This window comes from Falsirhodobacter sp. 1013 (assembly GCF_051195255.1).
Taxonomy (GTDB): Bacteria; Pseudomonadota; Alphaproteobacteria; order Rhodobacterales; family Rhodobacteraceae; genus Falsirhodobacter.
Genome location: NZ_JBNJLK010000005.1, coordinates 57,234 through 112,059, shown reverse-complemented (window position 1 = coordinate 112,059; position 54,826 = coordinate 57,234). Strand labels below are relative to the sequence as shown.

Here is a 54,826-nt window from a genome sequence, read left to right as displayed (position 1 = left end):
AGAGCGCCGCTGGATGCCGTTCGGGTCCCGGGCATCCTTAAAGCGCGTGCTGAACACCTTGGAGACTGCCAGCCGGCTTCAGGCGCCGGAGAACTGGCGCCCTTGCGACATCGTAAGACGGGCGATGATCTGTATCGTATCGTCATGGCCGTTCACCGGGCCGTCCGCCTTCCCGCTGACCCCCATGGATCGGGAAGGCCGGTTGCTGCCCGATGTTCTGGAACGGCATCTTGAACGTATAGTGGAGGCGGGTTCGGCTTCGGTCGGTCTCCTTGGCAGCACGGGCAGTTACGCCTATCCCATTACTGCGGAACGCAAGGATGTCGTTCGTGTCGCCGCCACGGTCTTGGCAGGGCGGATACCGCTGATCGCGGGGGCGCCAGGGCGCTTCGGACTGACGAGGCGGTGGACCTTGCCCGATACGCGGCCGAGGCGGGGGCACGGGGGCTCTTGCTCGCACCGATGTCCTACCAGAATCTGACCGACGAAGAGGTATACACGCACTTCAAGGCCGTCGCGACGGCGGGCGGATTGCGCCTGTGCATCTACAATAACCCTGGCACGACGAACTTCACCTTCAGCCACGGTCTGCTCGCCCGCCTGTCGGAGCGTCCGAACGTGGCAGGGGTAAAGATGCCGCTGCCCGCCGACGGCGATTCCGCCGGTGAACTAGCAGCACTGCGAGCTGTCACACCCTCCGACTTTTCGATCGGATACAGCGGAGACCGGGGGGCGAAAGACGCGCTGCTGGCGGGGGCGGACGTGGTTCAGTGTTGTCGCTGATCTCTTGCCCGGCGAGGCACTTCGCCGCACCCGTGCCGCGATGGATTCCGGGGCCGAGGAGGCCGCCCAGATCGATCAGGCGCTTGGTCCGCTCTGGACGCTTTTCAGGGAGTTCGGCAGTTTCCGCGTGATGTATGCTATCGCAGATCATCTTGACGGGAAGGGCATCGAGCCAATGCGACCAGTAAAGCCGCTTCCTACGGAGGTTCATGAACGGGTGGGTGCTGCGCTGTCTTGCCTGAAGGGAAGCGAAGCAGCCCAAGTCGATGTTAATCTAGAAAAGCCTTCCAGCCATGCTGTGCTGAATGACGGCTTTGGGCTCTACATCTATCGCCCCGCTGACCCATGATCCGGTCGGGCTGCGATGTCGGATGTCTCCGCCCACCCGGATCATGCTACTGGACCGCCATTGTCGCGTTTGATGTGGAACTCGCACGCCTACGTAACCGGCGCTTGGCGGCAAGACGCCTACGTCGTGCCGAGCCTGCGTGATGTGGCCATGAAGATTCCAGATCAGGCCGTGCTGCCCTTCCAGCGTGAGCATGGTGTCACTGCCGAAAGATGGTGTAAATACGACACTGTATGCAAGATGTCGGGGCAACATTCGTCCGTCTTTCGCATCGAGGGACAGTTCGACTTCCAACTGAAGTCCTTCGTCCGCCCGCTGCTTGCACCGGATCCGCATGCGGTCCCAAGGGATGTCTTGGCGGGCGAGTTCCACGGCGAAAAGCTCACTGATTTCCCGAGCGTAGACGACCTGAACCTCGTCTATGTCTTGCTGGAGGACTACGGCTCTCACCAGGCCGCATGGGCTTATCGGAACCTGACCGATACCGTGCCTTTTATGATCTCAATCTTCGGCATCGAAAAGGGCTTGAAGGGTCCGGAAAGGTTTCATGCCTGCATCGAGGCTGCTTATCGTGACGGAGGCAGACGGGACTACAAGCTGTTGATGATCGACCCGCGAAACCTGAACTTCGGACACCTGCAGCCAGACGCGATCCCTGTCGATTACGTTGCAGCAGGCATGAGCCCGATGATTGAGATCGCGCGTTCGGAGATGGAAACAATGGCCGAAAGCGGCGCCGAACGCTGCCCCCCCAGGGCCGACCTGCCTGATCTAAGCTGAGGCGGGCGGCCACCAACAGCACGACGCACGATCATGCTCCGGACCAATCACATGCGCCGGACGAGACGCGCAGCATTCGGATCATAGACGAAGTCCGTGATCGTGCCGTCCATGATCTTCTGCACAGCCTCATCAATGACGAACTCCGGCACAAGGAACCATTCCCGCGGCGAAGTCCGGCGCCGCAGGCGGTCCGGGATCTGGATCCCGATCTGCGCAGGGCCAATGATCCGGTGGATCAGGTTCTCAAGCTTGGTCCGGTTGATGTTGAAGAGCCGGTAGGTCCCCGCGACATCGACAGGTGCCATCAGAAAGGTGGTCTGAAGGTGGGTACGCGCGATGCGCTTCTCGACCTCCATGGTGGTTACGCCGATCTTGTGCACAAGGTCGCGGTTGGCGGCCACCATCGGATGGTTTGATACGCTGCGCAGGACGTAGATCGTTCCCGTCGAGTTGTCGCCTTCCTCCGGGGCGTCGGCGAACAGAGGCCCCGCCGAGGACTCCGTAATCCGCCGGCCCGAATCGTCCTTGTTCAAAGCACGCTGCAACGCCGCATGAGCATGTCACTTTCGGTGCCGTTGTCGAAGATGACCCGCAGGCGGGCGTCTATGCGCCCCTGATCGGTTAGCGTCGACTCTTCCATCTCAGCGACATGCGCCTTCTGTCCCTCGACGATGAAGAAGCGGCCCCGCTGGATTTCCGCCTTCAGCTCGAAGGGGCGTGTCGCGCGCTGCCCATTGTCCAACTCGCGCTGGACCTATTCCAAGAGCGGCTTGAACGTGTCGAAGTCCTCGCCACGCTGCCGACTGGCCACCTCTTCGGCGGCCTCGCGCTCCGAGGCGGAGGGGACGTGTTTCAGATCGGTGATCGAGCTGGCCTCGAACTCGACGCCGAGTGCGGCGAGAAGTGCATCATCGTTCATGTCCCCTTCCGGCGCGGCGTCCGCCCCGACGAGCAGGCCACGCTGTCCATGGCCGCAAGAAGGGTGACGGCTTCCGGCAATTCGCGCAACGCTGCAGGCGGACAGCATAAAGCCGTTCGAAAATATCACCGCTGGCGGCGTGCCGCGGAAGGCGACCTGTCTCGGTCACGAACTTCTGGATGTCCTCGAAGCTCGCAATAATGCGCTCTTCACGAGGCGTCCGTGCGAAGGCTTTTCTGTGCTCGACTTCAACACCGAGTTCGGCAAGCAGGGCGTCGTCGTCATCGGTGAAGTCATTACCCAGTCATCGCCTCCTGCTTCATGCGGACCAAGAAGGCCACACCATCGGCCATCTTCTTTTGCCAGGCATCTGTCGAGGTCAATGACGGCAGACGGCCATGGTCTGCCTTGGACTTCGCAGCACGCTTCGCCAGATCCCTCGCCTCCTCGGGTGTCAGCTTGATCTTCTTTGCTTCGATGACGGCGGCAACTTCCTTCAGGCGGTCCTCGCTCATGGTTTTCGCGAGGATGGCGTAGGTCTCCCCGAATGGATTGATCCGGTCGATGAGGTCAATATCCAGATCCCGGACGCTGAGCGCGAACTGACGGACGCCATCGACAAACGCGGTATTGGCCGATGCTTCAGATCCGTCGCCAACCAAGGCCTGCTTAGCCTCCTGGGTGAAGTTCATCGCAGCGATGGCGTGCTGCCGCACTGCTTCCTGATCCTCTGCGTCAAGCTCCGGGTATTTATCGCGCACAATCTTGCCCATGCGCACCTGTGTCAGCTCTTCTGGCACCATCTCTTCGTCGAACAGCCCGCGCTCGATCGCGGTCTTGTCCTGGACGAAGGCAGTGATCACCTCGTTCAGGTCGTTCTGACAGATCCGACCATGTCCGACAGGCGGCAAGAATACTATGGAATGAGCCTGTGAAAGCACTGACGCGCGCCGTGCTTCTGCGAGAAATCCTCGGCTACAGGATTTCCGGGAAGCTGCGGCGTCACAGCATTCGGGTGTTTGCATCGGATATTCCGACCGCACGGCAGGTGGATGTCCTAAGTTACGATGATCCTGTAGCGTTCTGCTTGCGGTCACGGCAGAAATCATGGCAAAGGGCTCGCAAGCGCGAGCCCTTTTGTTTTTCGCACGATGGTGGGGCAAGGTCCGAACTTTGGTCCGAACCAATGGAATTCATTCCTCTAAATTACTTTTGACCTTTGATTTCGTTGGACAATAAGCGTCTTCGGCAGTAACTTTTCCTCGATCTACCGGGCGCGGCCCGCACGAAGGTTCTGCCGGACCGGGCCACGATCATTTACCTAATAAGGACCGCCTTCGGGCGATCTTCATCTGCGTCAGGACGGGCCTTCGATGAAAACCGACATGCAGCGCGGCATGCTGCTGATGCTGTTCGCGATGGCCCTTTTCGCGGTCGAGGACACGTTCATCAAGCTTCTGTCCGCCGACCTGCCCTACACGCAGATCGTGGCCATGCTGGGGGCGATGGGCGGCGCAAGCTTCCTCGGCCTTCTGAAACGCAAGGGCTTGCCGGTCCTGAAGGGCGGCCTGCTGCGGCCGATCGTGCTGTTCCGCAGCCTGTGCGAGGCTGTCGGCTCCCTTTGCTTCGTCATCGCCTTGGCGTTGACCGAGCTGTCCTCGACCACCGCGATCTTTCAGGCGCTGCCGCTGGCCATCCTCCTGGGCGCCGCCCTGTTTCTGGGGGAGCCTGTAGGCTGGCGGCGCTGTGTCACCATCGTGATCGGCTTTATGGGCGTGCTGATGGTGATACGGCCCGGCCTTGAAGGGTTCCGCCCGGTGTCCCTTCTGGCGCTGGTGTCGGTGCTGCTGCTGGCGGCGCGTGATCTGGTGACCCGCCGCGTGCCCCCGGACATCCGGTCGGAGATCTTGGCGGCGGGGGCCTTCGGCGCGACGCTGATCGCCGCGCTTCTTCTGGCGGTGCACCTGAAGCAGGTCTTCCTGTGGCCGGACCTGCGGCAATGGATGCTCGTGATCGGGTGCTGGGCGTCGGGCGTCACCGCCTATGCCGCGCTGGTGGCCGCCACCCGGCAAAGCGACGCGTCGGCCTTGGCGCCGTTGCGCTATGCCCGGCTGGTCTTCGCCCTGATCTTCGGTGTCCTGGTCTTCCACGAGCGCCCCGACGCCCTGACCCTGATCGGGGCCGCGATCATCGTGCTGTCCGGCTGCTACGCGATGTGGCGGGAAGCGACGCTGCGGCGCCGTAACCGGGATACGATGGGGCCGGCAAGCTCCCTCTGACCGCCTTCCCCCTCTTAGGACACCGCGCCGCTTGTGCCCAGATCCCGCGCCACCGCCGCCACGAAGGCCCGAAGCCACATATGCGCCGGATCGTTGCGATAGCGTGTGTGCCAAGCCATCTCCACCGGGAAGGTGCCAAGATCCAGGGGCGCGGGCAGCACTTTCAGACGGGGATCGCCGGCAAGGCTGCGGCACAGCAGGCGCGGCAGCGTCGCGCAGCAGTCGGTGGCGGCCACCACCTCGGCCGCGGCCGAGAATTGGGTGACGGAGATGGCAACATCCCGTGCCACGCCATGCCGTTTCATCGCCTGAAAAAGCCCGGCCCGCAGGCGTCCGGGCGGCAGGACGTTCACATGGCGCAGGCCTTCGTACTGTTCCCGGCTGATCGTGTCGCCGACCTGCGGATGATCTTTCCGCAAAACGCAGGCCAGCCCGTCGGTCATCAAGGGCTGCACGACCAGATTGACCGTCGGATCGGTCACCCGGCCAAGCGCCAGCGCCGTGGTGCCGGAGGTCACGCCCGTGTCGGTCAGGCTGGCCCCGAAGGGAAGGAGGCGCAGGCGGATGCCCGGCGCTTCGACTTGCAAGCGGGCGGCGAGCGGTGGGATCAGCACCAGTTCGGGATAGCTGTTGGCGGCAAGGACAAACACCTGCTCTGCCTTGGCCGGCACGAATTCCTGCCGTGCGGCGATCAGATCGTCCAGTTGCGCCAGCGCCGCCTGAATGTTCGGGGCCAAGGACAAGGCAAGCTCCGTGGGCCGGATGCCATGACGCTCCCGTATGAACAGGGGATCGTGGAAGGTCGCCCGCAGGCGATTCAGCGCATTGGAAAGTGCCGGTTGAGTCATTCCCAGCCGGGACGCGGCGCGGGTGACGCTCCGCTCCTCCAGCAGCATCAGGAAGATCGGGAGGAGGTTGAGATCGGGCTTCATCCAGATATGTTAGCAGGCGTATATCTGAAATACAGGAAATAAGTTTCAGAAATACCCTTGGCGATGCCATCTGTTGTCCATCGGCAATGGCCCGCAACAACAAGGACGCGAATGATGAAGATCCTCATGGTGCTCACCTCCCACGACACGCTTGGCGACACGGGGCGGAAGACCGGCTTCTGGCTCGAGGAGCTGGCGGCGCCTTATTACGTGTTCAAGGACGCCGGGGTCACGATCACCCTCGCCTCGCCCCAGGGCGGGCAGCCGCCCTTGGATCCAAAAAGCGATGAACCTTCGGCACGGACGGAGGCGACGGAACGCTTCAAGGCGGACGCCGAGGCGACGGCCCACATTGCCCGCACCGTTCGGCTGGACAGTGTGGACGCCGCGCAGTTCGACGCGGTCTTCTATCCCGGCGGCCACGGACCACTGTGGGATCTCGCCGAGGATGGGACCTCGATCGCGCTGATCGAAACCTTCCTGCGCGCCGACAAGCCGACCGCGCTGGTGTGCCACGCCCCCGGCGTGTTGCGGCACGTGAGGAACGCGGACGGCCGCCCGGTCGTTCAGGGCCGCCGCGTCACGGGCTTCACCAACACCGAAGAGGAAGGCGTAGGCCTGACAAAGATCGTGCCCTTCCTTGTGGAGGATGAGCTGGTCCGGCTGGGCGGCGACTTCTCCCGCACCGACGACTGGGGTGTTTATACGGTGACGGACGGTCTGCTGATCACCGGCCAGAACCCCGCATCGTCGGCCGCGGCGGCGGAACGGCTGCTGGAAGCCCTTCGGGAGAAGACGGCCGCCTGAGCCGCATCGACAACGAAAGCGGGTGGCGAAGATCGCCGCCCGTCGGGGTCATCCTCAGATCGCATCCAGCCGCGCCTTCTGATCCGGGCTGAAGACCAGCGTGGCGGCCTCCACGTTCTGCCGCAGATGGGCGCGCGACGATGTGCCCGGGATCACGAGGATGTTCGGGCTGCGGGCCAGAAGCCATGCCAGGGCGACCTGCTGCACGCTGGTGCCGATCTCGGCCGCCACGGCGTTCAGTTCCGCGGACTGCAGGGGTGAGAAGCCGCCCAGCGGGAAGTAGGGGACATAGGCGATCCCATCTTCGGCCAGCCGGTCGATCAGCGCGTCGTCGCCGCGATGGACCAGGTTGTACTGGTTCTGCACGCAGACCACGGGTGCGATGTCCCGGGCGGCGGCCACCTGATCGGCGGTGACGGTGCTGATGCCGATGTGGTCGATCAGGCCTTCCTCCTGCATGGTCCGCAGGACGCGCATCGGGGCGGCGATGTCATCCTCGGGCCCGCCCATGCGCAGGCTGACGATGGCCATCCGGTCAAGACCAAGGCGGGTCAGGTTGTCGTCCACGGACTGGCGCAGGAAAGCCTCGTCGCGCTGAAGGTTCCACCCGCCCTTGTCGTCCCGCCACGCGCCGATCTTCGTCACCAGCACCAGACCGGCGGGATAGGGATGAAGCGCCTCGCGGATCAAAGCGTTCGTGACATGGGGGCCATAGAAGTCGCTGGTGTCGATGTGGTCGATGCCAAGGGCGACGGCTTCGCACAAGACGGCCAAAGCCTCCTGAGGGTTCTTGGGCGGGCCGAAGACGTGGGGGCCGGCCAGCTGCATCGCGCCGTAGCCCATCCGGTTCACGGACAGGGCCGTGCCGGGAACGGTGAAACGGCCGGCGGCCGAAGCGGGGGTGGTCATGCGTGTTCTCCTTGCTGCTGCACGGCGGCAGCAGACGGCACTGGCGGCCTCGCCCGCTTATCTGGCGCGCAAGGGCCTGCCGGAGCACCCGCGCGACCTTCTGGCACATGATTGCGTGCGGGGGCGGTTCTCCAGCGGTGCGCTGGTGCCGTGGATGTTCGAGCGTGGCGAGGAATCCCTGACCCTGAACCCGAAGGCGCGGCTGATCGTCGGCACCAACGGCTCCGCCGCGATGATCGGACATGCGATGTCCGGGCTTGGGCTGTGCATGACCTTCCGCAACTGGCTGGAGCCGCATTTCGCCAGCGGCGCCCTGATTCCGGTCCTGCCCGACTGGTGGCCGGAGTTCGGGGGGCCGCACCTTTATTATCATGGTCGCCGCCCGCCCGCGCCGTTGCGGGCCTTCGTGGACATGGTGACCGGACGGAAGGTCTAGCTGGGGTCAGGCCCAGAAGGGCTTGGCGTCGATCAGCTGGTCATAGGCGTCTTCCGCCTCGCGCAGCAGGCGCTTCCTGCGGCCTTTTGCCAACAGATCCGCCGCGCCCGGTTCGTCGCGGATGCCCAGCCGGTGCAGCAGTTCAGGCGCGGTGGCCAGATCGTTCAGGTCACCCAGATGGTCCTGAAGGGTTTCGAGGGCCCCGAGGAATGTCCGGTGGCGCTTCGGTGCTTCGGCCGCGAACAGCGGGCTGAAGAACTCCGCCGCGTAGCGCAGCTTCTTGGCGTCCTTGCGCAGGTCGTGGCGCACCTCGTCCTCCAACGTCGAGAGCCCCTTCCCGCCCTTCTTCACCTTGCGGCGATAGCGGGACAGCGCGTCCTGCGCGAAGACGGTCACGGGCTCCTCCCGCAGGGTTTTGCGCACCTCGTCCCGCAGCCAGTCGCCGTCGTGCAGCCAGGCGGCCAGATCCAGCAGCAGACCCCGCGTCTTGTCCGACACCAGCACCTCGGCCACGGCATCATGCGCGGCTTCGCGGGCGTGGCGGATGCGGGTGCCGAGGGGGCCCTGCGGGGCGCGCAGAAGCAGCACGTCCAGATCTCGCGCCTGCCCCAGTTCCGACGCCAGATCGCGCAAACCTTCCCGCAGATCGGCCCCGCTGTCACCCAGCATCGGCCGAAAGATCGAAAACGCCGATCGCAGGCGTCGCAGCGCCACCCGCGCCTGATGAAGCGGCTCGGCCATGCGGGTGGCCAGAAGATCCTCGTTCTGGCGGAACTGGTTCAGGCAGGACCAGGTGATCTGCTGGAAAGCCGCAGCCGCGGTCATCGTCGCCTCCAGCGGCACCTCGGTCGCCTTCAGGCGCAGCGGCGCGGGGCCGACCAGGCGATACCCGCGTTCAACCTTCGACAAGGGCGCAATCTGCGCGTTCCCGGCAAGGCGCCGGGCCACGGCGACCAGCGCCGACGGGGCCCCCGTCAGAACCAGATCGCGGATCGGGACATGCCGGTCGGCAGCCGCGATCTCCCCTTCGTCCAAGGCCACATCGACCGTCTGGCCCGCCTCCTCCACCGACCAGTGGCGACGGGTGTGGCGCGTGGTGAAAACGGGGATCAGGTCGTGTGCCAGAATGTCGCCCAACGGCCCCGACGCCTCCACCACCGGCACGTCGCCTTCGACCAGCTTGTCGCGTTCGCCCTGCGGGGTCCGGATGGTCTGCACCTGCCGGTCCGCCAGATGCCGTATGCGCAGAAAGGCCTTCATTGCCGAAAGGGCGTGATCAGGGGTGTCGAAATGAACCGTGTGGACCTGCTCGGACTTCGCAGCCCCCGCCCCGTCCATGATCTGCGCCGCCATTTCCCCGGACACGTGCAGCCTGAGTTTTGCCTGTGTCATGTCGCCTCTCCTCGATCCTCGGTGGTCGGAGTTAGCGTTTGCGGAGGAAAATCGTTCCCTTGCGTGTTTTACGGCGGGGCTGCGGGCGCTAGAACCACGGGGAACGTCATCACGCAAAGGTTCACGCATGCATTTCGCCTCGATCCACAGTCACGGCTTTGTCCGCGTGGCCACCTGCACCCCTTCGGTCCGGCCGGCCGACATCCCCTTCAACCGCGATGCCATCCGCGCCCGCATGGTGGAAGCGGATCGCGCGCAGGTGGACGTGCTGATCTGCCCCGAACTGTGCATCACCGCCTATGCGATCGACGACCTGCTGCTGCAGGAGGCCGTGCTGACGGCGGCCGAGGATGCGCTGGCCGATCTGGCGAAGGCCACGGCGAACCTGTCGCCGGTGGTGCTGGTGGGCCTTCCGCTGCGGCGGGATGGCAAGCTGTACAACTGCGCAGCCGTGCTGTCGAAGGGCCAGATCCTCGGGATCGTGCCGAAATCCTTCCTGCCGAACTACCGCGAATATTACGAGAAGCGCTGGTTCGCCCATGGCCGCCACGCGGGCGGAGAGATCACGGCCGCCGGCCAGACCGTCCCCTTCGGCCCCGACCTGATCTTCGAGGCGGAGGACCTGCCCGGCCTGATCCTCCATGCCGAGATCTGCGAGGATTTCTGGTCGCCCACCCCGCCTTCCACCGCGGCGGCGCTGGCAGGGGCGGTGATCCTTGCGAACCTGTCGGCCTCCAACATCACGATCGGCAAGGCGGACGACCGGCACCTTCTGTGCGCCTCGCAGTCCATGCGGGCGATCGCGGCCTATGCCTATTCGGCGGCCGGCGCGGGCGAAAGCACCACCGACATGGCCTGGGACGGTCAGGGCGGCATCTATGAACTGGGCGAGATGCTGGCCCAGTCCGAGCGGTTCGCGATGAACCCGGAACTCTGCATCGCCGACGTGGACGCGGGCCGCATCCTGTCCGAACGAATGCGGACGGGCACCTATGCCGATGCGGCCGAAAGCGCCCGCCCCTTCCGCCGCATCCGTTTTGCCCATCGCCCGACGACGAAGGACATCGGCTTTCACCGGGTGCAGCGCCGCTTCCCTTATATTCCCGCGCGCGCCGACAAGATCGACCAGGACTGCTATGAGGCGTTCAACATCCAGGTGGACGGTCTGCGCCGCCGGTTCGAGGCGACGCGCGGTGGGAAGATGATCATCGGCGTCTCGGGCGGGTTGGATTCAACCCACGCGCTGATCGTGGCGGCGAAGGTCTGCGATCGGCTGGGCCTGCCGCGTTCGACCATCCTCGGCTATACCATGCCGGGCTTTGCCACCAGCGAAGGGACGAAGTCCAACGCCTGGACCCTGATGCGCGCCATGGGGATCGAGGCGGCGGAGATCGACATCCGTCCCTCGGCCACGCAGATGCTGTCGGACATGGGCCATCCCTTCGCCAAGGGCGAACCCGTCTATGACATCACGTTCGAGAATGTGCAGGCGGGGCTGCGCACCGACTATCTGTTCCGGCTGGCCAACCACAACAACGGCTTCGTCATCGGCACGGGCGACCTGTCCGAACTGGCGCTGGGCTGGTGCACCTATGGCGTCGGCGATCAGATGAGCCATTACGCCGTGAACTCCGGCGTGCCGAAGACGCTGATCCAGTACCTGATCCGCTGGGCCGCCACCTCGGACCAGTTCGACGCCGCCACGAACGAGGTGCTGCTGTCGATCCTTGGCACCGAAATTTCTCCGGAACTGGTGCCGGGCGAACAGCTTCAGGGCACCGAAGCCACGATCGGGCCATACGAGCTGCACGACTTCTTCCTGTTCCACATCCTCCGCTATGGCTTCGCGCCATCGAAGGTGGCGTTCCTGACATGGCGGGCATGGAGCGCGCTTGAGGCGGGCCGCTGGCCGGAAGACTGGCCGGAAGCGAAGAAGCACACCTATGACCTGCCGACCATCAAGCACTGGTTGGAAGGTTTCCTGAAGCGGTTCTTCGCGTTCAGCCAGTTCAAGCGGTCGGCCATTCCGAACGGACCGAAGGTCTCGGGCGGCGGGTCGCTGTCGCCGCGCGGCGACTGGCGTGCCCCTTCGGACGCGGTGGCGCAGGTCTGGCTGGACGACCTGGCCCGCGTGCCGGATTGATCAGAAGATCAGCTTCAGAAGCAGGATCACCACGATCAGGCCGATGAGGAAGATGACGCCGATGGTGCCGCCGATGAACTTGAACATGTGTAGCCTCCTGTTTCGAAGGCAACGCCAGCCGGTCACCGCACGTTCCGAATGAAAACGCCCCGCTTTGGCGGGGCGTTTCGTTTCAGTTGACCAGGTTGACCAGCTGGCTGATCGATCCCTTGGCGTCGCCATAGAACATGCGCGTGTTCTCCTTGAAGAACAGCGGGTTCTCGATTCCGGAATAGCCGGTGCCTTGGCCACGCTTCGACACGAAGACCTGCTTGGCCTCCCACACCCGAAGCACCGGCATGCCCGCGATGGGGCTGTTCGGATCTTCCTGCGCGGCCGGGTTCACGATGTCGTTCGAGCCGATGACGATGACCACGTCGGTGGAGGCGAAGTCGTCGTTGATCTCGTCCATCTCCAGCACGATGTCATAGGGGACGCGCGCTTCGGCCAGAAGGACGTTCATGTGGCCCGGAAGACGGCCCGCGACGGGATGGATGCCGAAGCGGACGGTCTTGCCCGCCGCGCGCAGCTTGCGCGTCAGTTCCGACACCGCCTGCTGGGCCTGCGCCACCGCCATGCCGTAGCCCGGCACGATGACCACGCTGTCGGCGTCGTTCAGGGCGTTGGCCACGCCTTCGGCGTCGATGGCCACCTGTTCGCCTTCGATCTCCATCGCGGGGCCCGTGGTGGTGCCGAAGCCCCCCAGGATCACGCTGACGAAAGAGCGGTTCATTGCCTTGCACATGATGTAGGACAAGATCGCACCGGACGAGCCGACCAGGGCGCCCGTCACGATCAGCAGGTCGTTGGACAGCGAGAAGCCGATGGCCGAGGCCGCCCAGCCCGAATAGCTGTTCAGCATCGACACCACGACCGGCATGTCCGCCCCGCCGATGCCCATGATCAGGTGATAGCCGATGAACAGCGCGCAAAGCGTCATCAGAAGAAGCGTCCAGCCGCCCGCGCCGTTGCAATAGGCGATCAGCAGGATCAGCGACAGCGCGGCCGCGCCGGCGTTCAGCCAGTGGCCGCCCGGCAGCTTCGTGGCCTTGCTGTTGATCTTGCCCGACAGCTTGCCAAAGGCCACGATGGACCCTGTGAAGGTCACAGCGCCGACGAAGACGCCGATGAAGGTTTCCACCTGCAGGATCGCGATCTCGGCCGGGGTCTTGTGGGCGATCAGGAATTCGAAGCCTGTCAGCAGCCCCGCATCCAGACCCAGCACGCGGGCCATGACCAGATGCGTGTTGAATCCGATGAAGACGGCCGCAAGGCCCACGAAGCTGTGGAGGGCCGCGACGAGCTGCGGCATCGCCGTCATCTCGACCGTTTTTGCCAGATACCAGCCGATCCCCGCGCCGATCAGGATCGCCAGCAGCACCAGCGGCAGATAGCCCGCGCCGGGGCCGAACAGCGTGGCGACGACGGCCAGCGCCATGCCCGCGATGCCGTACCACACGGCGCGCTTGGCGCTTTCCTGCCCCGAAAGGCCGCCCAGGCACAGGATGAAAAGAATTGCAGCGGCGATGTAGGCCGCGGAAACCAGTGCGTAATCCATGCCTGCCCCCTTACGATTTCTGGAACATGGCGAGCATGCGCCGCGTCACGAGGAAGCCCCCGACGATGTTGATGGTGGCGATCAGGATCGCGATGAAGGACAGAAGCACGACAAGGAAGCCGCCTGCCCCGATCTGCACCAGCGATCCGAGGATGATGATCCCCGACACCGCATTGGTGACGGCCATCAGAGGCGTGTGCAGCGAATGCGACACGGCCCAGATCACCTGGAAGCCGATGAAGCAGGCCAGTACGAACACCACGAAATGCGCCATGAAGCTGGCCGGGGCGACCGCACCGACCAAAAGCAGCAGCACCGTCGCCGCGACAAGAAGGCCGACCTGCGTCTTCGTTTCGGACTTGAACTTCGCGACCTCGGCGGCGCGCTTTTCCTCGACCGTCAGTTCCTTGGCCTTTTCGCGCGGCTTCTGCGCGGCGATGGCCTGGACCTTCAGCGGCGGCGGCGGGAACGTGATCGCGCCGTCATGCGTGGCCGTGGCCGTGCGGATGACGTCATCCTCCATGTTGTGGTCGATCACGCCATCCTTCTTTGGCGTAAGATCGGCCAGCATGTGCCTGATATTGTTGGAATAGAGCGTGGAGGACTGCGTCGCCATCCGCGAGGGGAAGTCGGTGTAGCCGACAATGGTCACGCCATTGTCGGTCACGAACTTTTCGTCCGGCTTCGTCAGGTCGCAGTTGCCGCCGCGTTCGGCCGCAAGGTCGATGATGACGGACCCCGGCTTCATCGCCGCGACCATGTCTTCGGTCCACAGCTTGGGCGCGGGGCGTCCGGGGATCAAGGCCGTGGTGATGACGATGTCCACCTCGGGCGCCAGTTCGCGGAACTTCTTCAGCTGCGCGTCGCGGAACTCGGGGCTGGACGGCGCGGCGTAGCCGCCCGTCGCGGCCCCGTCCTGCGCGGCCCCGGCGAAGTCGAGATACACGAACTCCGCGCCCATCGACTCGATTTGTTCGGCCACCTCGGGACGCACGTCGAAGGCCAGCGTGATCGCGCCAAGGCTGGTGGAGGTGCCGATCGCGGCCAGACCCGCCACGCCCGCGCCCACGATCAGGACCTTCGCCGGGGGCACCTTGCCCGCCGCCGTGACCTGACCCGTGAAGAAGCGGCCGAAGTTGTTCCCGGCCTCGATCACGGCGCGGTAGCCCGCGATGTTGGCCATCGACGACAGCGCGTCCATCTTCTGCGCGCGGCTGATGCGGGGGACCATGTCCATGGCGATGACGGTCGCGCCGCGGTCCTTCACCTGCTCCAGCAGCTCGGCATTCTGGGCGGGCCAGAAGAAGCTGATGAGGGTCTGGCCGTCCCGCAGAAGACCGGCCTCGGACGCTTCGGGCCCGCGGACCTTCACGACGACATCGGCCCCGGCGAACAGCGCCGCGGCGTCCGGAACCACGGTGACGCCGGCCTTGGCATAGGCCTCGTCCGTGAATCCGGCCTTTGCGCCGGCTCCGGCTTCAATCAGGCATTCGTGCCCCAGCTTCTGGATCTGCAGGGCGCTTTCGGGCGTCATGGCCACCCGTGCTTCGCCTTCAAAGATCTCTCTTGCCGCTCCGATCTTCAAATGTCGGTCCCCCTTCCCAAGATTTCATCCCGTGCGGGCGCAGTAAGCACACGGGATCGAGAGGTTGCAAGGCGTGCGGCAAGTATACTTGGGCATGCCTTCGCACACGTCAGGATACGAAGCGGATCGGTGTGCCCCAGGGATCTTCGGCGGCCTGCGGCGGCAGGCCAAGGATCTCCACCTCTGCCAGCCCGGTCGCAGGGAAGCTGCGGGGTGCCGCGCCTCGGCTGTGCCAGGTGTTGGCGCCGATGTGGTGGTGATAGCCGTCCCAGCTGAAGAACGTGGCGCCGCGATAGCGGTGGGTGATGTCGGCTTTGTGGTCGGTCCAGAACTCCTCGGCGGCGGGAAGGCCGCCGACCTGAAGATGCACATGGCCGATCGTGGTGCCGGCCGGCACCCCGGTCCAGGGGCGGCCTGACCGCACCAGACCGTCCAGATCCAGCTGGTAGGTTCCCATGCGGATCACGCCGTCGTTCCAGACCCATTCGTCGCGCGGGCGGTCGCGATAGATCTCGATCCCGTTGCCTTCGGGATCCTGCATGTACAGCGCCTCGCTGACATCATGGTCCGAGGCACCGGCCAGCGACAGGCGGGACTGGACCGCGTGCAGCAGCCAGTTTGCAAGATCCTGGCGGTCGGGCAGCAGGAAGGCGGTGTGATAGAGGCCAGCCTCCCCCATCTCGGGGCGGCGGGCGGCGGGGTCGGACCGCAGGGCCAGAAGCGGCACGTCGGTGCCCAGCACGGCTTCCGCCTTGTCCGCGGACAGAACGTTCAGGCCAAGGGCGTCGCGGTAGAAGGCGGTCATCTTCGGCAGGTCGTTCACGGTCAGCGTGACGCGGCCGATGCGGGGGGCATGGGTCATCTCTGGTCTCCTTCAGCCGGAAACCTAAGCCCACGCCCGCAGCCGCGACAGGAAAGGTTCGGGGCCCGTTCGCACAGACGTTGTGCAGGGCCCCGAGCCGGATCAGCCGACCAGTTCGAGGCCGGAGAAGAAGAAGGCGATCTCTTCCTTTGCGGTTTCCGGCGCGTCCGAACCGTGGACGGAGTTTTCGCCGACCGACAGCGCGAACTCCTTGCGGATGGTACCGGCATCGGCGTTGGCCGGGTTGGTGGCGCCCATCACTTCGCGGTTCTTGGCGATCGCGCCTTCACCTTCCAGAACCTGCACGACGACCGGCTCGGACGCCATGAACTCCACCAGCTCGCCATAGAAGGGACGCTCGGCGTGCACTTCATAGAACTTGCCGGCTTGCGCCGTAGACAGGTGCAGGCGCTTCTGCGCGACGATGCGCAGGCCGGCTTCCTCGAACTTCGCGTTGATCTTGCCGGTCAGGTTGCGGCGGGTCGCGTCGGGCTTGATGATCGAAAGGGTGCGTTCGATGGCCATGTTCGTCTCTCTTGCAGTCAGTGGGCCCCAATGGCCCGGTTCCGCCGCCCTGCTATCACGCGAGGGGTCTGATGAAAAGATCGTCGTGGCCACCGGAGGATAAGGACGGGCCGCGGACCGCCTGCCCCGCCCGCGCCGGATGTTCAAGCGAACCAACATCTTGCCCGCGAAGCCTGACGTTCCAGCCGGTTCAGGGCGCAAACCGAGGTGTCACTTATCCACAACTTCATTCACCGAAATCTGACAGGGGCGTTGCATTCGAGATTGAGACTCGGATCGCAGGGCGCTATATCTAGACAAGAGGCGCTGATGCCCCCCTAGGGGTTGATGCGAAGGATCGCCAAACGCCCTTTTATTGTTGGGCGCCCGACATCCGGCCAAGGGGACGCGACACCATATCCTGTGGTGTCGAACCTGTCTTCCCGGTCCCCTCGACCAGATCATGACCACGGGCATGGGGCCCGGTGGCCGGCCTTCGGGGTCGGGCGCCGGGGCTCCGGCCCGCTCCATTAGGACGAAAACGATGACCGTGACGCTCTACTCCAAACCCGCCTGCGTGCAATGCGACGCCACGAAGCGCGCGCTGGACAAGCAGGGAATCGCATACACCATCATCGACCTGTCGGAAGATGCGGCGGCGATGGAGCTGGTGACCGGCATGGGCTATCGCCAGGCGCCGGTTGTCGTGGCGGGCACCGATCACTGGGCGGGCTTCCGTCCCGACAAGATCGGCGCGCTGGCCTGAAACGTGACCGGGCCGGGCATCGGGGGGCTGGTCTACTACTCCTCCGGCTCGGGCAACACGCGGCGGTTCGTGGAACGGCTGGGTCTTCCCGCCACGCGGATCAACGCAGAAACGCGGGTGACGGAGCCGTATGTCCTGATCACCCCCAGCTATTCCGACGGTGAAGGGCATGGCGCGGTCGCCAAGCCCGTGATCCGTTTCCTGAACGACCCGGCGAACCGGGCCCTGATCCGTGGCGTCATCGGCACGGGTAACCTGAATTTCGGGGAACATTTCGCCTTGGCGGGCAAGATCATCGCCACGAAATGCCACGTCCCCCTGCTCTACACATTTGAACTCGCCGGCACCGAAGAAGATGTGGCGCGCGTCAGGCAAGGATTGGAAACGTTTTGGACACGGCAACGCTCGATCGGCCCGTAGAGTCGTCTTCGCTGGATTATCACGCGTTGAACGCGATGCTGAACCTGTACGATGCGGACGGCAAGATCCGCTTCGACGCGGACCGGCGCGCGGCGAAGGAGTATTTCCTTCAGCACGTGAACCAGAACACGGTCTTCTTCCATTCGCTGGAAGAAAAGCTCGGCTATCTGGTCCGCGAGGGGTATTACGAGACCGAGGTGCTGGACCAGTATTCCCGCCCCTTCCTGCGCGGGATCTGGGACGCGGCCTATGCCTGCAAGTTCCGCTTCCCGACCTTCCTGGGCGCGTTCAAGTATTACACCAGCTACACGCTGAAGACGAAGGACGGCAAACGCTACCTTGAACGGTACGAGGATCGCGTCGTCATGCTGGCGCTGGCGCTGGCCCAAGGCGACGAGACGCTGGCCATGCAGCTGATGGAGGAGGTCATGAACGGCCGCTTCCAGCCGGCCACCCCCACCTTCCTGAACGCCGGGAAAAAGCAACGCGGAGAGCTGATCTCCTGCTTCCTGCTGCGTCTGGAAGACAACATGGAATCGATCGGGCGGTCCATCAACTCGGCCCTGCAGCTGTCCAAGCGCGGCGGCGGCGTGGCCCTTATGCTGACCAACCTGCGCGAGGCAGGCGCCCCCATCAAGGGGATCGAGAACCAGTCCTCGGGCGTGATCCCGGTGATGAAGCTGCTGGAGGATTCGTTCTCCTACGCCAACCAGCTGGGCGCGCGTCAGGGCGCAGGCGCGGTGTATCTGAACTGCCACCATCCGGACATCCTGAAGTTCCTTGATACCAAGCGCGAGAACGCGGACGAGAAGATCCGCATCAAGACGCTGTCCTTGGGCGTCGTGATCCCGGACATCACCTTCGAACTGGCGAAGAAGAACGAGGACATGTACCTCTTCTCGCCGCACGACATCCAGAAGGTCTATGGCGTTCCCTTCTCCGAAATCTCGGTCACCGAGAAATACCGCGAGATGGTGGACAACCCGCGCATCAAGAAAAAGAAGATCAAGGCGCGCGACTTCTTCCAGATCATCGCCGAGATCCAGTTCGAAAGCGGCTATCCCTACATCATGTTCGAAGACACGGTGAACCGTGCGAACCCCGTCGCGGGCCGCATCACCATGTCGAACCTCTGCTCGGAGATCCTGCAGGTCAACGAGGCGTCGGAATTCAACGAGGACCTGAGCTACAAGCACCTCGGGACCGACATCTCCTGCAACCTCGGCTCACTCAACATCGCCAAGACCATGGACGGCCCGGATTTCGGCAAGACCGTGGAAACCGCCGTACGCGCGCTGACGGCCGTATCGGTGATGTCGGCGATCGACTCTGTCCCCTCGATCCGTCGCGGGAACGATGAATCGCACGCCATCGGCTTGGGCCAGATGAACCTGCACGGCTTCCTGGCGCGCGAACGGATCCATTACGGATCGACGGAGGGCATCGACTTCACCCGCGTCTATTTCGCCGCCATCGCCTTCCACGCGATCCGCGCGTCGAACCTGCTGGCGGTGGAGCGGAAGCAGAGCTTCAAGGGCTTCGATCAGTCGAAATACGCGTCGGGCGAGTTCTTCGACAAATACACCGAGCAGGACTGGCTGCCGGAGACGGATACCGTCACCGCGCTGTTCGCAAAGTTCGGGGTGGCGCTGCCGACCCGTGCCGACTGGGCGGACCTGAAGGCGAAGGTGATGGCGGGCGGGCTTTACAACCGCAACCTGCAGGCCGTGCCGCCGACGGGGTCGATCAGCTACATCAACAACTCCACCTCCTCGATCCACCCGATCGTGTCGAAGATCGAGATCCGCAAGGAAGGCAAAATCGGCCGCGTCTACTATCCGGCCGCCTTCATGGACAACGACAACCTGGAATATTATCAGGACGCCTACGAGATTGGGCCGGAGAAGATCATCGACACCTATGCCGCCGCGACCGAGCATGTGGACCAAGGCCTGTCGCTGACGCTGTTCTTCAAGGACACGGCCACGACCCGCGACATCAACCGCGCCCAGATCTACGCCTGGAAGAAGGGCATCAAGACGATCTACTACATCCGCCTGCGCCAGCTTGCGCTGGAAGGCACCGAGGTCGAGGGCTGCGTCAGCTGCACCTTGTGATAACGAAAAGGGAAACCGCTATATCTTGTGGATAAACGAGATGGGTGGTTTCCCTCGCTCGCGTTCGAAGATAAACTGTTGCAAAGCGACTCAAGGCGGCCTTCGGGCGGCTTATGCGACAGGAACACCCACATGAACGCGCAGCCCCCCCTACGCCGCACGCCCACGCGTGCCGTCAACTGGAACCGCATTCAGGACGACACGGACCTAACGGTCTGGAACCGCCTGACCTCGAACTTCTGGCTGCCGGAAAAGGTGCCGCTGTCAAACGACATCCCGTCCTGGGCCACGCTGACCGATTACGAACAGCAGCTGACGATCCGGGTTTTCACCGGCCTGACGATGCTGGACACGGTTCAGGCGTCGGTCGGGGCGATGGCGATGATGCCCGACGCCGTCACGCCGCATGAAGAGGCGGTGCTGACCAACATCGCGTTCATGGAATCGGTCCATGCGCGGTCCTATTCCTCCATCTTCTCCACGCTGTGCAGCACGCAGGCCATCGACGAGGCCTTCCGCTGGTCCGAGGAGAACACGCACCTTCAGAAGAAGGCGCGCCTGGTGCTGGAGCATTACAAGTCCGCCGACCCGCTGCGCCGCAAGGTCGCCAGCGTGTTCCTTGAATCCTTCATGTTCTATTCGGGCTTCTACCTGCCGATGCACTGGTCCAGCCGCGCCAAGCTGACCAACACCGCCGACCTGATCCGCCTGATCATCCGGGACGAGGCGGTGCACGGCTATTACATCGGCTACAAGTTCCAGCGCGCGCTGGAGAAGGTGACCGAAGCCGAGCGTGCCGAGATCAAGGATTTCGCCTTCGCGATGATGTTCGACCTGTATGAGGTCGAGGAAGCCTATACCGAGGAACTGTATGACGGCGTCGGCCTGTCCGAGGACGTGAAGAAGTTCCTGCACTACAACGCCAACAAGGCGCTGATGAACCTTGGTTACGAGGCGCTGTTCCCGTCTTCGGTGACAGATGTGAACCCGGCGATCCTTGCGGCCCTGTCGCCGAACTCGGACGAAAACCACGACTTCTTCTCGGGCTCCGGCTCCTCTTACGTGATCGGCAAGGCCGTCGCGACGGAAGACGAAGACTGGGACTTCTGATCCCGCTAAGGGCGAAGGGGGTTCAGGCCCCCTTTGCCACATGATCCGCCGCGTGGGCCTCGCGCTCCCCCATCGGCACGGACGGACCGGTGGTGCTGTCCTTGTTGGTCTGTTTTTCCGCTTCCGAGTTGATCTCGGCCCCCACGAGCACGATCACCGACGACAGCCACAACCAGGTGAGCAGGCCCATCACGGCGCCCAGTGAACCATAGGTTTCGTTGAATTCCGCGAAGTTCGACGCGTAAAACGAAAACAGCATCGAGAAGATGACCAGCGACACCGAGGCGAAGACCGCCCCGGGGCTGATCCAGCGCCATCGTGCGGCCGCCCGGCTGGGGGCGAAGCGGTAAAGCCCGGCCAGCGTGCTCATCATGACAAGGAAGATGACCGGCCAGCGGATCAGCAGGGCGATCGCCGTCTCGCTTTTCGCTTCGATGTGCATGAAGGACAGGACGGCGGGCAGAACGGCGACGGTCGCGATCATCACCAGGATCAGCGCCACGCAGGCGAACATCAGCGCCAGCGAGATGACGTTGAGCATGAGGAACGAGCGTTTCTCCACCTCGTTGTAGGCGACGTTCAACGCCTCGATCATGGCCTTCACGCCGCTGTTGGCCGACCACATCGCGATCAGCAACGACGAGATGGAGGCGAAGGTCATCGTGGCCGCGTCGGTGGAGGCAATACGTTTCACCTGATCCGCCACGATCGACATGGTGTCGGACGGCACGACCTGGTCCATCAGGGCCAGGTGATCCATCACCGTCGCCCGGTCCGCAAACAGGCCATAGATCGAGACAAAGGCCGAAATGGCCGGAACCAGCGCGAGAAGCAGGAAGAAAGTCATGCCCGCAGCCACGGCCAGCACCCGGTCCTCCATCACCGCGTTGAAGACGCGTTGGCCGATCTGCCACCACCCCCGTGCCGGAATCTGCCTAGGGGAATTCGCCTCCCGCCCGACAGGGGGCGTCTTTTCGGGCAACGGGGCCGGGGCGACGTTTTGCGGCATGGTCGATTCCTCTTTGACAGAAGAAGCGCAAACCCCGGAGGCCACACCCGACCCTGCGGTCTGGCAGTCTTCGCCCGTCGAAGCCGCGCCCGTCCATCTCCTGTTCCATCACTTCTGAAACAGCAACGCAAACCCGCCGATGGCGTTCCCCAAATGAAAACCGCGCCCCCGAAGGGACGCGGCAAAAAGGCATCGGCCTTTGAAAACCTTAGCGGTCGTCGTCCTCGTCGTCTTGGGCGCCGCCCAGATCGTCGAAGAGTTCCGAGATCTCGAACTCGGCAGCCGCTTCTTCTTCAGCGGCCAGTTCCTGGATCGACTTGCCCGAAGCCTGCAGTTCAGCTTCTTCCTGCGAACGTGCGACGTTGATCGACACTTTCACGGACACTTCCGGGTGCAGGACGATGGTCACCGGGTGCAGACCCAGATCCTTGATCGGACGGTCCAGAACAACCAGGCTGCGGTCGACGGTGAAACCGTTGGCCGTGGCCGCGTCGGCGACGTCACGCGTGGTGACCGAACCGTAGAGAGCGCCGGCATCCGAAGCGGAGCGGATGACGATGAACTGCTGTCCGTCCAGCTTTTCGCCAACCGCCTCGGCTTCCTTGCGGGTTTCGAGGTTTTCGGTTTCCAGCTGTGCCTTGCGGGCTTCGAACGACTTGATGTTCATGTCGTTGGCGCGCAGCGCCTTGCCTTGCGGCAGCAGGAAGTTGCGGGCGTAGCCGTCCTTGACGGACACGACATCGCCCATCTGGCCCAGCTTGGCCACGCGTTGCAGAAGGATAACTTGCATCAGTCGATCCTCACTTCACAGCGTAGGGCAGCAGGGCGAGGAAGCGCGCGCGCTTGATCGCTGCGGCCAGCTTGCGCTGGTTCTTGGCCGAAACGGCCGTGATGCGCGACGGCACGATCTTGCCACGCTCGGAGATGTAGCGCTGAAGGGTGCGCGTGTCCTTGTAGTCGATCGCGGGTGCGTTCTCGCCCCCGAACGGATCGACTTTACGACGACGGAAAAACGGTTTGTTCGCCATGTGTCAGGTTCCTTTCAGGATCAACGACGGCCGCCGAAGCCGCCACGGTCACCGCGGTCGCCGCGATCACCACGGTCGGGGCGGTCGCCACGGCCTTCACGCTCGTCGCGCTTCTGCATCTGGACCGAGGGGCCCTCTTCGTGGGCGTCGACCTTGATGGTCAGGACGCGCATCACGTCGTCATGCAGGCGCATCAGGCGTTCCATTTCCTGCACGGCGGACGACGGTGCGTCCGAACGCAGCAGGGCGTAGTGGCCCTTGCGGTTCTTGTTGATCTTGTAGGCCATCGTCTTGACGCCCCAGTACTCGCTTTCGACGACCTTGCCGCCGTTGTCCGCCAGAACCGTGGAGAAGTGTTCGACAAGGCCTTCGGCCTGCGCGTTGGACAGGTCCTGACGCGAGATGAAGACATGCTCGTAAAGCGGCATGTGCACTCCTGTTCAGGGCGCATTTCATAGGACGGGCATCGCCTTTCCGCGACCCGTCCACGAGAGGCTGCGCCGGTTATCCGTGAATGCGGAAAGGAAGGGGCCTTATACACGCATCCTGCCGCCGCGCAAGTGTGCGTGGATCGGGGTATCCTGTTCGCGGGCGGACGTCGCCTGCCGCCGCTGGGTCGGTCATGTCTTTCCCCATGTACAGACGGAGCTTTCCCATGTTCAAGACCACTGCCTTCGCCCTTGCCGGCGGTGCGGCCCTCGCAGCCCCCCCCCCCAGGGCTAAACCTTCGACACCAGCCACAGCCAGGTCGTCTTCACCTACGAGCATCTTGGATTCTCCACGACGACGGGCATGTTCAGCGGCATTCAAGGCATGATCGACTTCGACGCCGACGCGCCGGCCGGCTCCTCGGTCGATGTCAGTTTCCCGGTCACCTCGCTGACCACGGGCGATGACGCCCGCACCAAGCACCTGCTGTCGCCCGACTTCTTCGGCGCCGAGGAAGCGCCGGAAGTAACCTTCAAGTCCACCTCCATCGATGTGACGGGCAACAAGACCGCGCTGATCACCGGCGATCTGACGATCCACGGCGTGACAAAAACCGTCGTGCTGGACACCGTGATGAACCAGCAGGGCCAGCACCCGATGATGGACAAGCCGTGGATGGGCTTCACCGCCACGGCGAAACTGCTGCGCAGCGATTTCGACATGGGCGCCTTCGTGCCCGCCGTCTCGGACGAGATCGAGGTGAAGCTCTCGGTCGAAGCGCAGGCCGCCGAGTGATCCCCGCGGCGCGCGGCGGGCTTTGCCGTCCGCGCGCCCTTCCCCGTTGCCTTGATCCCCTCCGCGGCGTAAGGACACGCCCATACCCCGGACAGGAAAAGGCCCGCGCGATGATCCCCCGCTATTCCCGCCCCGACATGGTCGCCATCTGGTCGCCCGAGACGAAATTCCGCATCTGGTACGAGATCGAGGCCCACGCCTGCGACGCGCAGGCCGATCTGGGCGTGATCCCGCGCGCCAATGCCGATGCCGTCTGGCGCGCCAAGGATGTCGAGTTCGACGTGGCCCGCATCGACGAAATCGAGGCCGTCACCAAGCATGACGTCATCGCCTTCCTGACCCATCTGGCGGAACATGTGGGCGCGGACGACGCCCGCTTCGTGCACCAGGGCATGACGTCGTCCGACGTTCTGGACACGACGCTGAACGTGCAGCTGGTGCGCGCGTCGGACCTGCTGCTGAAAGGCATGGACCGCGTGCTGGAGGCGCTGAAGACCCGCGCATTCGAGCACAAGGACACCGTCCGCATTGGCCGATCGCACGGCATCCACGCCGAGCCAACCACGATGGGCCTGACCTTCGCCCGCTTCTACGCCGAGATGGCGCGCGGCAAGAGCCGCCTTGAAGCTGCGCGCGAGGAAATCCGCACCGGCGCCATTTCCGGCGCCGTCGGCACCTTCGCCAACATCGACCCGGCGGTCGAGGAGCATGTCTGCGCCAAGATGGGCCTTCTGCCGGAGCCGATCTCCACCCAGGTGATCCCGCGCGACCGGCACGCCATGTTCTTCGCCACGCTGGGGGTCATCGCCAGCAGCATCGAGAACATCGCGATCGAAGTGCGCCACATGCAGCGGACCGAGGTTCTGGAGGCGGAGGAGTTCTTCTCTCCCGGTCAGAAGGGTTCGTCGGCCATGCCGCACAAGCGCAATCCGGTGCTGACGGAAAACCTGACCGGTCTGGCCCGCTTGGTCCGCATGTCCGTCGTTCCGGCGATGGAAAACGTGGCCCTGTGGCACGAACGCGACATCAGCCATTCCTCGGTCGAACGCGCGATCGGTCCGGACACGACCATCACCTTGGACTTCGCCCTGCACCGTCTGGCGGGCGTGATCGAAAAGCTGGTGATCTACCCGGACAACATGCTGGCCAACATGAACAAGTTCCGCGGCCTGGTGATGAGCCAGCGCGTGCTGCTGGCCCTGACGCAGGCCGGCGTGTCGCGTGAGGACAGCTATCGCCTTGTTCAGCGCAACGCGATGAAGGTCTGGGAACAGGGCGCCGACTTCAAGACCGAGCTTCTGGGCGATGCGGAGGTGACGGCGGCCTTGTCGCCGGCCGAGATCGAGGAGAAGTTCGACCTAGGCTATCACACCAAGCATGTCGACACGATCTTCAAGCGCGTCTTCGGTTAAGCCCGGCTAACGCCCTGTTAAGATACGACTGACATTCTGCCCCCGAAACGACGAAGGGGGCAGAATGTCTCAGGCCTTGGCCCAGATCCAACCGGCGCTGCGCGCCGTCCGCGTGCTGCCGCGCGCCCTGACGAAACGGCAGAAGGCCGCCGTGATCGTCCGGCTGCTGCTGTCCGAAGGCAGTCCCATCCCCATCACCGCCCTGCCCGAAGACATGCAGGCCGACCTGACGGAGGAGATGGGGCAGTTGCGGCTGGTGGACCGCGAAACCCTTGACGCCGTGGTGGTGGAGTTCGTGTCCGAACTGGAAGGCGTCGGGCTGGCCTTTCCGGGCGGCATGGAAGGCGCGCTGAAGGCGATGGACGGTCACATCTCCTCGGAAGCGGCCAGCCGGCTGCGGCGCGCGGGCGCGGGCCCGGCCGATCCGTGGGAACGCTTGAACGCCCTGCCCCCCGACAAGCTGCTGCCCGTGCTGGAGGAGGAGGCCGTGGAGGTCGCCGCCGTTGTGATCTCCAAGCTGCCGATCGACCGCGCGGCGGAGCTTCTGGGCAAGCTGCCCGGCGAACGGGCGCGGCGCGTGGCCTATGCGGTGTCGCAGACGGGGAACGTGGATCCGGCCACCGTGCGCCGGATCGGCCAGACCATCGCGCAGCAACTGGACGCCGAACCGCCGCGCGCCTTCGACAGCAAGCCCGGCGAACGGGTGGGCGCAATCCTGAACGTGGCGCGCAGCCACACCCGCGAAGACGTTCTGGCCGGGCTGGACGCCGAGGACGCCGTATTTTCGGCCGAGGTGCGCAAGTCGATCTTCACCTTCGCCCATGTGCCCGCCCGCGTTGCCCCGATCGACGTCCCGAAGGTGATGCGCGTGGTGGATCAGGGGTTGATGGTCACTGCCATGGCCGCCATGCCCGAGGTGGCGGAGTTCCTGCTGTCCCACCTGTCCCAACGCCTGGCGCAAACCTTCCGGGACGAGATCGCGGATCGTGGCCTTCCCCACGAAAAGGACGGCGAGGCGGCGATGACCGCCGTCATCGACGGCATCCGCCGCGCCGAAAAAGCGCGGGAGATCGCGCTGATCCAGTCCGAGGAACGTTGAAAGCGGCCCCCGAAGGGGCCGCGTTCAGATCGCAAGGGTCGTGAAGGGCCCCGGTCCGAAGCGGTCCGACACCTGCGCCACCGCCAGCGTAACGGCCCCGCCCCCATCCGCCTGCCGCATCGCGGCGGTGTAGGTCCATTCGGGCGCCGTGACGATCACCTCGCGCCGGATCTGGTCATCGGCGAGGATGCGGATCATGTAGGTCTCCGCCGTCTCGCCCAGCGGAACCTCGTAGGATTCCCAGCTGTCACCATCGATGCGCGTGCGACGCACCCATGTCGCCTTCACGTCGCCGGCGCCTGTCGCGCGCAGGTGACACGGCGCATAGGGTCGCAGGCCGACCCCTTCGAAGGCCAGCACCTCATGCACTGCCGTGGGGTCGTCATAGCCCCGCACCGCTGGAACGACACGGTAATGCCGCGCGAGGTTGCGGGACGCGGCGGGCAGTTCTACCTGCATCAACGCGTCGTCCAGCAGGACGACATAGCTGCCGGCAGGCCAGCCTTCCGCCGGAACGACCCCGTCCGTGCCCAGCTGCCCTCGCAGCCGCAGGCTCAGGTCATAGGTGCCCGCCGCGACAAGCGTCGCCTTGGCAAACTGGAACACCTCCCATGTCTGGCCGTTGCCGATGGCCATGGCGTTCGCGCCATTCAGCACCTCCAGCTCGGAAGCAGACGTCAGCGCACCGCCATGGACCTTCACGCGCAAGGGGTCGGACCGGTCCCACAGGTCGTTGCGCGCCGCGCCCAGCGCGCCTTCGGTGACGCCGATCACGGCCGCGCTTTCCAGCTGAATGTTCAGCGTGTAGCCCGCATCCTGCGCCGCGCTCCAAATTGCGACGCGGCCAGGCCAAGGGGTGGCCGTCACGGCGGCATGGGGGGCATGCGCCACCTCGTCCCCGCGCAGCAGGGGCAGGTCCAGGAACAGGGGGAAGGTCGGCACCGGCGCCACGAAGGCCTTCGGCACGATCCGCTCCTCCACCATGTCGGAAGGGGCATAGACATGTGGCTCCACCCGCGTCGCCTCAATCAGCTGCACGTCGCCCTTGTCCAGACGGTCGATCCGCCACAGCGCGTCGTTCAGCGTCACCACATCGCCCGCCCCGACCTCGACGGAATGCGGCAGCGCGAAACGGGCGGTGTCGCGGGCGACCCGCGCCTCGGCGAGCCAGCGTTCGGCCACGCCGCGCCCTTCCGCCGCCGTCAGCACCATCGGCAGATCGGTCTGAGAGACGGAGACCGTGCGTTCGTCCGGGAAGATCGCCTCCGCCTGACGGCTGCTGTAATCGCCCTCCGCCTCCGTGAAGGCCAGGCGGACATGGCCCGCCATCTCCGCCTCGGTCGCGCGGACGGTTTCCACGATGCCGTCCAGCTCGTCCGTGACCGCAAGACGGTCGGCCTCCAGCACAAGCCGGCTGATCCCGTCGCGCATGCGGAACACGAGACTTCCGTCCCGCTCCATCGCCTCGAACCCATGGGTCAGCATCAGGGGCTGAAGGGCGGAACGGGCATGACCCGTTTCTTCCACCGCATAGCCGCGCGTGATGCCGTAAAGTCCGGACGTGTCCGCCGTCACGCCGGATCGCGCGCAGATCTCCTGCACCACCTGCGCCAGGGGCTGCGAGGCGGCGCGGCCGTTCAGCCAGTGCCCGCGCGGATAGTTGTCCCCGTCCGACCACAGGTCGATCAGGTTGGGGAAGACCGGGAAGGGCCGCGCATCCCACGCCCAGACATGGGCATGATCCATGTCCACCATGGGCCCCACATACACCGAAGACACGGGATTGTTCGCCTCCTCCCCCCAGAAGTCGGCCATCGCGCGCAAATACTGCATCTGGATCAGGTCATCGCGCCGCCCGTCCGAGGCGCGGGGCAGAACGGACTCCGACGATTTGGGATCAAGGAACTTGTTTGGCTCGTTCGTGCCGCGGTTGATCGCGGCGCAGCCGTATTCGGTGAAGCGGATCGGCTTCGACTGGGGCTTCCAGGCCGTCGGCAGCGCGGCACGTACCCCGTCCCGCCGGTCATGATGCGGCATCGACCACCAGTTGCGGATGTCCTTGTAGCGGAACACCCACGGCTCGTTGAAGGCGCCATCCGTGATGGGCGTACGCGTCTGGGCCGCCAGCCCTTCGGGGCTGTCGTAATACCAGTCATACCCCTCCCCCCCGGCGATATTGGCCTTGAGGTAGTCGAGGTTGTAGATCGACCCCCAGCGCGCATCGGCATGATCCTGACTGTCACGCCAGTCCGACAGCGGCATGTAGTTGTCGATGCCCACGAAATCGATCGCCGGATCAGCCCACAGCGGGTCCAGGTGGAAGTAGACGTTCCCGTCGGCGTGATAGCCGAAATACTCGCTCCAGTCGGCGGCATAGCTGATCCTGGCACCCGGCAGGATCGCCCGAACCTCGGTCGCCAGCCGGCGCAGCTGTTCCACCGCGGGGAAGCGGTCCTCCGCCCCCCGGATCTGGGTCAGGGACCGCATCTCGGACCCGATGCAGAACGCATCCACCCCACCCGCCTTGGCGCACAGATGCGCGTAGTGCAGGATGAAGCGGCGATAGCGCCATTCGTCCGGACCGGAATAGCTGGTGCCGTCGAAATCGCCGACCTCCGCCGTCCCGAAAAAGCGCGCGACCTCCGCCTCCGCAGCCGCCGTCCGGTCGGGCGTACCCGCCTTTCCCGGCGCCAGGGAGGTGGTGATCCGCCCGCGCCAGGGCAGAACCGCCTGACCTTCCCCCCCGCTCCAGGGATCCGGCAGCGTGTTGCCGCCCATCTGCTCCATCAGGATGAAGGGATAGAACATGACCTCCCGGCCGCTGGCGCGGGTGGCGCGGATCGCCTCGATCACGGACTGGTCGGTCGGCGTGCCCCCATACACGGGACGTCCCGCTTCGGTCGGAACGGTCCGGGCGCGAGAACGGGGCACACCGGACACCTTCCACGCCATGTTCTCTGCGTCGATCCTGGTTTGTTCCACCTTCGGCGCGACCTCGCATTCGCCACAGCGCAGGTCCGACCCGAACCACGACACGACGAGAGAGACGGACCCCGCCCCGGGCAGTTCCGCCCCCAGCTGGTCCAGCGAGGTTTCCAGATCCGACCGCCCCGACGGCGTGTTCACGTTCACCGCCTCATAGGCGCCAAGACCGTAGTTCTGGCGCACATGGGTCGTGGCAAGCGAATACTCTCCCGTTCCGGGTATCATGGCGACCGCCTTCACCGCATTCTGCAGGGTCAGCCCCCCCGATGCGCGCAGCACCTCGAAGCTGAACTGCGGCACGCGGTTGCCATAGGCCGACAGCATCAGATCCTCGATCACCACATAAGCGATCCCGCGATAGGCGGGGGCCATGCCCTGTCCCTCCACCGCCTCGATCTTGGCATCGGGCAGTTGATCGGCAGCGCCGGTATACACGCGCATCGTCAGGTCCGCGGGAACGATCTCCACCCCGTCGGCCCAGATGCGCCCGACGGTGGAGATCTCCCCCTCGCACAGCGCCACGGCCAGGCTGACCGAATAGGAATACTGCGTCACCTTCTGCTGCTGCCCACCTTTCCCGCCGGCCGAGGTGCTTTTCTTGTGCTCCTTGAAGCGCGTGGCCCAGATGACCTGACCCGCCACCCGCGTGCGGCCATAAAGCTGCGGGATCGCCGCGCCTTCATTGGCCCCCATGATGCGGTAACGGTCCAGCCGCCCCGTTTCCACGACAGAGGAACCGCTGCCAAAGATGCGCTGATCCACCACCTGGCCCAGCGTGGCCCCCACGGCACGGCCGACGACGGCGCCCGACAGGCCAAGGACGGCCCCGCCAAAGCTGCCGCCGATGGCGGCCCCGGCGGAGGCAAGCAGAAGGGTGGCCATGTCAGGTCCTTTCAGGAAACGCGAAGCGGGCCACGAGACGGCGCGCCCAAGGGGTCGAAAGCGGGCTCTCGATGACCCCATGCCCCGTATAGGCATGGATGAACCGGGCGTCGCCGCTGAAGATGCCAAGATGCTTGGCCACGCCGCTGGCGCGCATGCGGAACAACAGCACGTCGCCGGTCTGCGGGCTCAGGTCCGGCTGCGGAACCAGCCAGCGCCCCGCCGCCCGCCACAGCACCTCGTCGCCCGAAGGCTCCGACCAGTCGGCCGTATAGGGCGGAACCATTTCCGGCTCCGCCCCCAGAACGTGACGCCACACCCCCCGCACCAGACCCAGACAGTCAGTGCCCGCCCCGCAGGTGTCGGCCTGATGCAGGTAGGGCGTGCCGATCCAACGCCGCGCCTCGGTCACATAGGGGTTCATAGGAACAGGCTCCCCCCATCATTCGACGCCCCCGAGGTGGGATAGGACGCCAGCCAGTCTTCTCCGGGAATGTGCGGAAAGCCTTGGAAGTTTTGAAGGTTCGCGAATTTCAGCCGGCACGTCTCGGCGCGGCGGTCACAACCCGTCTCGATCCGGACGCGATCACCGACGGCGATGGCGGGGCCCAGCGCCTGCCACAACTCCACCCGCCGCCCATCCGCGTGAAGCCGGTCGTTCTTGACCACGCCGATCACGCCTTCGGCCTGCCCCGACAGCACGCGGAACCGGCCGCGTTCGAACCATCTGTCCTCAAACGCGATCAAGGAACCAAAGGTGAACACGCGGCGATCCTCCACCGCTTCCACCGCCACCTCGGCCGCATAACCGGCTTTCGTCAAGTCCGCCCCGCACGCCTTGTCCCCCAGAACGGCGGAACAACCGCGCTGGAAGACCCGTCCCTGCGGCTGGTTCAGCAGATCGGCCAGCCCGCGAAGCTCGGCCTGAAACGCGCCGCCGGCCCGGGTGATGTCTCCGATCTGCCCGCGAAACTCCAGCCGGCGCTGGGCCACGTCCGCCCAGTTCACCAGCCAGCAGCGCACCTCGGCCCCGTCATAGCGGCCTGCCAAGATGTCCACCTCCGTCACGCCCCCCTCGGTCAGCGCACCCACGGCCTCGCTGTTGTCCACCGAAAGGCCGGTCGACTGCTGCAACGCCCGCGCCGTCACCCCGGTAGAGGCGAGGAACACCACCCCCTCGAACGCCAGATCCCGGTCGTGATCGGTAAAGCCCAGCGTCACGCCGTCCCGGCGCGTCACCGCCCAGGCACGGCACGTCGTCGTGGCGCCCAGCGCCAGATGCTCGGACAGGCTCATACCCGCACCTCCACGATCGGAACACTCGGCACCTCCCCCGCCTGAAACGAGGAAACGGAGGTCTGGATGCGGTCCGTATCAAACCGCACCGGCACGTCGAATTCGAATCCCGCGCGGATCTCGGCCCCTACGGCAGGCGCCAGGGCGAAGGTGATGGTGCCGGTCTGCACGTCGGCCGTGAAATCCAGCCCCGCCACCTTCGTGTCGCCGCCCAGCGCCACCTGCACCGTCCCCTCCACCAGCTTGGAGATCACGCGGTCATAACTCTGCGCACCGGACGGGTAGGTCTTCACCAGCTGGAACGTCGCCGTCTGCCCGTCCCCCCGCGCCACGAACTGGTCGCGCGGCCCGACCGTCCCCGACGGCAGGCAGGACTTGAAATCCGACCAGTCCTTCCAGCGGAACCCGTGCAGCCGCCCCTGCCGCGCCTCGAAGAACGCGATCAGCGAGGCCACATCATCCAACGACCGCAGCCCGAGGCCCGCGTCGTAATAACGCCGCGCATGGGCCCAAGGGGTGTTGCGCTCCTCGAACCCGTTGGCCAGCGTCACGATGTCCGTGCGCCGCTCTGGCCCGCCCACCGATCCGAAAGACAGGTTCGCCGGAAAACGTATCTCGTGAAATGCCATCTACCTGTTCCTTTGCCCGCGCGACAATGCCCGGCTGACCTGCGCCGCGATCTGCCCTTGGCTGCGCTGGAAGCCCGCCACGTCGGGCGTGTTTACGTTCATGGTGATGTTGACGGCCCGCCCGCCGCCCTGGGAGGCGACACCGAGCCGCCCATCCGCCCCGCGCGTCAGCGGCATGATCGCTTCCGGCCCCGCCTCGCCCATCAGGCCGGTCGCCCCGCGCATCGGAAAGCTTACCGGCGACGACACGACGCCACCCTTCGCGAACGGCATCACCCGCCCTTGGCTGAAGGCGCCGCCCTTGGCGAAGGGCATGGCATTCCCCATCAGCGCGTTCATCCCGCCCGTGATGAGAGAGCCCATCGCGTTCTCCACCGGCTTCGTCGCCGTCTTGTAGACGGCCTGCGTGATGGACTCGCCGATGGACTTCAACGCGGTCGACAGCTTGTCGCCGTCAAAGACCAGCCCGTTGAACGCGTTCCGGACACCCCCGCCGATGCTGCTCGACAGCCGTTCGGCCTCCCGGCCTGTGAAGGTCATCGTGTCGCGCATCCGCGACAGCTCGCCCTCAAAGGTGCCAACCATTCCGGACACCGAACCCAGCGTCGTTTCCAGCGCAATCACCTGTTCCTCAAGATCCTCGATCTCGGCCAAGGTCATCTCCTTTGTCGGGGAAAGCGCGGGCCAGTTCCTCCAGCCGCGCGCGGGAAAGCGGGGCCGCCTGCTCGGCCCCCAGCATGATCCGCAGTTCCAGGGGCGTGAGGCGCCAGAACTGGTCCGGTTGCAGGCCCAGACCGTGCAGCCCCGCCCGCATCAGGCCCGACCAGTCGATCATGGCAGGGCGAAGGCGCGCGCCAAAAGCAGCGCCGCCGACCGGGCGGCCTCCGCCGGCGCGATCTCCGCCGTCATCAGGTCCGAGGCCTGCCCCGACCAGCCGCCTCCCCGCAACCCGGCCACAACCACGGCCAGCACGTCGCGGGTGGTGAAGCGTCCCTCCTCGAACCGCTGGATCAGCGCGATCAGGCTGTCGGCCTGCAACACCGTCTCCAGCTCGGCCAGCGCCCCCAGCGTCAGCTTGGCCACATGGCGCTGCCCGTCGATGACCAGTGCCACCTCTCCGGCAAAGGGGTTCATGCCAGCGCCGTGAACGTCAGCGCCCCGGCCGAGGCCATGGTCATCTCGTACGTCGCCTCGCCATTGTAGCTGCCGGCATATTCGATTGCGGTGATCATGAACGCGCCCTGCACGACGCCGAAACCCGGAATGACCACCTGAAAGTTCGGCACCTCGCCATCAAAGAAGATCTGCCGCGCCCGTTCATCCGTCGCGGCATCCCGAAACACTCCGGACCCGGACAGCGAGGCCGAACGCACTCCCGCCCCGCCCAGCAACTCCCGCCAGCCGCCGCTGCTTTCCAGGCTCGTGACATCCACCGTCTCGGCGTTGAAGCTGATGCGCGAGGCCCGCAGCCCCGCCACCGTCTCGAACTGCCCGTCGCCCGTCATGTCCAGCTTGATCAGCAGGTCTTTTCCGTTCTGAACGGCCATCTACGCCTCTCCTGTGCTGTCTTCGACCCTCGCTCGGAAGGTCAGGTCGATGCGGCGGGTGCGTCCGGCGTCCAGACGCCGCGCCACCGCCCGGTCGAACCACAGGGCCGCGATCCGGCCCCGCGTCATCTGCATCGGAGGGGTCAGCGCGTCGCAGATCGCCCCCGCCACCCCCTTGGCCCGCAAAAATCCTTCGGCATCGGACACAACGCTCAGCACCAGCCGGTGCTCGGCCCCGGCGCCGCTCTTGTCGGAACGGTCCCGCACATCCTCGGGCCCGATCAAAACCCAGGTGCCCGGCTCCCCGTCCGGCGCGGCGTCCAGAACCGGCACATCCAGCGCCGCCGTCAGACGCCCGTGGATCGCGGCCTGAAGCGCCGCCGCGGTGGTATAGCTCACAGCTCACCCTCCGCATGGCAGGTCAGGACCCGTTCCTCCTCGGTCACCCCCAGGATGGGAAACACCCGGTCCCCCACGCGAAACCGCTGTCCGACCACGGGGCGCGAAGGCGCATCCACCGCCGCCGCCCGCACCCGCACCTTCAGGGCCACAACGCCGTCCCGTACAGCCCCCGCCTGAACGTCCGCCCAAAGCGTGCCCAGCGCGGCCCAAGTCCGGCTGCGCCCACCGGCGCCGTCCGGCACGTCGACGGGGGCTTCCAGAACCAGCGCGCGATTCATCCGCATATCGCACCTCCCGACACGCGCACGATCCGCCAACGTTCGATCAAGGTTGCGACCTGCATCGGCAAGGCCGACACGCGCAGCCCGGCCTCATGGCGCACCTCGTAATATTCCGCCGCCAGCAGCATCACGGCCTGCGTCAGATCCGCCGGCACCGCATCCCAAGCCCCGAAACCGGCGGTGAACACGATCTCGGCCGTCTTCCCCTCGGGGATCGCGGGAAGGCCCGACCGGCCCACCAGGCGCGGACGGTGCATATCCTGCGCCAGCCACCACGCCGCCGGCGCCACCTCGGCACCACCCACGCGCAGCGCCTGAACCGACAACACGGGTGCCAAGGGCAAGGCCTGCGACACGCCATCCCGCCACCGGTTCAGCACCAGACGGAAGGACCGCGCGATCAGCGCCTTCCCGATCCGCCCCTCGACGGCGGCGAGGGCCGCGCGCAGATGGCTTTCCACAAGACGATCCTGCAAACCGTCATCCGCGAACCCGGTGCCCAGTCGCAGATGCTCCTTCAGTGCGGCGATGGGCAGCGCCTGGGCCGCGACCGGACGTTCCTCGATCAGGTTCATCGCAACTCCTCAATGTTGAAAGGGGGGCGCCGCCACCGCACCGCTCGAACGGAGGGGACAGCTGGAAAGCACGGTGGCGGCGCCCATTCACGAACCTCTTACGAGGTCGCGAATTTCAGCAGCTTGATCGCCGCGTAATCGGTGACGTTGCCGCCGACGCGCTTGGTGGCGTAGAACAGCACGTGCGGCTTGGCCGAGAAGGGATCGCGCAGCAGACGCAGATCCGGACGCTCGGCGATGGTGTAACCGGCCGCGAAATCACCAAAGGCGATCGCATAGGCGTTGGCCGCGATGTCGGGCATGTCCTCGCAGATCAGCACCGGATAGCCCATCAGGTGCGCGGGCTGGCCTGCCGCCAGACCATCCGACCACAGGAAGCGGCCATCGGCGTCCTTCATCTTGCGCACGGCACCGGCGGTTTTCGAATTCATGACGAAGTTCGCGTTCGCCCGGTACTGCGCCTGCAGCGAATAGACCAGGTTCACGATGCAATCCGCCGGGTTGGTCGAAGCGAAGTCCGACGCCGCACCCGAGGTGACATAGCCAAGGCTGCCCCACGTCCAGGAGGCGTTCGCCACCTTCGCCGCCGTCAGGAAGCCGGTCGGCTTGTCCACGCCGTCACCCGACACGAAGGCCGCCGATTCCGCCCGCATGAAGCGCGTGGCGATCTTGCCGGCCAGCCAGCCTTCCACGTCGAAGGCGCTGTCATCCAGCAAGCGCTGGCTCGCCTTCGGCATGGCCGACAGCTCGTGCAGACGGATGGAAATGCGCTCGATCGCCGGCGTCGCCGTCTCCGTCAGGCCTGCGGTCTCGGTGGCCCAGCCCGAACCCACTTCCGAACGGTCGATCAGCACGTCGTAGGAACTGGCCTCCACGTTCACCACGTTGGCGATGGCGCGGATGGATGCAGTGGACACCAGCATCGAACGGATCGTCTCCGCCGTGCGCGGATCGACCAGATAACCGCCATCCGCCGCGACCGAGGTGCTCAGCGCCTTGCCTTCCAGCGCCAGGCCACGCAGCCCGTCATCGTCGCCCGAACGCAGATAGGCGTTGAAGGCCTTCTGATGCGGCACCTCGACCTCGGCGGCGGTGGAAAGGGCCGGGCGGCCATAGGACATCGTCTTGGCGTTCAGCATGGTCAGTCGCTCTTCCTGTTTTTGAAGCGATTTGGATACGTCGGTCTTGAAGCCTTTGAGTTCATTGATGAACCCACTCATGGCCACGGCCATTTCGGCAGCCGGATCTTCCCCGGCCCGTGACTTCGTCTCGGTCATTTCACCCTCCATTGTCGTGAAATCCTCAGCGGGCGGCGATCTCGGCCGTCGCCTCGCGGATCACGGCGGCGACCTGGCGCCAGCCGTGGAAATCGTCGCTCTTGGCCTGTACGCGGGCTTCCACCTGCATCGGGAAGGTCACAAGCGACACCTCCCACAGATCCAGCTCCGCCAACTGCCGGCCCTTGGCATCCCGTTCGGCCCGCACGGTGCGATAGCCGATGGACAGACCGTCGATGGCCCCGGCGTCCAGCAACGCGATCGCCTCGCGGCCCCGCGCCACCTCGGACAGGATGCGGCCCTTCACGAACAGGCCGGTCCCATCCTCGCGCACCTCGTCCCAGACGCCGATGGGCTCGCCCGCATCGTGCTGCCACAGCATCTTCACGCGCCGGTCACCCAGCCGCGCCAGGCTGCCGCCATAGGCGCCGGGCAGAACCACGTCGCCCCCCTGGTCGCGCAACCCGAACCGCGAGGCATAGCCCTCGATCACGCCGCCCCGCACCTCCAGCGTGCCGGTGGCGTGGAACTTGCGCTCGGGCGCTCCGTAAATCTCGTTCATCCTCACCTCATCGCCGATTGGATCAGCGCTTCCGCCCCTTGCGTCAGCAGAAACGCCGCGACACCGTACACCCCCAGCCAGACGCGCCGCTCCAGCCGGTCCAGCGTGCCCTCGATCTGGACAAGACGGTATTCCAGCCCCGTCCAGCGTTGCTCGGACACGCGCTCATTCGCCTCGATGCGCGCCGAGGCCGCATCGAAACTGTCGTACAAAAAGCGCGATCCGGTTTCCCTCATTCCTCCGGAACCCTCGGCAGCCCCAGAAGCATCCGCTTCTCGGCCACGGTCAGGAAGTCCGCCTCGCCCACGCGCGCCCATTGCTGATCACGCTCCGCCGCCAAGGCCGGCACCTGATCCAGATCCGGCCGCAACTCGACCTCCTCGCCACTGAACGACGACAACCAGTGCGACACCGCCGCCCCCACCTTCGCCGCCAAGGGCAACACCGTCAGCCGATAGAAGGCACGGTTCGCTTCCTGATAGTTGGCATAGGTCGCATCTCCCGGAATCCCCAGGATCATGGGCGGCACCCCGAAGGCGATGGCAATCTCGCGCGCCGCCGCCAGTTTCGTCTCGTGGAACTCCATGTCCGACGGGCTGAACCCCATTGGCTTCCAGTCAAGCCCACCTTCCAGAAGCATCGGCCGCCCGGCATTGCGCGCGCCCTGATGGTTCATCTCGATCTCGGTCACCAGCCGGTCGTACTGGTCCGTCGACAGCGCGCCCTGTCCATCCACGCCCTTGTAGATGATGGCCCCCGACGGCCGCGCCGCATTGTCCAGCAATGCCTTCGACCACCGAGAGGCCGAGTTGTGGACATCCAGCGCCACCGCCGCCGCCTGCATCGGCGACAGCCCGTAATGGTCGTCCTGCGGGTGGAAGCTCTTGATATGGCAGATCGGCTGGAAGCCCCCCGTCATGTCGAACCGCAGGCTCCGCCCCGCCACCGTGTAGTCGTAGGCGACAGGCCAACCGTCCGGCCCCGGCACCAGGCTCATCCGGTCGGACCGCAGCACGTGCAGCTCGCCCGGCAGCAGCGCCCCTGGAACCGCCTCAAGATAGGCATTGCCCGACAGAAGAAGCTGCGCGTACAAGGCCTCGAACCATTCGGCCCGCCCCATCGCCGCATTCGGCCGGCGCATCAGGTCCAGAACCGGATGCAGGTCGTAACGCCGCTCCGCATCCTGCAATACAAGCGGCAGCGCCGCCGCCGCTTCCGAGATCAGCTTCACCGCCCGGAACGCGATCGGATTCGCCTGAAACCCGGTCTTCGTCAGGCTCACCGTGTCGCGCGGGCTCCACGCCACGCGCCCCGAACTCTGATACGAGATCACGGGCCCGGTGGCCGAGGCCTTCGCCTCCGGCACCTGCGCCGCGCCCCGCTTCAGGAAATCGAACATCCGCACCTCCATCCGGGCAAGCCGCCTCCGGCCCGCGCCAAGGGGGCGCGGCCGCTTCGTCTTCGTTGTCAGAACCGGACTTCCTTGTCCGTTGAAGGCAATCTACGGCGAAAGGGTTAACGCCGCTTAAGACCTCCGCGCGGTGCCCTACAGTCCTCGGATCTGCGGCCGCCGATAGACCGTGGACGGCTCTACCATCAGCTCCCACACCGCCCAGACCAGCGCATCCACCCGGTCGGGCGAGCCCTTCCCGTCATAGCCCCGCACCGTCATGCGACACATCTGGTCTTCCAGCCGCGCCAATCCCCGCAAGTGCTTCACCCGCCCCTGCTCATAAAGCGCCGCGATCGGCTCCGCCCGCGCCACCTTGCCTTTGGTTGCCCGCACCGCCCGGAACGGCACCAGCGGATCGATCTGCCGAATCACGGTCTCCACCAGATCGCCCCCCTGGTTCACCTCTGCCACAAGCCGGTCCGCCCCATGCCGCTCCATGGCTGCCAAAGCCGCCCGCGCCCAGGCATCCGGACTCGCCGCCGTGACGCTCGCATCCTCCAGCACCACGGCGCGCCAGTTCTGCGGCGGACCCTCCGTCACCGCCCCCACGACCACGATCCCGCATTCGTCCGATCCCGCATGCCCTGTCACCGGCGGATCCACCGCCACCACGATACGGTCCAGCTTCGGCGCCCGGTCCAGACGTCCCGCCTCCAGCGCCGGCGTCGTCCACAAGGCCCCCTCCACATCCTCCAGCAAAACGCCATCCAGCTCCTGCCGCCCCAACCGCGTGCCTTCGTAACGTGCCCGCACTTCTTCCAGGAAGCTCGCCGCCAACCAGGCACGGTTCGCCTCCGTTGGCGCATGCGTTACCACGGTGGAGGGGTTCTTCAGGATCGTCTTCAACACCCCCACATTGCGTGGCGTGGTCGTGATCACCTGCCGCGGATGATCCCCCAGCCGCAGCGCGAACTGCAGCATGTCCCAGGTTTCCTCGGCCTTCTTCCACTTGGCCAGCTCGTCCACCCAGGCCGCGTCGAATTGCGGCCCGCGCAAGCTCTCCGGCTCATGCGCCGAAAACACCTGCGCCACCGCCCCGTTCGGCCAGACCAGCCGCCGCCGCCCTGCCTCCCAAACGGGCCGCCGGTCTGGGGGCGAACAGGCAAGGATCCCGCTTTCCCCGAACACCATCACCTCGCGCACCTGGTCGATGGTTTCCCCCACCAGCGCCACGCGGTGCGAACGGCCAGGGTCGGTCGGCCGTGCCCCCTCCACCTCCGCCCGCACCCATTCGGAACCGGCGCGGGTCTTCCCCGCCCCGCGCCCTCCCATGATCACCCAGCTCTTCCACGCGCCGTCGGGCGGCAGCTGATGCGCCAGCGCCCAGAAGTCGAACAGCCACGGCAATGCCATCAGCGCATTGTCCTCCAGCCCACCCAGAAACGCATCCACCTCATCCTGCGTCGCGGAGGCGAGCCAGGCGCCGCCCGATCTCATCGCGTGCGGCCCCAAGGTCGAGGACGTGGTCGCTGACGACGTCGCCAGTCTGCTTGCGAAGTTTCTCAACCCGTGTCCTTTCATCCATCACCATCTGGAACGCGGCGCGCAGGTCCTTCACGGCCCGCACCGCCCCCGCCACTTCTCCCAGATCGCCTTCGCTGACGCGGCGCGTGGCCACGGCAAGCTCCTCGGCAACCTCGCGATAAAGCCTCTCAGTCTCCGCAAGCAGATCCACTCGCGAAGCTTCTCCGATGGAGAGATCCATGTTCATGCCCGTCCCGCCTCTCATGCTGCCCGCACGAGCCAATGAAAAAACGGCCCGCGGGGTCACCCCCGAGGCCGTTCGTCCAGTCTTCCAGCATGCAAGAAGGAATACCCCAAACCGCGCGCAAAGTCAAATGATTTCAATACCTTGCGCGAGCGGGGCGTTTACCTTTCGTTCAGTCTCCGGTTTGCACGCCCCCGGCCGGTGCCTGCCCGCGCTCCCGCTCGATCGCGCGCCACTTGACCACGTTGGCGTTGTGCTCCTCCAGCGTTTGGGCAAACACATGGCCGCCCGAACCGTCCGCCACGAAATACACATAGTCCGACTCCGCCGGATGCAGCGCCGCTTCGATGCTCAACCGCCCCGGATTGGCGATGGGCGTCGGCGGAAGCCCGTCGATGACATAGGTGTTGTAGGGGTTGCGCGCCCGCAATTCGCTGGCCCGCAGCCCGCGCCCCAGCACGCCTTCGCCCTTGGTCACGCCATAGATCACGGTCGGATCGGTCTGCAAACGCATCCCGTCCCGCAGCCGGTTCACGAAAACGCTCGCGACCATCGGCCGCTCGCTTGCGATCCCTGTTTCCTTTTCCACGATGGAGGCCATGACCAGCGCCTCCTCCGGCGTCTCGTACGGCAACCCCTCGTCACGACCCGCCCACAGATCCGCAAGGATCAGCGTCTGCCGCTCGGCCATCTCGGCCAGCAACTCGCCGCGCACCTGGCCGTCCTCGACCTCATAGCTGTCCGGTGCAAGGCTGCCCTCGGCGGGCACCTCCGCCACATCCCCCGTCAGGAAGTCCGCACGCTTCAAACTGTCGACCACGCGCCAGCTCGTCACACCTTCGGCCAAAGTCACACGCAGGCGCAGATCCTCGCCCTCCACATCGGCAAACGCTTCGGGCGCTTCCCCAGCGGCCGGATCGTATTTCGCGACCTCCTCGAACCGCCCCGTTGCCGGGTTCAGGTCGCGCAACACCATCTGGGCGTTCGCCACGCCGATCTGATAATTGATCTCGCGCCCGCAGGTCGATTGCCCGCCCGCCGTCACGATGTCCAGGATCTGCGGCATCGACGCGCGGGCCGGGATCAGATAGCTCCCGAACTTTTCCTTGCCGGCCTTCTCGGAATAATCCGCCCCGATCCGAAACACGTAGGTGTTCTCGATCGCCCCCTGCGCCGCCAGCGCATCCGCCACGGCCGCCGTGGAATCGCCCCGCTCCACGCGCAGGCAGATGGCCTGCGCCAGCGGACCGGGCTCAAAGAACGTCTGCCGCCCCCACCCAACCAGCCCCGCCACGAAAACCAGAATGACGATGAACAGCGTCAGCGCGTTGGAGGCGACGGATTTCCACATCAGTCGCGCACCCGCCCCAGAACGAGGCTTGCATTCGTTCCGCCAAACCCGAACGAGTTCGACAGCGCCACGTCGATCTTGCGCTTCACCGCCTTGTTCGGTGCCAGATCCAGCTTCGGCTCCACCGCCGGCGTATCAAGGTTGATGGTCGGCGGCGCGATCTGGTCACGGATGGCCAGCGCGCAGAAGATCGCCTCCACCGAACCCGCGGCCCCCAGAAGGTGGCCGATGGACGATTTCGTGCTGCTCATCGTGGCGTTCGCCGCATGATCGCCCAGCAGCCGCTCCACCGCGCCCAGTTCGATCGTGTCGGCCATGGTGCTCGTGCCATGCGCGTTGATGTAGTCGATCTGCGACGCGTCGATCCCCGCCCGCTTCAGCGCGGCGGTCATGGCCCGGTACCCGCCATCGCCATCCTCGGCCGGGGCGGTGATGTGATAGGCGTCGCCCGACATGCCATAGCCCAGCACCTCGGCATAGATCTTCGCGCCGCGCGCCTTCGCGTGCTCGTATTCCTCCAGCACGACGATCCCCGCGCCTTCGCCCATGACGAAACCGTCACGGTCGGCGTCATAGGGACGGCTGGCCTTCGACGGCTCGTCCGCACGTTTCGTCGACAAGGCCTTGCAGGCGTTGAAGCCCGCGATCCCGATCTCGCTGATCGGGCTTTCAGCCCCCCCTGCCACCATCACGTCCGCATCGCCGAAGGCGATCAATCGCGCGGCGTCGCCAATGGCATGCGCACCCGTCGAGCAGGCCGTCACGACCGCATGGTTCGGCCCCTTGAAGCCGAAACGGATCGACACCTGCCCGGACACGAGGTTGATCAGCGACCCCGGAATGAAGAACGGGGACACGCGTTTGGCACCCTTCTCCTTGATCAGGACGGCCGTCTCGGCAATCGTGGACAGCCCCCCGATCCCCGACCCGATCATCACGCCCGTGCGCTCCCGGCCTTCCTCGTCCTCGGGCTCCCAACCCGCGTCCTTCACGGCCTGCACCGCCGCCGCCATTCCATAGATGATGAAGTCGTCGACCTTGCGCTGGTCCTTCGGCTCCATCCAGTCGTCCGGGTTGAAGGTCCCGTCTGTCCCGTCGCCGCGCGGAACTTCACAGGCATATTTCGTGACAACATTGACCGGATCGAAGCGGGTGATCGTGCCCGCTCCGGACTGCCCTTCCAGAAGACGCGTCCACGTCTCCTCGACGCCCGACGCAAGCGGCGTGACAAGACCAAGACCCGTGACGACAACACGACGCATGCAGAACTTCCTTCCGAAAACTTTCGCGCGTGATACACGCGCCGGCACAGCCCTGCAACATAAGCCACATGCGCTTGCGCGCCAGTGCGCAGAAACAGCCCTTGCGCGCAGGCCCCCGACCGCTAATTTCGCGCCATGGATCAGACGGCACGACTTTCCGACCGGCGGTGGCAGTTGCGCGACGCAACGGCCGCGGCCCATCACGCACTGGACACGACCGTGGGCGGCTTCGACACCCGCGAAAGCTATCTGTCCTATCTTCGGTCGAACTACCGCTTCCGGGCGGCCGTGGAACCCGGTCTGACGGGCGTAGACCACGGCCACTGGCACCCGCGCCGCCTGCTGGACGACCTTCGCCGCGACATGGCCGACCTCGGCCTTCCCCTGCCCGAGGTGTCGGCCGCCCCCGCCTTGTCCGGCAGCGCCCTCATCGGCCGCCTTTACGTGCTGGAAGGGGCGGCCCTCGGCAGCCAGATCCTGCGAAAGCGCGCGTTGTCCCTCGGCTTCGACGCCACGTTTGGCGCGCGCCATCTGTCGGGGAACGTCGCCAACTGGACGGCCTTCCTGCCCCTCCTCGACAGTGCCACCCCCTTCGACGCAGATCAGGCGGCCCATGGCGCCACCCTCACGTTTGATCTCGCCCGCGACGCGTTCGCCAAGGAGCTGACATGAACGAACCCGTCACCCTCACCAATTGCGACCGCGAGCCGATCCACATCCCGGGCACCATCCAACCTCATGGCGCCCTTCTCGCCTTCGACCTGCAGATGCAGCGGTTGCAGCAGCATTCCGCCAACAGCGCCCAGCTTCTGGGCTGCGAAGGGGTGCGCAACGGCGAGACGCCGGCCCAGATCCTTGGCACGGCCGTCGCCGGCCGGCTTCAGGACGCGCTGACCCTGGCCGCCAACCAGACCCGCCCCGTCCTGATGTTCGATGTGGCGCTTCCGTCCGGCCGGCACGTGGACATGGCCCTCCACAGCAACGGCTTCGCCACCTTGGTGGAACTGGAATCCGCCTCCACCGCGAACCCGCCTTTGCAACTGGCCCGCCTGATGATGGACCGCATCGCCGCGTTCGAGGATATCGACACCCTCCTGGCCGAGGTGGCGCGCCTGATTCGCGCCCATCTCGGCTATGACCGGGTGATGGTCTACGAACTGGCCCGCAACGGCTCCGGCTGCGTCATCGCCGAGGAGAAGGCCCCCCATCTCGAATCCTTTCTGGGCCAGCACTTCCCCGCCGCTGACATTCCGGCGCAGGCGCGGCGGCTCTACCTGACCAACACGATCCGCGTCATCTCCGACGTTTCGGCCGATCGCATTCCCATCACGCCCGAACGCTTCCTCGGCCAGCCGCTCGACCTGTCGCAGGCGCATCTGCGGTCGGTGTCGCCGATCCATTGCGAATACCTGCGCAACATGGGCGTCGGCGCCTCCATGTCGATCTCCATCATCGTGGACGGCGTTCTTTGGGGCCTGATCGCCTGCCACCACTACGCCCCCCACACCCTGACCATGGCCGTGCGCGTCGCGGCCGAGATGTTCGGAGAGTTCCTGTCCCTCCACCTCGGCGCCCTTTTGCGCAAGCGCAAGCTGGACCGGGCGACCCGGACACGGACGCAGATGCAGAAGCTGTCCCGCCTCGACGCCTCGCACGACGTCCAGCACCTGCTGGCCAAAGGAATCGAGGATCTGGCACGTCTGCTGGAATGCGACGGCGTCGTGGTGAAGATGAACGACCATCACACGACAACGGGAAGCGTCCCCGACCTCGCGGAGATCGACCGGATCCTGGCCCAGATCACCCCGCAAACGGAAAACGGCTTCTGGTTCACCGATTGCCTGGCCGATCACGTTCCGGGGGCGGAGCAGTTTCAATCGAAGGCGGCAGGCCTTCTGGCCATTCCCGTGTCGCAGATCCCCCGCGACTGGATCCTGTTCTTCCGTCAGGAACAGATCCGCACCCTGAACTGGGCCGGCAACCCCGAGAAGACCTATGAAACGGGCCCCCTGGGCGATCGGCTGACCCCGCGCCACAGCTTCGCCCTGTGGAAAGAGGAGGTGCACCGCCGTTCCCGCCCGTGGAGCGACGACGACCTCGAAACCGCTCGCGCCCTGCGCACCACGTTGGTGGAGATCGTCCTCCTCCACAACGAACTTCTGGCCGAGGAACGCGATCGCGCCGCCCTTCGCCAACGCGTCCTGAACGACGAGCTGAACCACCGCGTGAAAAACATCCTCGCGGTCATAAAATCCGTGATCGGTCATCCGGTGGAGGAAGGCCGCACGCTCGAATCCTACATCACCTCTCTCAAGGGGCGCATCCAAGCCTTGTCCTACGCCCATGACCAGGTGATGCGGGGCGATGGCGGCGGCTCGTTCTCGGCCCTCCTGCAGGCCGAACTCGCCCCCTATCGCGGCAGCTCGGTCATGCGCCTCGAAGGTCCCGAAGCCGTGCTCGACAGTCGCGGCTTTTCCGTCATGGCCCAGGTCCTGCACGAAATGGCGACCAACGCCGCCAAATACGGCGCCCTGTCCCGCCCCGGCGGCCGGCTGGAGGTGATCTGGTCCCGGTCCGACGACGGCGACTGCATTGTCCAATGGCGCGAAAGCGGTGGCCCTGCCGTCGTCACGCCCGGCCGCAGCGGCTTCGGCTCGCTGCTTCTGGAACGTTCCCTGCCCTTCGATCTGGGCGGCCGTTCATTTATAGATTATCGCCCCACAGGGGTGGAAGCCGAATTCGTGCTTCCCGCCCGTTTCGTCCGGTTTGAGGAGACTGCCATGCCATCCACCCCCGCCACCGCCCGCGTGGCCACCCCCACCGTGCCCGAAGACGCGCATGTGCTGCTTCTGGAAGACCAGCTCCTGATCGCCATGGATGTGGAGGCGATGCTGGAGGAAGCGGGCTTTAAGCGCATCTCCCTTGCCCGCAACGTCGCGCAGGCGCTGGAGCTGGTGGAAACCGGCGGCATCGAACTGGCGATGCTGGACGTGAACCTCGGCTCCGAAACCTCCGTCGCCGTGGCCGAGGCGCTGCGGGGGCGCGGAACGCCCTTCGTCTTCGCCACGGGCTACGACGAAACCTCCGCCCTGCCGGAAACGATGCGCACCGTGCCGATCGTGCGCAAGCCCTACGACGCCGAGAACCTGATCGAGGCCTTGGCCACCGCCTTCCGCAAATGAAAAAGGCGCCCCGCGGGGCGCCTCTTCCTTTGGGTCGGGAAGGGTTTCAGGCCGCTTCCGAGATGAACTTCACGGCGTCGCCGAAGGTTTGGATCGTCTCGGCAGCGTCGTCCGGAATCTCGATGCCGAACTCTTCTTCGAAAGCCATCACCAGCTCGACGGTGTCGAGGCTGTCAGCGCCCAGATCGTCGATGAACGACGCGTTCTCGGTCACTTTTTCCTCTTCGACGCCCAGATGCTCGACGACGATCTTCTTCACGCGATCTGCGATGTCGCTCATGTCCATGTCCTCATTCGTTGCGGGAGCGGTCCCGTCCCAGTTGTCATTGCCCGAAAGGGCGGTTGTCCCGACAGCGCGACGGGGTGCCCCGGTGGCGTTGCCGCCCCCGTGGTCTCAAAGCGCGCTATAGCAAGGGTTATGTGGCAAGGCAAACGCTTTCAAGCGTTATTAAAGCATGGCCATGCCGCCGTTTACGTGCAGCGTCGAACCGGTCACATAGCCCGCCTCGGAACTGGACAGATACAGCACCGCGGCGGCGATCTCTGCAGGGTTTCCCATGCGTCCCGACGGGATCTGGGCCAGGATGCGGCCCTTCTGGTCGTCGTTCAGCTTGTCGGTCATCGCGGTCGCGATGAAGCCCGGCGCCACGCAGTTCACGGTGATCCCACGGCTCGCCACCTCCAATGCGAGGCTTTTCGACAGGCCCACCATCCCGGCCTTGGCGGCGGAATAGTTCACCTGCCCCGGATTGCCCGTCGCCCCCACGATGGAGGTGATGTTGACGATCCGCCCCCACCGCGCCTTCATCATCCCGCGCAGCACGCCCCGGCACAGCCGGAAGGTGGAGGTGAGGTTCACGTCAATCACCGACTGCCATTCTTCGTCCGACATCCGCATCGCCAGGTTGTCGCGCGTGATGCCCGCATTGTTCACCAGGATGTCGATCGAGCCCATGGCCTCCGCGGCCGCCTTCGGCAACGCTTCCACGGCGGCCGCGTCCGACAGGTTGCAGGTCACGACATGCGCCCGCTCCCCCAGCTCCGCCGCCAGTTCCGCCAGCGGCGCCTCGCGCGTGCCCGACAGCGCCACGACCGCGCCCGCCTTGTGCAACGCGCGCGCGATGTCGGCCCCGATGCCACCCGATGCGCCGGTCACCAGCGCGTTCTTGCCCGTCAGATCGAACATTGTCTGCTCCTTGTTATACGTTCAGCACGGCCTTGGCCGCCGCCACATCCTCGGGGGTGCCGACCGCGCGCGTTTCCGCGCCCTTCGCCGTCCGCTTGATCATCCCCGAAAGGGCCTTGCCCGCGCCGATCTCCCAGAACTGGGTGACGCCGGCGCCTTCCATGTACTGTACCGACTCGCGCCAGCGCACCGATCCGGTGATCTGCGCGATCAGCAGCGCGCGGATCCGGTCGGGCTCGGTCACCGCCTCGGCCCGGACGTTGACGACCACGGGCACCTTCGGCGCGCTGATCACCACGGCTGCGAGTTCATCCGACATGGCTGCGGCGGCAGGCTGCATCAGGTCGCAGTGGAACGGTGCCGACACGGGCAACAGCAGGGCGCGCTTCGCCCCGCGCGCCTTTGCGATCTCCATCGCCCGCTCCACCGCGGCGACATGACCGGACACGACCACCTGGCTGGGATCATTGTCATTGGCCGCCTGACAGACCTCGCCCTGCGCGGCCTCCTCGGCCACGGCCATCACCGTCTCGAAGTCCAGCCCCAGGATCGCGGCCATCGTGCCCACGCCCAGCGGCACGGCTTCCTGCATCGCCGCTCCCCGCGCCCGCAGCAGGCGCGCCGTGTCGGTCAGCGTCAGCGATCCCGCCGCGCACAGCGCCGAATATTCCCCCAACGAATGGCCGGCCACGAAATCCGCGGCCTCCACGGTGATTCCCTCGGCCTCCAGCGCGCGCATCGCGGCGATCGACGTCGCCATCAGCGCAGGCTGGGCGTTCAGCGTCAGGGTCAGGGTGTCGATGTCGCCATCCCAGATCAGGGCGGACAGTTTTTCCTGCAGCGCCTCGTCCACCTCCTCGAACACGGCCTTTGCCGCAGGATAGGCGTCGGCCAGGGCACGGCCCATGCCGATAGTCTGGGCACCCTGCCCGGGGAAGACGAACGCACGCATGATAAGGCTCCTTCGCGGTTTTGTCTGGGATAGCCCGCCGGGCCCCGAACCGCAACCAAAGCCCATCTTTCAACGAAAAAGGCCGCCCCGAAGGGCGGCCTCGGCTGCATCAGCAGCTGTAGTACATCTGGTACTCGATCGGGTGCGGCGTATGCTCGTAGGCGTACACTTCTTCCCACTTCAGCGCCATGTAGCCTTCCAGCTGGTCGCGCGTGAACACGTCGCCGGCCAGCAGGAACTCGTGGTCCTTCTCCAGCTCCTCCAGCGCCTCGCGCAGCGAGCCGCAGACGGTCGGGATCGAGGCCAGTTCTTCCGGCGGCAGATCGTAGAGGTCCTTGTCCGACGCCGGACCCGGATCGATCTTGTTCTTGATGCCGTCCAGGCCGGCCATCAGCAGCGCTGCAAAGCACAGGTAGGGGTTTGCCGAGGGGTCGGGGAAGCGGGCTTCCACACGTTTGGCTTTCGGCGATTCCGTCCACGGAATACGGACGCAGCCCGAACGGTTGCGGGCCGAATACGCGCGCAGAACCGGTGCCTCGAAGCCCGGGATCAGACGCTTGTAGCTGTTCGTCGACGGGTTGGTGATCGCGTTCAGCGCCTTGGCGTGCTTCAGGATGCCGCCGATGAAGAACAGCGCTTCCTGGCTCAGGTCGGCATACTTGTCACCGGCGAACAGCGGCTTGCCGTCCTTCCAGATCGACATGTTCACGTGCATCCCGGTGCCGTTGTCGCCCTTGATGGGTTTCGGCATGAACGTCACGGTCTTGCCATAGGCGTGCGCGACGTTGTGGATGACGTACTTGTACTTCTGGATGTTGTCGGCCTGCTCGACCAGACCGCCAAAGATCATGCCCAGCTCGTGCTGGCAGGACGCGACCTCGTGGTGGTGCTTGTCGACCTTGATGCCCATGCGCTTCATGGTGGACAGCATCTCGCCGCGCAGGTCCTGCGCGTCGTCGATCGGGTTGACCGGGAAATAGCCGCCCTTGACGCCCGGACGGTGGCCGGTGTTGCCGCCCTCGTACACGGTGTCGGTGTTCCAGGACGCGTCGATCGCGTCCACCTGGAACGACACCTTGTTCATCGTGACGGAATAGCGGACGTCGTCGAAGATGAAGAACTCGGCTTCCGGACCGCAATAGAACGCGTCGCCGATCCCCGAGGATTTCAGGTAGGCCTCGGCCTTCACGGCAGTGCCGCGCGGGTCGCGGTCATAGGGCTCGTTCGTGTCGGGCTCCACCACGTTGCAATGCACGCAAAGCGTCTTTTCCGCATAGAACGGGTCGATATAGGCCGAAGCCGGATCGATGATCAGCTTCATGTCCGACTGGTCGATCGACTTCCAGCCCGCGATGGACGAACCGTCGAACATGAAGCCTTCTTCGAAGAAGTCTTCATCGACCAGGTCGGCGACCAGCGTCACGTGCTGCAGCTTGCCCTTCGGATCGGTGAAGCGGATGTCGACATATTCGACCTCCTCGTCCTTCATCAGGCTCAGAACTTCTTGGACGTTCATCAGGTTTCTATCCCTCCGTGAAACTTGATAATGGATGGTCAGACCGCGTCGTCGCCGGTTTCACCGGTGCGGATGCGGATGGCCTGTTCAACCGGGCTGACGAAGATCTTGCCGTCGCCGATCTTTTCGGTGCGGGCGGCCTGGACGATGGCCTCGACCGCGGCATCGACCAGATCATCGGGAATGACGACCTCGATCTTCACCTTGGGCAGGAAGTCGACAACATATTCGGCGCCGCGATACAGTTCGGTGTGGCCCTTCTGGCGCCCGAACCCCTTCACTTCCGTGACGGAAAGCCCCTGGACACCGGCCGCCTGCAGCGCTTCCTTCACTTCATCCAGCTTGAAGGGCTTGATGATCGCCTCAACTTTCTTCATCGGCCGACTCTCCGCTCTCGTTTTCCGTCTCTGACCACTTTCGCAGCGCAGGGACAATTGTCGAGAGTGTAACGGCCGCCGAGAAGCTGGAAAACCTGACGGCACCGCACAATCATGCGGCGTCGCGCACAAAAAACATGCAGGATGTCAACATGGGCCACGAAACCCGGACCGCACTTTGCACTTCTGCCCAAATCAGAAGCATGGAAGCCGCCGCTTTCGCCTCAGGACAGGCAGAACCGGCGGACCTCATGGAACGCGCCGGTCATGCCGTGGTGGGGGCCATCCTGGCGCACTGGCCGGAATACGCCCTCACTCCACCTCGCACGCTGGTTCTCTGCGGTCCCGGAAACAACGGCGGCGACGGCTATGTCGTAGCCCGCCTTCTTCACGAACTCGGCTGGCCGGTAGGGGTTAGGCCCCTCGCACCCCCACGCACCGCCGAGGCGCAGGCCAAGCAGGCGCAGGTCACCAGCACCCCGGTCGACCAGCCCGAACTGGTCATCGACGCCCTTCTGGGCATCGGCCACCCCCGCCCGCTTCCGATCGAGTGTCCTTCCGCCCGCATCGTCGCGATCGACATCCCCACAGGCCTGGACACGGACACCGGCCACGCCGTCGTGCCAAGGATCAGGGCCGACCTGACCGTCACCTTCCACACAGCCAAGCCCGGCCATTACCTGGCCGAGGGGCCGGACCTCACCGGCCACCTTCATGTCGTCGACCTTGGCCTGCCCGTCACGGCCGATCTGCATCTGGGTCAACCCGACCTCGCCGCCCTGCGCAAATCCGGCGGCCACAAGTTCGACTATGGCCATGCGCTGGTGGTCTGCGGCCTGCCTGGTCATGGCGGCGCAGCACGGATGTCGGCGCGCGCCGCATTGCGGATCGGCGCAGGGTTGGTGACGCTGGCCCCGCCCGCCCCGGCCATTCCGGAACATGCCGCGGGGCTGGACGCGATCATGCTGCGCCCTGCGGACGATCCCCAGACGCTGGAGGGCATGCTTCACGACGAGCGGATCAACGCCCTCTGCCTCGGCCCCGGCCTGGGGGTGGAGCGTGCGAAGGCCCTCCTGCCCGCGGCCCTGCGGGCAAGGCGTTACACCGTGCTGGACGCCGACGCGCTGACCGCGTTGGCCGCCGACATGACGGACCTGCACCCGGATTGCGTCCTCACCCCCCACCTTGGCGAGTTTTCCCGCCTGTTTCCCGATCTCGCCCAAGCCCTGCAGACGGCCCCACCTGACGGGCCCATGTCCAAGCCGGAGGCCGTGCGCGCCGCGGCCCGTCGCGCCAACTGCACGGTGCTGCTGAAGGGACATGACACGGTCATCGCCGATCCGTCAGGCCGCACGGTGCTGGTCCACGCCTCTCACGACCGTTCGGCCCCGTGGCTGGCCACGGCCGGCGCCGGCGATGTTCTGGCGGGCATGATCACGGGCCTGCTGGCGCGCGGCTGGTTTCCGTTCGACGCCGCCGAAACCGGCGCTTGGCTGCACATCGAATGCGCGCGCCAGTTCGGACCTGGACTGATCGCCGAGGATCTTCCCAACCTCCTGCCAAAGGTCTTCCGCAAGCTGGGCATGTGACGCTTTTTGCTCTCGCATCCGCGCATGCGCTTTGCTAGAAGGCTGCGGACAGCGGGCCGCCCATCCGGGCGGCCTGACGGTTTGCGGGTGTGGCGAAATTGGTAGACGCACCAGATTTAGGTTCTGGCGCCGCAAGGCGTGGGGGTTCAAGTCCCTCCACCCGCACCACAAAAGGTTTGAGAAGGACGATCACATGCAGGTCACCGAGACCCTGAACGAAGGTCTGAAACGCAGCTACACGATCACCGTTCCGGCGGCCGACCTTGACGCCAAGGTGCAGGAAAAGCTGATCGAGGCGCAGCCCGAGATCGAGATGAAGGGCTTCCGCAAGGGCAAGGTCCCGATGGCCATGCTGAAAAAGCAGTTCGGCCCGCGCATCCTCGGCGATGCCATGCAGGACGCCATCGACGGCGCGATGAAGGATCACTTCGAAAAGACCGGCGACCGCCCCGCCCTGCAGCCCGACGTCAAGATGGTCGGCGGCGAGGAGTGGAAGGAAGGTCAGGACGTCGTGGTCGAAATGACCTACGAGGCCCTGCCGGAGATCCCGGACCTCGACACCTCCTCCGTCACGCTGGAGCGTCTGGTCGTGAAGGCCGATGATTCGGCCGTCGACGAAGCGCTGAAGAACCTGGCCTCCTCGGCCCAGACCTTCGCGGATCGCAAGAAAGGCTCCAAGGCCAAGGACGGCGACCAGATCGTGATCGACTTCAAGGGTTCGGTCGACGGCGAAGTGTTCGAAGGCGGCACCGCCGAGGACTATCCGCTCGTTCTCGGCTCGGGCTCGTTCATCCCGGGTTTTGAAGAGCAGTTGGTCGGTGCCAAGGCCGATGACGACGTCGAGGTGAAGGTCACCTTCCCCGAGAACTACGGCGCCTCGCACCTGGCCGGCAAGGAAGCCCTGTTCGAGTGCAAGGTGAAGGCCGTCAAGGCCCCGGCCGAAGCCGAACTGAACGACGAGCTGGCCAAGAAATACGGCGCGGAAGACCTGGCCGCCCTGAAGGCCCAGATCTCGGGCCGTCTGGAAGCGGAATACGCCGGTGCCTCGCGCGCCGTCATGAAGCGCGCCCTGCTGGACCAGCTGGACGGCATGGTCAGCTTCGACCTTCCCCCGTCGCTGGTCGAAGCCGAAGCCGGCCAGATCGCCCACCAGCTGTATCATGAAGAGCATCCGGACGATCACGACCACAACCACGGCAGCATCGAGCCGACGGACGAGCATCAGAAGCTGGCCGTCCGCCGCGTGCGTCTGGGCCTGCTGCTGGCCGAGATCGGCCGCAAGGCCGACGTGCAGGTGACGGATCAGGAAATGACGCAAGCCGTCCTGAACCAGGCCCGCCAGTACCCCGGCCAGGAACGTGCCTTCTTCGAGTTCGTGCAGAAGAACCCGCAGATGCAGCAGCAGCTGCGCGCGCCGCTGTTCGAAGACAAGGTCGTCGATCACATCGTGTCCGGCGCAACCGTGACGGACAAGGAAGTCTCGAAAGAAGAGCTTCAGACCGCGATCGACGCGCTCGACGAGATCTGATTTCCTTCCGGATCGGATGCGGGAGCCGCCCTTCGGGGCGGCTCTTTTCTTTTGTGCCGTCGGCGGTTGCAGGCCGCGATTGTCCCAAAGCGGCCGTTCACGCCTTGACAGTGCGGGGGCCCAGCGTCCAATCATCGTGCAGGACCGGGCCAGGGAAGGATGTCATGACGGAACGCGCACGGATCGGATCGCTTTGGATCGGTGGCCCCTTGTCATGGATGGAAATCGCCTCGATAAAATCCTTCCTTCGGCTGGGCCACGACTACACCCTCTACACCTATGAGGACGTGCCGAACGTGCCCGAAGGCGCGCATGTCGTGAACGCGCGCGAGGTGTGGGACACCGACCGCATCCTGATGCACGACAAGGCCCAAAGCCCTGCCATCCACGCCGACGTGTTCCGCGTGCGCATGATCGCGCAGGAAGGCAATGTCTGGGCCGACACCGACGTGATCGCCCTGCAACCCTTCCCCGCCGACCTGCGCTGGTTCATCGGGCACGAGCGTGAGGACCGCCTGCTTCTGGGCAACGCCATCATGGGCCTGCCCGCGGACTCGCAGACCCTGAAAGCCATGATGGACTTCCTGACGGCCGACTTCCCGATCCCCCCATGGTCCAAGGGCAAGTTCCGGCGCGAACTGGAACAGAAGCGGTCCGAAGGCGTCGCCGTGCGTCTGGAAAGCCTGTCCTGGGGCTCCACCGGCCCCGAAGCGCTGACCTGGTTCGCCCAAGACAGCGGAGAGATCGCGAAGGCCCAGCCCACCAACACCTTCTTCCCCGTCGCCTTCAACGACCGCAAGCGCCTTGTGAAGCCGCCGGAACGCGAACGCCTTGAAGAACAGTTGGAGCGTGAGGGCAGCCTGTCGGTGCACCTTTATTCCCGCTGGCTGCGCAAATACACCGGCGGCATGCCGGGCGGCCTGCCCCCGGCGACCAGCTGGCTGGGCACCTACCTGATCGACCATGATCTGGCCGATTACGACAGCCTGCCCGCCCCGGCGCCGAAGGAAAAGAAACCGCGCGAGGCCAAGGACGAAAAGGAACAGGCCGAACGCAAGGCCACCGTCAAGCTGGACCCGGACGCCTTCCTGAACGATCTGGACGCCCGCAAGGCGGCGCTGCCCGACGGGCCGAACGCTTCGAAATACGGGCGCATCACGCTCGTCACGATGGCCAAGGACGAAGGCCCCTATGTTCTGGAATGGGTGGCCTATCACCACCTTCTGGGCTTCACCGACATCCTCGCCTACACCAACGACTGCACCGACGGCACGGATGAGATGCTGGACGCGCTGGCCGCCCTAGGGCTGGTGACGCGCATGGAAAACGGCCCCATGCGGGAACTGCCGCCCCAGTCGCGTGCGCTGAAACGCGCCACCGGGCATCCGCTGGTAAAGTCCTCCGACTACATCATGGTGATGGATTTCGACGAATTCCTGACGATCAAGACCGAAGGCGGCGACGTCAACAGCCTGATCGACCTGATGAAGGAGACCGACACGGACGCCATGGCGGTCACGTGGCGCTTCTTCGGATCCTCCCACATCCCGCATTACGGGCCGGAACCCGTGACGCAGCGCCTGACCCGCGCCGCGAACGATGACTTCAACCCCGGCTACGGCGTCAAGACCCTGTTCCGGAAAGAGGATTACCTGCGTCTCGCCATCCACCGCCCCCGGGCCGAGAAAAAGAAGCCGAACCCGCGCGGCCTTCCGTGGATCAACGGCTCGGCCAAGCCGATCGATGGCAACATCATGACCTGGCGCCAGACCCGGCAAAGCAAGGGCTACGATTTCGCGCAGGTGAACCATTACGGCGTCA

Annotated in this window: 59 protein-coding genes, 1 tRNA gene and 1 pseudogene (1 of these 61 running past the window's edge); 21 read left to right on the top strand and 40 right to left on the bottom strand. The window is 65.3% G+C overall.

What is annotated here, in order from left to right:
• The first annotated feature begins 13 nt into the window (after positions 1–13).
• From ACSHZY_RS09915 to ACSHZY_RS09900, 4 genes are read left to right on the top strand one after another with little or no spacing between them, the layout of a single operon-like run.
• Positions 14–481, top strand: coding sequence for a dihydrodipicolinate synthase family protein (locus ACSHZY_RS09915; protein ID WP_435168632.1), 468 nt, complete (start codon positions 14–16; stop codon positions 479–481).
• A complete protein-coding gene (locus ACSHZY_RS09910; RefSeq protein WP_435168630.1) occupies positions 406–783 on the top strand; it encodes a dihydrodipicolinate synthase family protein in 378 nt (125 codons plus the stop codon). The genes ACSHZY_RS09915 and ACSHZY_RS09910 overlap by 76 nt, the downstream gene beginning before the upstream one ends.
• A 4-nt stretch (positions 784–787) precedes the next feature.
• Positions 788–1,132 (top strand): hypothetical protein, encoded by a 345-nt coding sequence (locus ACSHZY_RS09905; RefSeq protein ID WP_435168628.1) that lies wholly within the window; start codon positions 788–790, stop codon positions 1,130–1,132.
• Positions 1,133–1,147: 15 nt separating this feature from the next.
• Complete coding sequence (locus tag ACSHZY_RS09900; protein ID WP_435168626.1) at positions 1,148–1,912, top strand: hypothetical protein; 765 nt, start codon at positions 1,148–1,150, stop codon at positions 1,910–1,912.
• Between the two features lie 47 nt (positions 1,913–1,959).
• On the opposite strand, the gene ACSHZY_RS09895 is transcribed toward ACSHZY_RS09900, so the two are convergent.
• The 4 genes from ACSHZY_RS09895 to ACSHZY_RS09880 all read right to left on the bottom strand — a co-directional run bounded on the left by ACSHZY_RS09895 (position 1,960) and on the right by ACSHZY_RS09880 (position 3,697).
• Positions 1,960–2,448, bottom strand: coding sequence for a GIY-YIG nuclease family protein (locus ACSHZY_RS09895; RefSeq protein ID WP_435168624.1), 489 nt, complete (start codon positions 2,446–2,448; stop codon positions 1,960–1,962).
• Positions 2,445–2,657, bottom strand: coding sequence for a hypothetical protein (locus ACSHZY_RS09890; RefSeq protein ID WP_435168623.1), 213 nt, complete (start codon positions 2,655–2,657; stop codon positions 2,445–2,447). The genes ACSHZY_RS09895 and ACSHZY_RS09890 overlap by 4 nt, the downstream gene beginning before the upstream one ends.
• A gap of 12 nt (positions 2,658–2,669) precedes the next feature.
• Complete coding sequence (locus tag ACSHZY_RS09885; protein ID WP_435168621.1) at positions 2,670–2,834, bottom strand: hypothetical protein; 165 nt, start codon at positions 2,832–2,834, stop codon at positions 2,670–2,672.
• Between the two features lie 296 nt (positions 2,835–3,130).
• Positions 3,131–3,697, bottom strand: coding sequence for a hypothetical protein (locus ACSHZY_RS09880; RefSeq protein WP_435168619.1), 567 nt, complete (start codon positions 3,695–3,697; stop codon positions 3,131–3,133).
• A gap of 510 nt (positions 3,698–4,207) precedes the next feature.
• Here ACSHZY_RS09880 and ACSHZY_RS09875 point away from each other — a divergent pair.
• Complete coding sequence (locus ACSHZY_RS09875) at positions 4,208–5,113, top strand: DMT family transporter (RefSeq protein ID WP_435168617.1); 906 nt, start codon at positions 4,208–4,210, stop codon at positions 5,111–5,113.
• A 14-nt stretch (positions 5,114–5,127) separates the two neighbouring features.
• Here ACSHZY_RS09875 and ACSHZY_RS09870 read toward each other — a convergent pair whose 3' ends face one another.
• Positions 5,128–6,045: a LysR family transcriptional regulator gene (locus ACSHZY_RS09870; RefSeq protein ID WP_435168615.1), complete on the bottom strand. Its 918-nt coding sequence runs from the start codon at positions 6,043–6,045 to the stop codon at positions 5,128–5,130.
• A gap of 114 nt (positions 6,046–6,159) precedes the next feature.
• On the opposite strand from ACSHZY_RS09870, the gene ACSHZY_RS09865 reads away from it, so the two are divergent.
• Positions 6,160–6,852, top strand: a complete 693-nt coding sequence (locus ACSHZY_RS09865; protein WP_435168804.1) for a type 1 glutamine amidotransferase domain-containing protein — start codon at positions 6,160–6,162, stop codon at positions 6,850–6,852.
• A gap of 54 nt (positions 6,853–6,906) precedes the next feature.
• On the opposite strand, the gene ACSHZY_RS09860 is transcribed toward ACSHZY_RS09865, so the two are convergent.
• Positions 6,907–7,761, bottom strand: coding sequence for an oxidoreductase (locus tag ACSHZY_RS09860; protein WP_435168612.1), 855 nt, complete (start codon positions 7,759–7,761; stop codon positions 6,907–6,909).
• Here ACSHZY_RS09860 and ACSHZY_RS09855 point away from each other — a divergent pair.
• Positions 7,760–8,197, top strand: a complete 438-nt coding sequence (locus ACSHZY_RS09855) for a LysR substrate-binding domain-containing protein (protein ID WP_435168610.1) — start codon at positions 7,760–7,762, stop codon at positions 8,195–8,197. The two genes, ACSHZY_RS09860 and ACSHZY_RS09855, sit on opposite strands and share 2 nt — an antisense overlap.
• 6 nt (positions 8,198–8,203) lie before the next feature.
• Here ACSHZY_RS09855 and ACSHZY_RS09850 read toward each other — a convergent pair whose 3' ends face one another.
• Entirely contained in the window at positions 8,204–9,589 is a 1,386-nt protein-coding gene (locus ACSHZY_RS09850; RefSeq protein ID WP_435168608.1) for a CHAD domain-containing protein, read from the bottom strand.
• Positions 9,590–9,716: 127 nt separating this feature from the next.
• Here ACSHZY_RS09850 and ACSHZY_RS09845 point away from each other — a divergent pair, with 127 nt between their 5' ends.
• Positions 9,717–11,732: an NAD(+) synthase gene (locus tag ACSHZY_RS09845; RefSeq protein ID WP_435168607.1), complete on the top strand. Its 2,016-nt coding sequence runs from the start codon at positions 9,717–9,719 to the stop codon at positions 11,730–11,732.
• Here the strand turns inward: ACSHZY_RS09845 and ACSHZY_RS09840 are convergent, their stop codons facing one another.
• The 5 genes from ACSHZY_RS09840 to ndk all read right to left on the bottom strand — a co-directional run bounded on the left by ACSHZY_RS09840 (position 11,733) and on the right by ndk (position 16,301).
• The gene (locus ACSHZY_RS09840) at positions 11,733–11,858 is read right to left on the bottom strand and encodes a hypothetical protein (RefSeq protein ID WP_435168605.1); all 126 of its coding nucleotides are present in this window, start codon (positions 11,856–11,858) and stop codon (positions 11,733–11,735) included.
• Positions 11,859–11,904: 46 nt separating this feature from the next.
• Complete coding sequence (locus tag ACSHZY_RS09835; protein WP_435168603.1) at positions 11,905–13,329, bottom strand: NAD(P)(+) transhydrogenase (Re/Si-specific) subunit beta; 1,425 nt, start codon at positions 13,327–13,329, stop codon at positions 11,905–11,907.
• A 10-nt stretch (positions 13,330–13,339) separates the two neighbouring features.
• Entirely contained in the window at positions 13,340–14,914 is a 1,575-nt protein-coding gene (locus ACSHZY_RS09830; protein ID WP_435168601.1) for a Re/Si-specific NAD(P)(+) transhydrogenase subunit alpha, read from the bottom strand.
• 109 nt (positions 14,915–15,023) lie between these two features.
• On the bottom strand, positions 15,024–15,776 hold the full coding sequence (locus ACSHZY_RS09825) for a VOC family protein (RefSeq protein WP_435168600.1): 753 nt from the start codon (positions 15,774–15,776) through the stop codon (positions 15,024–15,026).
• Positions 15,777–15,878: 102 nt separating this feature from the next.
• Positions 15,879–16,301 (bottom strand): nucleoside-diphosphate kinase, encoded by a 423-nt coding sequence (ndk, locus tag ACSHZY_RS09820; protein WP_271973679.1) that lies wholly within the window; start codon positions 16,299–16,301, stop codon positions 15,879–15,881.
• Positions 16,302–16,824: 523 nt separating this feature from the next.
• Between ndk and nrdH the strand changes: the two genes are divergently transcribed.
• The 4 genes from nrdH (at position 16,825) to nrdF (ending at position 20,693) form a co-directional block, all read left to right on the top strand.
• Positions 16,825–17,046, top strand: coding sequence for a glutaredoxin-like protein NrdH (nrdH, locus tag ACSHZY_RS09815; RefSeq protein ID WP_435168597.1), 222 nt, complete (start codon positions 16,825–16,827; stop codon positions 17,044–17,046).
• An 18-nt stretch (positions 17,047–17,064) separates the two neighbouring features.
• Positions 17,065–17,466, top strand: a complete 402-nt coding sequence (nrdI, locus tag ACSHZY_RS09810; protein ID WP_435168802.1) for a class Ib ribonucleoside-diphosphate reductase assembly flavoprotein NrdI — start codon at positions 17,065–17,067, stop codon at positions 17,464–17,466.
• 35 nt (positions 17,467–17,501) lie between these two features.
• Positions 17,502–19,583, top strand: a complete 2,082-nt coding sequence (gene nrdE, locus ACSHZY_RS09805; RefSeq protein ID WP_435168799.1) for a class 1b ribonucleoside-diphosphate reductase subunit alpha — start codon at positions 17,502–17,504, stop codon at positions 19,581–19,583.
• A gap of 132 nt (positions 19,584–19,715) precedes the next feature.
• Positions 19,716–20,693, top strand: a complete 978-nt coding sequence (gene nrdF, locus ACSHZY_RS09800) for a class 1b ribonucleoside-diphosphate reductase subunit beta (protein ID WP_435168595.1) — start codon at positions 19,716–19,718, stop codon at positions 20,691–20,693.
• Positions 20,694–20,715: 22 nt separating this feature from the next.
• Here nrdF and ACSHZY_RS09795 read toward each other — a convergent pair whose 3' ends face one another.
• The 4 genes from ACSHZY_RS09795 to rpsF all read right to left on the bottom strand — a co-directional run bounded on the left by ACSHZY_RS09795 (position 20,716) and on the right by rpsF (position 23,158).
• Positions 20,716–21,702: a YihY/virulence factor BrkB family protein gene (locus ACSHZY_RS09795; protein WP_435168593.1), complete on the bottom strand. Its 987-nt coding sequence runs from the start codon at positions 21,700–21,702 to the stop codon at positions 20,716–20,718.
• A 208-nt stretch (positions 21,703–21,910) separates the two neighbouring features.
• Positions 21,911–22,492 carry a 50S ribosomal protein L9 gene (rplI, locus tag ACSHZY_RS09790; RefSeq protein ID WP_435168592.1) on the bottom strand — a complete coding sequence of 194 codons (582 nt, stop codon included), beginning with the start codon at positions 22,490–22,492 and terminating at the stop codon, positions 21,911–21,913.
• 10 nt (positions 22,493–22,502) lie between these two features.
• Positions 22,503–22,730 (bottom strand): 30S ribosomal protein S18, encoded by a 228-nt coding sequence (rpsR, locus tag ACSHZY_RS09785; RefSeq protein WP_136682342.1) that lies wholly within the window; start codon positions 22,728–22,730, stop codon positions 22,503–22,505.
• 20 nt (positions 22,731–22,750) lie between these two features.
• Entirely contained in the window at positions 22,751–23,158 is a 408-nt protein-coding gene (gene rpsF / locus ACSHZY_RS09780) for a 30S ribosomal protein S6 (RefSeq protein WP_435168588.1), read from the bottom strand.
• Positions 23,159–23,513: 355 nt separating this feature from the next.
• On the opposite strand from rpsF, the pseudogene ACSHZY_RS09775 reads away from it, so the two are divergent.
• The 3 genes and pseudogenes from ACSHZY_RS09775 to ACSHZY_RS09765 all read left to right on the top strand — a co-directional run.
• A pseudogene (locus ACSHZY_RS09775) lies at positions 23,514–23,954 on the top strand (YceI family protein); the annotation flags it as partial.
• Positions 23,955–24,064: 110 nt separating this feature from the next.
• Positions 24,065–25,366, top strand: a complete 1,302-nt coding sequence (purB, locus tag ACSHZY_RS09770) for an adenylosuccinate lyase (RefSeq protein ID WP_435168586.1) — start codon at positions 24,065–24,067, stop codon at positions 25,364–25,366.
• A 64-nt stretch (positions 25,367–25,430) separates the two neighbouring features.
• Positions 25,431–26,465: a FliG C-terminal domain-containing protein gene (locus ACSHZY_RS09765; protein ID WP_435168584.1), complete on the top strand. Its 1,035-nt coding sequence runs from the start codon at positions 25,431–25,433 to the stop codon at positions 26,463–26,465.
• Between the two features lie 24 nt (positions 26,466–26,489).
• Here ACSHZY_RS09765 and ACSHZY_RS09760 read toward each other — a convergent pair whose 3' ends face one another.
• From ACSHZY_RS09760 to fabF, 19 genes are all read right to left on the bottom strand, one after another.
• A complete protein-coding gene (locus ACSHZY_RS09760; protein WP_435168582.1) occupies positions 26,490–30,332 on the bottom strand; it encodes a baseplate multidomain protein megatron in 3,843 nt (1,280 codons plus the stop codon).
• A gap of 1 nt (position 30,333) precedes the next feature.
• The gene (locus tag ACSHZY_RS09755) at positions 30,334–30,756 is read right to left on the bottom strand and encodes an NlpC/P60 family protein (RefSeq protein WP_435168579.1); all 423 of its coding nucleotides are present in this window, start codon (positions 30,754–30,756) and stop codon (positions 30,334–30,336) included.
• The gene (locus ACSHZY_RS09750; protein ID WP_435168578.1) at positions 30,753–31,628 is read right to left on the bottom strand and encodes a DUF2163 domain-containing protein; all 876 of its coding nucleotides are present in this window, start codon (positions 31,626–31,628) and stop codon (positions 30,753–30,755) included. Before ACSHZY_RS09750 ends, ACSHZY_RS09755 begins: the two co-directional genes overlap by 4 nt.
• A complete protein-coding gene (locus ACSHZY_RS09745; protein WP_435168576.1) occupies positions 31,625–32,257 on the bottom strand; it encodes a phage distal tail protein, Rcc01695 family in 633 nt (210 codons plus the stop codon). Before ACSHZY_RS09745 ends, ACSHZY_RS09750 begins: the two co-directional genes overlap by 4 nt.
• The gene (locus tag ACSHZY_RS09740) at positions 32,258–32,911 is read right to left on the bottom strand and encodes a phage tail tape measure protein (RefSeq protein WP_435168574.1); all 654 of its coding nucleotides are present in this window, start codon (positions 32,909–32,911) and stop codon (positions 32,258–32,260) included. It lies immediately after the preceding gene.
• Positions 32,889–33,092: a rcc01693 family protein gene (locus tag ACSHZY_RS09735; RefSeq protein WP_435168572.1), complete on the bottom strand. Its 204-nt coding sequence runs from the start codon at positions 33,090–33,092 to the stop codon at positions 32,889–32,891. Before ACSHZY_RS09735 ends, ACSHZY_RS09740 begins: the two co-directional genes overlap by 23 nt.
• Positions 33,089–33,391: a gene transfer agent family protein gene (locus ACSHZY_RS09730; protein ID WP_435168570.1), complete on the bottom strand. Its 303-nt coding sequence runs from the start codon at positions 33,389–33,391 to the stop codon at positions 33,089–33,091. The genes ACSHZY_RS09735 and ACSHZY_RS09730 overlap by 4 nt, the downstream gene beginning before the upstream one ends.
• On the bottom strand, positions 33,388–33,804 hold the full coding sequence (locus tag ACSHZY_RS09725; RefSeq protein ID WP_435168568.1) for a phage major tail protein, TP901-1 family: 417 nt from the start codon (positions 33,802–33,804) through the stop codon (positions 33,388–33,390). Before ACSHZY_RS09725 ends, ACSHZY_RS09730 begins: the two co-directional genes overlap by 4 nt.
• Positions 33,805–34,203 (bottom strand): DUF3168 domain-containing protein, encoded by a 399-nt coding sequence (locus ACSHZY_RS09720; RefSeq protein ID WP_435168566.1) that lies wholly within the window; start codon positions 34,201–34,203, stop codon positions 33,805–33,807.
• Positions 34,200–34,490, bottom strand: a complete 291-nt coding sequence (locus ACSHZY_RS09715) for a head-tail adaptor protein (protein ID WP_435168564.1) — start codon at positions 34,488–34,490, stop codon at positions 34,200–34,202. Before ACSHZY_RS09715 ends, ACSHZY_RS09720 begins: the two co-directional genes overlap by 4 nt.
• Entirely contained in the window at positions 34,481–35,062 is a 582-nt protein-coding gene (locus tag ACSHZY_RS09710) for a head-tail connector protein (protein ID WP_435168562.1), read from the bottom strand. The genes ACSHZY_RS09715 and ACSHZY_RS09710 overlap by 10 nt, the downstream gene beginning before the upstream one ends.
• A gap of 98 nt (positions 35,063–35,160) precedes the next feature.
• Positions 35,161–36,339, bottom strand: a complete 1,179-nt coding sequence (locus ACSHZY_RS09705) for a phage major capsid protein (RefSeq protein ID WP_435168561.1) — start codon at positions 36,337–36,339, stop codon at positions 35,161–35,163.
• Between the two features lie 25 nt (positions 36,340–36,364).
• Positions 36,365–36,901: an HK97 family phage prohead protease gene (locus ACSHZY_RS09700; RefSeq protein ID WP_435168559.1), complete on the bottom strand. Its 537-nt coding sequence runs from the start codon at positions 36,899–36,901 to the stop codon at positions 36,365–36,367.
• A gap of 2 nt (positions 36,902–36,903) precedes the next feature.
• A complete protein-coding gene (locus ACSHZY_RS09695; protein ID WP_271973638.1) occupies positions 36,904–37,137 on the bottom strand; it encodes a GTA head formation protein, RCAP_rcc01685 family in 234 nt (77 codons plus the stop codon).
• Positions 37,134–38,300 carry a phage portal protein gene (locus ACSHZY_RS09690; protein WP_435168558.1) on the bottom strand — a complete coding sequence of 389 codons (1,167 nt, stop codon included), beginning with the start codon at positions 38,298–38,300 and terminating at the stop codon, positions 37,134–37,136. The genes ACSHZY_RS09695 and ACSHZY_RS09690 overlap by 4 nt, the downstream gene beginning before the upstream one ends.
• Positions 38,301–38,447: 147 nt before the next feature.
• Positions 38,448–39,791 (bottom strand): DNA-packaging protein, encoded by a 1,344-nt coding sequence (locus tag ACSHZY_RS09685; protein ID WP_435168556.1) that lies wholly within the window; start codon positions 39,789–39,791, stop codon positions 38,448–38,450.
• Entirely contained in the window at positions 39,748–40,065 is a 318-nt protein-coding gene (locus ACSHZY_RS09680) for a hypothetical protein (protein WP_435168554.1), read from the bottom strand. Before ACSHZY_RS09680 ends, ACSHZY_RS09685 begins: the two co-directional genes overlap by 44 nt.
• Positions 40,066–40,234: 169 nt before the next feature.
• On the bottom strand, positions 40,235–41,413 hold the full coding sequence (gene mltG, locus ACSHZY_RS09675) for an endolytic transglycosylase MltG (protein WP_435168553.1): 1,179 nt from the start codon (positions 41,411–41,413) through the stop codon (positions 40,235–40,237).
• A complete protein-coding gene (gene fabF, locus ACSHZY_RS09670; RefSeq protein ID WP_435168551.1) occupies positions 41,413–42,675 on the bottom strand; it encodes a beta-ketoacyl-ACP synthase II in 1,263 nt (420 codons plus the stop codon). The genes mltG and fabF overlap by 1 nt, the downstream gene beginning before the upstream one ends.
• A gap of 135 nt (positions 42,676–42,810) precedes the next feature.
• Between fabF and ACSHZY_RS09665 the strand changes: the two genes are divergently transcribed.
• Positions 42,811–43,347, top strand: a complete 537-nt coding sequence (locus tag ACSHZY_RS09665) for a biliverdin-producing heme oxygenase (protein WP_435168549.1) — start codon at positions 42,811–42,813, stop codon at positions 43,345–43,347.
• Entirely contained in the window at positions 43,344–45,857 is a 2,514-nt protein-coding gene (locus ACSHZY_RS09660) for an HWE histidine kinase domain-containing protein (protein WP_435168547.1), read from the top strand. The genes ACSHZY_RS09665 and ACSHZY_RS09660 overlap by 4 nt, the downstream gene beginning before the upstream one ends.
• 46 nt (positions 45,858–45,903) lie before the next feature.
• Here the strand turns inward: ACSHZY_RS09660 and ACSHZY_RS09655 are convergent, their stop codons facing one another.
• The 5 genes from ACSHZY_RS09655 to ACSHZY_RS09635 all read right to left on the bottom strand — a co-directional run bounded on the left by ACSHZY_RS09655 (position 45,904) and on the right by ACSHZY_RS09635 (position 49,888).
• Positions 45,904–46,137: an acyl carrier protein gene (locus ACSHZY_RS09655; RefSeq protein WP_002719616.1), complete on the bottom strand. Its 234-nt coding sequence runs from the start codon at positions 46,135–46,137 to the stop codon at positions 45,904–45,906.
• Positions 46,138–46,305: 168 nt separating this feature from the next.
• Positions 46,306–47,043, bottom strand: a complete 738-nt coding sequence (gene fabG, locus ACSHZY_RS09650) for a 3-oxoacyl-ACP reductase FabG (protein WP_435168545.1) — start codon at positions 47,041–47,043, stop codon at positions 46,306–46,308.
• Between the two features lie 13 nt (positions 47,044–47,056).
• Positions 47,057–47,998 carry an ACP S-malonyltransferase gene (gene fabD, locus ACSHZY_RS09645; RefSeq protein ID WP_435168793.1) on the bottom strand — a complete coding sequence of 314 codons (942 nt, stop codon included), beginning with the start codon at positions 47,996–47,998 and terminating at the stop codon, positions 47,057–47,059.
• A 106-nt stretch (positions 47,999–48,104) separates the two neighbouring features.
• Positions 48,105–49,511, bottom strand: coding sequence for a type I glutamate--ammonia ligase (glnA, locus tag ACSHZY_RS09640; RefSeq protein WP_435168543.1), 1,407 nt, complete (start codon positions 49,509–49,511; stop codon positions 48,105–48,107).
• Positions 49,512–49,549: 38 nt separating this feature from the next.
• Positions 49,550–49,888, bottom strand: a complete 339-nt coding sequence (locus tag ACSHZY_RS09635; protein WP_435168790.1) for a P-II family nitrogen regulator — start codon at positions 49,886–49,888, stop codon at positions 49,550–49,552.
• Positions 49,889–50,139: 251 nt separating this feature from the next.
• On the opposite strand from ACSHZY_RS09635, the gene ACSHZY_RS09630 reads away from it, so the two are divergent.
• The 4 genes from ACSHZY_RS09630 to ACSHZY_RS09615 form a co-directional block, all read left to right on the top strand.
• Entirely contained in the window at positions 50,140–51,477 is a 1,338-nt protein-coding gene (locus ACSHZY_RS09630) for an NAD(P)H-hydrate dehydratase (RefSeq protein WP_435168540.1), read from the top strand.
• 83 nt (positions 51,478–51,560) lie between these two features.
• Positions 51,561–51,645, top strand: a tRNA-Leu gene (locus ACSHZY_RS09625).
• A gap of 25 nt (positions 51,646–51,670) precedes the next feature.
• On the top strand, positions 51,671–53,005 hold the full coding sequence (gene tig / locus ACSHZY_RS09620; protein ID WP_435168538.1) for a trigger factor: 1,335 nt from the start codon (positions 51,671–51,673) through the stop codon (positions 53,003–53,005).
• A 164-nt stretch (positions 53,006–53,169) separates the two neighbouring features.
• Positions 53,170–54,826: the 5' portion of a glycosyltransferase family 2 protein gene (locus ACSHZY_RS09615; RefSeq protein ID WP_435168535.1), read on the top strand. Its footprint extends 311 nt past the window's final position; the window shows 1,657 of its 1,968 coding nt (coding positions 1–1,657); its start codon is at positions 53,170–53,172; its stop codon lies off the right edge, out of view.

Bases quoted from the DNA above. Each gene is read 5' to 3' on its own strand.
- ACSHZY_RS09915 (WP_435168632.1), top strand. From the start codon at position 14: ATGCCGTTCGGGTCCCGGGCATCCTTAAAGCGCGTGCTGAACACCTTG.
- ACSHZY_RS09900 (WP_435168626.1), top strand. From the start codon at position 1,148: ATGTCGGATGTCTCCGCCCACCCGGATCATGCTACTGGACCGCCATTG.
- ACSHZY_RS09885 (WP_435168621.1), bottom strand. From the start codon at position 2,834: ATGAACGATGATGCACTTCTCGCCGCACTCGGCGTCGAGTTCGAGGCC.
- ACSHZY_RS09875 (WP_435168617.1), top strand. From the start codon at position 4,208: ATGAAAACCGACATGCAGCGCGGCATGCTGCTGATGCTGTTCGCGATG.
- ACSHZY_RS09870 (WP_435168615.1), bottom strand. From the start codon at position 6,045: ATGAAGCCCGATCTCAACCTCCTCCCGATCTTCCTGATGCTGCTGGAG.
- ACSHZY_RS09865 (WP_435168804.1), top strand. From the start codon at position 6,160: ATGAAGATCCTCATGGTGCTCACCTCCCACGACACGCTTGGCGACACG.
- ACSHZY_RS09855 (WP_435168610.1), top strand. From the start codon at position 7,760: ATGCGTGTTCTCCTTGCTGCTGCACGGCGGCAGCAGACGGCACTGGCG.
- ACSHZY_RS09860 (WP_435168612.1), bottom strand. From the start codon at position 7,761: ATGACCACCCCCGCTTCGGCCGCCGGCCGTTTCACCGTTCCCGGCACG.
- ACSHZY_RS09850 (WP_435168608.1), bottom strand. From the start codon at position 9,589: ATGACACAGGCAAAACTCAGGCTGCACGTGTCCGGGGAAATGGCGGCG.
- ACSHZY_RS09845 (WP_435168607.1), top strand. From the start codon at position 9,717: ATGCATTTCGCCTCGATCCACAGTCACGGCTTTGTCCGCGTGGCCACC.
- ACSHZY_RS09835 (WP_435168603.1), bottom strand. From the start codon at position 13,329: ATGGATTACGCACTGGTTTCCGCGGCCTACATCGCCGCTGCAATTCTT.
- ACSHZY_RS09825 (WP_435168600.1), bottom strand. From the start codon at position 15,776: ATGACCCATGCCCCCCGCATCGGCCGCGTCACGCTGACCGTGAACGAC.
- ndk (WP_271973679.1), bottom strand. From the start codon at position 16,301: ATGGCCATCGAACGCACCCTTTCGATCATCAAGCCCGACGCGACCCGC.
- nrdH (WP_435168597.1), top strand. From the start codon at position 16,825: ATGACCGTGACGCTCTACTCCAAACCCGCCTGCGTGCAATGCGACGCC.
- nrdE (WP_435168799.1), top strand. From the start codon at position 17,502: ATGCTGAACCTGTACGATGCGGACGGCAAGATCCGCTTCGACGCGGAC.
- nrdF (WP_435168595.1), top strand. From the start codon at position 19,716: ATGAACGCGCAGCCCCCCCTACGCCGCACGCCCACGCGTGCCGTCAAC.
- ACSHZY_RS09795 (WP_435168593.1), bottom strand. From the start codon at position 21,702: ATGCCGCAAAACGTCGCCCCGGCCCCGTTGCCCGAAAAGACGCCCCCT.
- rplI (WP_435168592.1), bottom strand. From the start codon at position 22,492: ATGCAAGTTATCCTTCTGCAACGCGTGGCCAAGCTGGGCCAGATGGGC.
- rpsR (WP_136682342.1), bottom strand. From the start codon at position 22,730: ATGGCGAACAAACCGTTTTTCCGTCGTCGTAAAGTCGATCCGTTCGGG.
- rpsF (WP_435168588.1), bottom strand. From the start codon at position 23,158: ATGCCGCTTTACGAGCATGTCTTCATCTCGCGTCAGGACCTGTCCAAC.
- purB (WP_435168586.1), top strand. From the start codon at position 24,065: ATGATCCCCCGCTATTCCCGCCCCGACATGGTCGCCATCTGGTCGCCC.
- ACSHZY_RS09765 (WP_435168584.1), top strand. From the start codon at position 25,431: ATGTCTCAGGCCTTGGCCCAGATCCAACCGGCGCTGCGCGCCGTCCGC.
- ACSHZY_RS09760 (WP_435168582.1), bottom strand. From the start codon at position 30,332: ATGGCCACCCTTCTGCTTGCCTCCGCCGGGGCCGCCATCGGCGGCAGC.
- ACSHZY_RS09755 (WP_435168579.1), bottom strand. From the start codon at position 30,756: ATGAACCCCTATGTGACCGAGGCGCGGCGTTGGATCGGCACGCCCTAC.
- ACSHZY_RS09750 (WP_435168578.1), bottom strand. From the start codon at position 31,628: ATGAGCCTGTCCGAGCATCTGGCGCTGGGCGCCACGACGACGTGCCGT.
- ACSHZY_RS09745 (WP_435168576.1), bottom strand. From the start codon at position 32,257: ATGGCATTTCACGAGATACGTTTTCCGGCGAACCTGTCTTTCGGATCG.
- ACSHZY_RS09735 (WP_435168572.1), bottom strand. From the start codon at position 33,092: ATGATCGACTGGTCGGGCCTGATGCGGGCGGGGCTGCACGGTCTGGGC.
- ACSHZY_RS09730 (WP_435168570.1), bottom strand. From the start codon at position 33,391: ATGAACCCCTTTGCCGGAGAGGTGGCACTGGTCATCGACGGGCAGCGC.
- ACSHZY_RS09725 (WP_435168568.1), bottom strand. From the start codon at position 33,804: ATGGCCGTTCAGAACGGAAAAGACCTGCTGATCAAGCTGGACATGACG.
- ACSHZY_RS09715 (WP_435168564.1), bottom strand. From the start codon at position 34,490: ATGCGGATGAATCGCGCGCTGGTTCTGGAAGCCCCCGTCGACGTGCCG.
- ACSHZY_RS09710 (WP_435168562.1), bottom strand. From the start codon at position 35,062: ATGAACCTGATCGAGGAACGTCCGGTCGCGGCCCAGGCGCTGCCCATC.
- ACSHZY_RS09705 (WP_435168561.1), bottom strand. From the start codon at position 36,339: ATGACCGAGACGAAGTCACGGGCCGGGGAAGATCCGGCTGCCGAAATG.
- ACSHZY_RS09700 (WP_435168559.1), bottom strand. From the start codon at position 36,901: ATGAACGAGATTTACGGAGCGCCCGAGCGCAAGTTCCACGCCACCGGC.
- ACSHZY_RS09695 (WP_271973638.1), bottom strand. From the start codon at position 37,137: ATGAGGGAAACCGGATCGCGCTTTTTGTACGACAGTTTCGATGCGGCC.
- ACSHZY_RS09690 (WP_435168558.1), bottom strand. From the start codon at position 38,300: ATGTTCGATTTCCTGAAGCGGGGCGCGGCGCAGGTGCCGGAGGCGAAG.
- ACSHZY_RS09685 (WP_435168556.1), bottom strand. From the start codon at position 39,791: ATGAGATCGGGCGGCGCCTGGCTCGCCTCCGCGACGCAGGATGAGGTG.
- ACSHZY_RS09680 (WP_435168554.1), bottom strand. From the start codon at position 40,065: ATGAACATGGATCTCTCCATCGGAGAAGCTTCGCGAGTGGATCTGCTT.
- mltG (WP_435168553.1), bottom strand. From the start codon at position 41,413: ATGTGGAAATCCGTCGCCTCCAACGCGCTGACGCTGTTCATCGTCATT.
- fabF (WP_435168551.1), bottom strand. From the start codon at position 42,675: ATGCGTCGTGTTGTCGTCACGGGTCTTGGTCTTGTCACGCCGCTTGCG.
- ACSHZY_RS09665 (WP_435168549.1), top strand. From the start codon at position 42,811: ATGGATCAGACGGCACGACTTTCCGACCGGCGGTGGCAGTTGCGCGAC.
- ACSHZY_RS09660 (WP_435168547.1), top strand. From the start codon at position 43,344: ATGAACGAACCCGTCACCCTCACCAATTGCGACCGCGAGCCGATCCAC.
- ACSHZY_RS09655 (WP_002719616.1), bottom strand. From the start codon at position 46,137: ATGAGCGACATCGCAGATCGCGTGAAGAAGATCGTCGTCGAGCATCTG.
- fabG (WP_435168545.1), bottom strand. From the start codon at position 47,043: ATGTTCGATCTGACGGGCAAGAACGCGCTGGTGACCGGCGCATCGGGT.
- glnA (WP_435168543.1), bottom strand. From the start codon at position 49,511: ATGAACGTCCAAGAAGTTCTGAGCCTGATGAAGGACGAGGAGGTCGAA.
- ACSHZY_RS09635 (WP_435168790.1), bottom strand. From the start codon at position 49,888: ATGAAGAAAGTTGAGGCGATCATCAAGCCCTTCAAGCTGGATGAAGTG.
- ACSHZY_RS09630 (WP_435168540.1), top strand. From the start codon at position 50,140: ATGGAACGCGCCGGTCATGCCGTGGTGGGGGCCATCCTGGCGCACTGG.
- tig (WP_435168538.1), top strand. From the start codon at position 51,671: ATGCAGGTCACCGAGACCCTGAACGAAGGTCTGAAACGCAGCTACACG.